Annotated in this window: 47 protein-coding genes and 1 pseudogene (2 of these 48 cut by a window edge); 14 read left to right on the top strand and 34 right to left on the bottom strand. The window is 44.6% G+C overall.

Translation table 11 applies throughout. The features are described from left to right. The 8 genes from PSM36_RS06600 to PSM36_RS06565 all read right to left on the bottom strand — a co-directional run. Window positions 1–396, bottom strand: the start of a protein-coding gene (locus PSM36_RS06600; RefSeq protein ID WP_076930005.1) for a DUF3316 domain-containing protein. Its footprint begins 450 nt before the window's first position; 396 of the gene's 846 nt are visible here — the first part of the coding sequence; it begins with the start codon at window positions 394–396; the stop codon falls past the left edge of the window. Window positions 397–415: 19 nt separating this feature from the next. Then, entirely contained in the window at window positions 416–3,148 is a 2,733-nt protein-coding gene (locus tag PSM36_RS06595) for a DNA gyrase/topoisomerase IV subunit A (protein ID WP_076930003.1), read from the bottom strand. Window positions 3,149–3,279: 131 nt separating this feature from the next. After that, window positions 3,280–4,194, bottom strand: coding sequence for a M48 family metallopeptidase (locus PSM36_RS06590; RefSeq protein WP_076932104.1), 915 nt, complete (start codon window positions 4,192–4,194; stop codon window positions 3,280–3,282). Window positions 4,195–4,594: 400 nt separating this feature from the next. Next, window positions 4,595–5,050, bottom strand: coding sequence for a DUF4293 domain-containing protein (locus PSM36_RS06585; protein WP_076930001.1), 456 nt, complete (start codon window positions 5,048–5,050; stop codon window positions 4,595–4,597). A gap of 1 nt (window position 5,051) precedes the next feature. Beyond that, window positions 5,052–5,387, bottom strand: a complete 336-nt coding sequence (locus PSM36_RS06580; protein ID WP_076929999.1) for a DNA-directed RNA polymerase subunit omega — start codon at window positions 5,385–5,387, stop codon at window positions 5,052–5,054. A 41-nt stretch (window positions 5,388–5,428) separates the two neighbouring features. Then, window positions 5,429–6,244 carry an outer membrane protein assembly factor BamD gene (locus PSM36_RS06575; protein WP_076929997.1) on the bottom strand — a complete coding sequence of 272 codons (816 nt, stop codon included), beginning with the start codon at window positions 6,242–6,244 and terminating at the stop codon, window positions 5,429–5,431. 135 nt (window positions 6,245–6,379) lie between these two features. Next, a complete protein-coding gene (locus tag PSM36_RS06570; protein ID WP_076929995.1) occupies window positions 6,380–7,891 on the bottom strand; it encodes a GH3 auxin-responsive promoter family protein in 1,512 nt (503 codons plus the stop codon). An 83-nt stretch (window positions 7,892–7,974) separates the two neighbouring features. After that, window positions 7,975–8,676, bottom strand: a complete 702-nt coding sequence (locus PSM36_RS06565) for a Crp/Fnr family transcriptional regulator (protein WP_076929993.1) — start codon at window positions 8,674–8,676, stop codon at window positions 7,975–7,977. A 195-nt stretch (window positions 8,677–8,871) separates the two neighbouring features. Here PSM36_RS06565 and PSM36_RS06555 point away from each other — a divergent pair, with 195 nt between their 5' ends. Next, on the top strand, window positions 8,872–11,025 hold the full coding sequence (locus PSM36_RS06555; RefSeq protein ID WP_076929989.1) for a DUF5686 family protein: 2,154 nt from the start codon (window positions 8,872–8,874) through the stop codon (window positions 11,023–11,025). Between the two features lie 413 nt (window positions 11,026–11,438). On the opposite strand, the gene PSM36_RS06545 is transcribed toward PSM36_RS06555, so the two are convergent. The 8 genes from PSM36_RS06545 to PSM36_RS06510 form a co-directional block, all read right to left on the bottom strand. Then, a complete protein-coding gene (locus PSM36_RS06545) occupies window positions 11,439–12,176 on the bottom strand; it encodes a hypothetical protein (protein ID WP_154670975.1) in 738 nt (245 codons plus the stop codon). Window positions 12,177–12,185: 9 nt separating this feature from the next. Next, window positions 12,186–12,980, bottom strand: coding sequence for a hypothetical protein (locus PSM36_RS17540; RefSeq protein ID WP_076929980.1), 795 nt, complete (start codon window positions 12,978–12,980; stop codon window positions 12,186–12,188). A 48-nt stretch (window positions 12,981–13,028) separates the two neighbouring features. Then, complete coding sequence (locus PSM36_RS17535) at window positions 13,029–14,036, bottom strand: RHS repeat-associated core domain-containing protein (protein ID WP_232001533.1); 1,008 nt, start codon at window positions 14,034–14,036, stop codon at window positions 13,029–13,031. A gap of 43 nt (window positions 14,037–14,079) precedes the next feature. After that, window positions 14,080–14,727 carry a hypothetical protein gene (locus PSM36_RS06530; RefSeq protein ID WP_139233490.1) on the bottom strand — a complete coding sequence of 216 codons (648 nt, stop codon included), beginning with the start codon at window positions 14,725–14,727 and terminating at the stop codon, window positions 14,080–14,082. A 37-nt stretch (window positions 14,728–14,764) separates the two neighbouring features. Beyond that, window positions 14,765–21,394, bottom strand: coding sequence for an FG-GAP-like repeat-containing protein (locus PSM36_RS06525; RefSeq protein ID WP_161947552.1), 6,630 nt, complete (start codon window positions 21,392–21,394; stop codon window positions 14,765–14,767). A 55-nt stretch (window positions 21,395–21,449) separates the two neighbouring features. Then, window positions 21,450–21,878, bottom strand: coding sequence for a T9SS type A sorting domain-containing protein (locus tag PSM36_RS06520; RefSeq protein ID WP_076929969.1), 429 nt, complete (start codon window positions 21,876–21,878; stop codon window positions 21,450–21,452). Window positions 21,879–21,955: 77 nt separating this feature from the next. Continuing rightward, window positions 21,956–22,336 (bottom strand): DUF3244 domain-containing protein, encoded by a 381-nt coding sequence (locus tag PSM36_RS06515; protein ID WP_076929967.1) that lies wholly within the window; start codon window positions 22,334–22,336, stop codon window positions 21,956–21,958. Window positions 22,337–22,500: 164 nt separating this feature from the next. Next, entirely contained in the window at window positions 22,501–24,159 is a 1,659-nt protein-coding gene (locus tag PSM36_RS06510) for a tetratricopeptide repeat protein (RefSeq protein ID WP_076929965.1), read from the bottom strand. Window positions 24,160–24,270: 111 nt separating this feature from the next. Between PSM36_RS06510 and ispE the strand changes: the two genes are divergently transcribed. The 8 genes from ispE to PSM36_RS06470 all read left to right on the top strand — a co-directional run bounded on the left by ispE (window position 24,271) and on the right by PSM36_RS06470 (window position 33,628). Continuing rightward, window positions 24,271–25,170 carry a 4-(cytidine 5'-diphospho)-2-C-methyl-D-erythritol kinase gene (gene ispE, locus PSM36_RS06505; protein ID WP_076929963.1) on the top strand — a complete coding sequence of 300 codons (900 nt, stop codon included), beginning with the start codon at window positions 24,271–24,273 and terminating at the stop codon, window positions 25,168–25,170. A 17-nt stretch (window positions 25,171–25,187) separates the two neighbouring features. Further along, window positions 25,188–27,731 (top strand): S9 family peptidase, encoded by a 2,544-nt coding sequence (locus PSM36_RS06500; RefSeq protein ID WP_076929961.1) that lies wholly within the window; start codon window positions 25,188–25,190, stop codon window positions 27,729–27,731. 54 nt (window positions 27,732–27,785) lie between these two features. Beyond that, entirely contained in the window at window positions 27,786–28,571 is a 786-nt protein-coding gene (locus PSM36_RS06495) for an inositol monophosphatase family protein (RefSeq protein ID WP_076929958.1), read from the top strand. Beyond that, the gene (gene zupT / locus PSM36_RS06490) at window positions 28,571–29,365 is read left to right on the top strand and encodes a zinc transporter ZupT (RefSeq protein WP_076929955.1); all 795 of its coding nucleotides are present in this window, start codon (window positions 28,571–28,573) and stop codon (window positions 29,363–29,365) included. The genes PSM36_RS06495 and zupT overlap by 1 nt, the downstream gene beginning before the upstream one ends. Before the next feature lie 63 nt (window positions 29,366–29,428). Continuing rightward, window positions 29,429–29,989 carry a helix-turn-helix domain-containing protein gene (locus PSM36_RS06485; RefSeq protein ID WP_076929953.1) on the top strand — a complete coding sequence of 187 codons (561 nt, stop codon included), beginning with the start codon at window positions 29,429–29,431 and terminating at the stop codon, window positions 29,987–29,989. Window positions 29,990–30,070: 81 nt separating this feature from the next. Next, on the top strand, window positions 30,071–31,735 hold the full coding sequence (locus PSM36_RS06480; RefSeq protein WP_076929950.1) for an AMP-binding protein: 1,665 nt from the start codon (window positions 30,071–30,073) through the stop codon (window positions 31,733–31,735). 148 nt (window positions 31,736–31,883) lie between these two features. Further along, the gene (gene fabD / locus PSM36_RS06475) at window positions 31,884–32,765 is read left to right on the top strand and encodes an ACP S-malonyltransferase (protein WP_076929947.1); all 882 of its coding nucleotides are present in this window, start codon (window positions 31,884–31,886) and stop codon (window positions 32,763–32,765) included. Between the two features lie 161 nt (window positions 32,766–32,926). Then, window positions 32,927–33,628, top strand: a complete 702-nt coding sequence (locus PSM36_RS06470; protein ID WP_076929944.1) for a DUF4919 domain-containing protein — start codon at window positions 32,927–32,929, stop codon at window positions 33,626–33,628. Between the two features lie 8 nt (window positions 33,629–33,636). On the opposite strand, the gene corA is transcribed toward PSM36_RS06470, so the two are convergent. Together corA and PSM36_RS06460 are read right to left on the bottom strand one after the other, a co-directional pair. Beyond that, window positions 33,637–34,689, bottom strand: a complete 1,053-nt coding sequence (gene corA / locus PSM36_RS06465; protein WP_076929942.1) for a magnesium/cobalt transporter CorA — start codon at window positions 34,687–34,689, stop codon at window positions 33,637–33,639. An 89-nt stretch (window positions 34,690–34,778) separates the two neighbouring features. Continuing rightward, entirely contained in the window at window positions 34,779–35,108 is a 330-nt protein-coding gene (locus PSM36_RS06460) for a hypothetical protein (RefSeq protein WP_232001532.1), read from the bottom strand. Window positions 35,109–35,274: 166 nt separating this feature from the next. Between PSM36_RS06460 and PSM36_RS17865 the strand changes: the two are divergent. Both PSM36_RS17865 and PSM36_RS17935 read left to right on the top strand, forming a co-directional pair. Then, window positions 35,275–35,385: pseudogene (locus tag PSM36_RS17865) on the top strand (helix-turn-helix transcriptional regulator); the annotation flags it as partial. A gap of 50 nt (window positions 35,386–35,435) precedes the next feature. Further along, window positions 35,436–35,537, top strand: a complete 102-nt coding sequence (locus tag PSM36_RS17935; protein WP_449421187.1) for a hypothetical protein — start codon at window positions 35,436–35,438, stop codon at window positions 35,535–35,537. Between the two features lie 4 nt (window positions 35,538–35,541). Here PSM36_RS17935 and PSM36_RS06455 read toward each other — a convergent pair whose 3' ends face one another. From PSM36_RS06455 to PSM36_RS06415, 9 genes are all read right to left on the bottom strand, one after another. Further along, the gene (locus tag PSM36_RS06455) at window positions 35,542–36,504 is read right to left on the bottom strand and encodes a hypothetical protein (protein ID WP_076929939.1); all 963 of its coding nucleotides are present in this window, start codon (window positions 36,502–36,504) and stop codon (window positions 35,542–35,544) included. 178 nt (window positions 36,505–36,682) lie between these two features. After that, window positions 36,683–38,995 (bottom strand): TonB-dependent receptor domain-containing protein, encoded by a 2,313-nt coding sequence (locus PSM36_RS06450; RefSeq protein ID WP_076929936.1) that lies wholly within the window; start codon window positions 38,993–38,995, stop codon window positions 36,683–36,685. A 138-nt stretch (window positions 38,996–39,133) separates the two neighbouring features. Beyond that, a complete protein-coding gene (gene scpA / locus PSM36_RS06445) occupies window positions 39,134–41,281 on the bottom strand; it encodes a methylmalonyl-CoA mutase (protein WP_076929933.1) in 2,148 nt (715 codons plus the stop codon). 84 nt (window positions 41,282–41,365) lie between these two features. Next, complete coding sequence (locus PSM36_RS06440; protein WP_076929930.1) at window positions 41,366–42,304, bottom strand: prenyltransferase; 939 nt, start codon at window positions 42,302–42,304, stop codon at window positions 41,366–41,368. Beyond that, window positions 42,285–44,183, bottom strand: a complete 1,899-nt coding sequence (mutA, locus tag PSM36_RS06435; RefSeq protein ID WP_076929928.1) for a methylmalonyl-CoA mutase small subunit — start codon at window positions 44,181–44,183, stop codon at window positions 42,285–42,287. The genes PSM36_RS06440 and mutA overlap by 20 nt, the downstream gene beginning before the upstream one ends. Before the next feature lie 531 nt (window positions 44,184–44,714). Then, window positions 44,715–45,587 (bottom strand): response regulator transcription factor, encoded by an 873-nt coding sequence (locus tag PSM36_RS06430; protein ID WP_154670974.1) that lies wholly within the window; start codon window positions 45,585–45,587, stop codon window positions 44,715–44,717. Next, a complete protein-coding gene (locus tag PSM36_RS06425) occupies window positions 45,587–45,928 on the bottom strand; it encodes a nitrous oxide-stimulated promoter family protein (RefSeq protein WP_076929922.1) in 342 nt (113 codons plus the stop codon). The genes PSM36_RS06430 and PSM36_RS06425 overlap by 1 nt, the downstream gene beginning before the upstream one ends. Before the next feature lie 65 nt (window positions 45,929–45,993). Then, entirely contained in the window at window positions 45,994–47,331 is a 1,338-nt protein-coding gene (locus tag PSM36_RS06420) for a hypothetical protein (RefSeq protein WP_076929918.1), read from the bottom strand. 53 nt (window positions 47,332–47,384) lie between these two features. Then, a complete protein-coding gene (locus PSM36_RS06415; RefSeq protein ID WP_076929915.1) occupies window positions 47,385–48,161 on the bottom strand; it encodes an SDR family NAD(P)-dependent oxidoreductase in 777 nt (258 codons plus the stop codon). Window positions 48,162–48,175: 14 nt separating this feature from the next. Here PSM36_RS06415 and PSM36_RS17305 point away from each other — a divergent pair, with 14 nt between their 5' ends. Next, window positions 48,176–48,352, top strand: a complete 177-nt coding sequence (locus PSM36_RS17305) for a hypothetical protein (protein ID WP_154670973.1) — start codon at window positions 48,176–48,178, stop codon at window positions 48,350–48,352. A gap of 67 nt (window positions 48,353–48,419) precedes the next feature. Here the strand turns inward: PSM36_RS17305 and rodA are convergent, their stop codons facing one another. The 6 genes from rodA to purH all read right to left on the bottom strand — a co-directional run bounded on the left by rodA (window position 48,420) and on the right by purH (window position 55,804). Continuing rightward, a complete protein-coding gene (rodA, locus tag PSM36_RS06410; RefSeq protein ID WP_076929913.1) occupies window positions 48,420–49,880 on the bottom strand; it encodes a rod shape-determining protein RodA in 1,461 nt (486 codons plus the stop codon). Window positions 49,881–49,898: 18 nt separating this feature from the next. Beyond that, window positions 49,899–51,788, bottom strand: a complete 1,890-nt coding sequence (mrdA, locus tag PSM36_RS06405; protein WP_076929911.1) for a penicillin-binding protein 2 — start codon at window positions 51,786–51,788, stop codon at window positions 49,899–49,901. Continuing rightward, window positions 51,778–52,293, bottom strand: coding sequence for a rod shape-determining protein MreD (gene mreD, locus PSM36_RS06400; protein WP_076929909.1), 516 nt, complete (start codon window positions 52,291–52,293; stop codon window positions 51,778–51,780). Before mreD ends, mrdA begins: the two co-directional genes overlap by 11 nt. Continuing rightward, entirely contained in the window at window positions 52,290–53,141 is an 852-nt protein-coding gene (gene mreC / locus PSM36_RS06395) for a rod shape-determining protein MreC (RefSeq protein ID WP_076929905.1), read from the bottom strand. The genes mreD and mreC overlap by 4 nt, the downstream gene beginning before the upstream one ends. Window positions 53,142–53,212: 71 nt before the next feature. Further along, the gene (locus PSM36_RS06390; RefSeq protein ID WP_019539746.1) at window positions 53,213–54,238 is read right to left on the bottom strand and encodes a rod shape-determining protein; all 1,026 of its coding nucleotides are present in this window, start codon (window positions 54,236–54,238) and stop codon (window positions 53,213–53,215) included. Window positions 54,239–54,280: 42 nt separating this feature from the next. Continuing rightward, window positions 54,281–55,804 (bottom strand): bifunctional phosphoribosylaminoimidazolecarboxamide formyltransferase/IMP cyclohydrolase, encoded by a 1,524-nt coding sequence (gene purH / locus PSM36_RS06385; RefSeq protein ID WP_076929903.1) that lies wholly within the window; start codon window positions 55,802–55,804, stop codon window positions 54,281–54,283. Window positions 55,805–56,442: 638 nt separating this feature from the next. On the opposite strand from purH, the gene PSM36_RS06380 reads away from it, so the two are divergent. Then, window positions 56,443–56,850 carry a hypothetical protein gene (locus PSM36_RS06380; protein WP_076929901.1) on the top strand — a complete coding sequence of 136 codons (408 nt, stop codon included), beginning with the start codon at window positions 56,443–56,445 and terminating at the stop codon, window positions 56,848–56,850. After that, complete coding sequence (locus PSM36_RS06375) at window positions 56,840–57,247, top strand: PIN domain-containing protein (protein WP_076929899.1); 408 nt, start codon at window positions 56,840–56,842, stop codon at window positions 57,245–57,247. Before PSM36_RS06380 ends, PSM36_RS06375 begins: the two co-directional genes overlap by 11 nt. 211 nt (window positions 57,248–57,458) lie before the next feature. Here PSM36_RS06375 and PSM36_RS06370 read toward each other — a convergent pair whose 3' ends face one another. After that, window positions 57,459–57,671 carry the 3' portion of an ROK family protein gene (locus PSM36_RS06370; RefSeq protein WP_076929897.1) on the bottom strand. 753 nt of this gene lie beyond the right edge of the window, so 213 of the gene's 966 nt are visible here — the last part of the coding sequence; the start codon falls outside the window, past its right edge; its stop codon occupies window positions 57,459–57,461.

Here is a 57,671-nt window from a genome sequence, read left to right as displayed (position 1 = left end):
TGAGGCTTCCCACCCTCCGCCACCATAGAGCCTTAGATTGGAGCCGGCAAACAGTGGATAAAACCCGGTAAGCCGGTAATCGAGGTCACCGTAATACTCCGAAGCCGAGGCTGTAGGGTTTTTGGTGATCGCTGTCTGTATAAGGAACTGCTGTTGCAAGAGCAGGCAACCATTAAAGTGAGGGGTTCCCTTTATACGGTCATGCATAAGGGATATGCTGATACCACTATACCTAAGAGGCGAAAGATAGGTGTCGTTGAGAAATGCCTTCCCGATACCCAGGAGAGCAGCTTGGTTGACAGGATCTACCGGAAGTATGAGGGAGCGGTTCTCCTGTGAAACCGTCACGCAAAGAATACCGATCCATATACTAAACAGTAGTGCCGTTTTCTTCATTTTGTTTTTATCTGCAGAGTTAAAACAACTTCATCTGGCCGGTGATCTCATCACGTAAATCGGCATCAGAGATATCCTCGTCAACGTTTTCCCCATTTTCACCATTTTCACCGTTATCTCCATTCTCTTCAGTGATCTCCACTTTCATTGTCTGCTGTGGCTCCTCTTCCGGTTCGGGGAAACGAAGCGGTTCCAATTCTTCCACCTCTGTCACCTCGTAGTTGGAGATACGCTTGCCTTTTGCCTTATAGCTTTTCACACCAATAAATTCTTCCACGTCAATCTCCAGTGGTTCCCGGAAATCGTCATGTCCTCCAAAGACAGCTTTTACCCTGGGATAAACCGCATCGGTCAGCAAGAACAAGCGGGAGTCGGTGTTATCACCCACAAATCGAAGCGGTTTCTCCGATGGCTCAAAGGTAAACCGTTTCAGGTAAGCATATCCCTGATCAGCATCAAAGAGGGCGGCTGTCCATACTTTATGCTCATCATATTTCCCGATATGGAGTATATTATGTGGAAAATGGTTGGTTAGATCGAAATTACAGATATAATACTCCCCGTCGGTAGTCACTACAAGGATCATATCATCCCCCTGGAATTCACCAAGGAATTTGCCGCTACCTTCGTAGTTGAGGCGGAAGACGTCGGGGTCGAACCACACCTTGCGACCGCCAAGTGTTGACACCCCTTTTTGTTTAAGTTGAATACGATGTACTTCGGCTTTGGTAAGAATATTCCCCATAGCCTGTCTCCCTTTGATCTCGATCTCGCTGAAATCTTTTTCGAACTGGAGAATACGCATACGTGGTTTGGGCTTCAGGATCACTCTGATGGTTTCAGCCTCACCATTGGGATTGACACTGAAGTATGCAATGCGCGAACCCGCTTTTCCCCGGGTAAGGTCATATTCCTTATCACGAGTGATACCGGTAACAGCGAATCGTTTAATGTAATGCGGCGCTTTCTTACCATCACGGTATACCACATTATAGATAGTACGTTTGTCGTTTCTTTTGAAGACACCGGCATAAAGGATGCCTTTACCGACGAACATCTTGTCACTGACTTTTACTACCTTATATTTTCCATCCTTGAAAAAGACAATGATATCATCGATATCGGAGCAGTTGCAGACAAACTCGTCCTTTTTCATGCCGGTACCGATAAATCCCTCTTCACGGTTTATATAGAGTTTCTCATTGGCTTCGACCACTTTGGTAGCCTCGATGTTTTCAAAACTACGGATGATGGTACGGCGCGGGAAGTTCTTACCATACTTCTCCTTGAGCATCAGGAACCAGGCGATAGTATAATCGACGAGGTGGTTGAGGTTATGGTCGATTTCGCCGATCTCTTCTTTCAGTTTGGCAATTAATTCATCCGACTTGTCGGAATTGAATTTGAGGATGCGTCCCATCCTGATCTCCATCAGCCTGAGAATATCATCCCGGGTGATCTCACGCAAAAAAGAAGGCTTATAGGGTTCGAGACGTTGATCGATATGCATTACGGCAATATCCATATTTTTAGCATTCTCGAACTCTTTATCTTTATAGATACGCTCTTCTATAAATATCTTTTCCAGTGATGCAAACAGGAGCGCTTCCTGTTTTTCGCTTTTTTCAATCTCCAGCTCACGACGCAACAGTTCACGGGTAGTATCGACGGACGAGCGTAACACATCGCTTACGGTAAGGAAGTGGGGCCTGTTATCATCAATGACGCAACAGTTGGGAGAAATGCTTATCTCACAATCGGTAAAGGCATAGAGGGCATCTATGGTTTTATCGGAAGAGACGCCGGGTGCCAGTTGCACATGGATCTCCACGTTTTGCGCCGTGATATCGTCCACCTTTTTGATCTTGATCTTTCCCTTTTCGTTGGCCTTGAGGATGGAGTCTACCAGTCCGGCAGTAGTTTTCCCGTAAGGTATATCTTTTATGACTAATGTCTTGTTATCTATCTTGGAGATGGTAGTGCGGATCTTCACTGAACCGCCTCTTTCACCATCGTTATATTTTTCCACATCGATATATCCCCCGGTCTGGAAATCAGGATAGAGCGTGAATTCCTCCTCCTGTAGATAACTCACGGCTGCGTCGCACACTTCATTAAAGTTGTGGGGCAATATTTTGGAAGAGAGTCCTACAGCAATTCCTTCGGCACCTTGCACCAGAAGAAGTGGAAATTTTGCAGGCAATGTAACCGGCTCTTTATTACGACCGTCATATGATGCTTTCCACTCGGTGGTCTTCGGATCGAAGAGTACTTCAAGGGCAAACTTATTGAGTCGTGCTTCGATATAACGAGGTGCGGCAGCACCGTCACCAGTAAGGATATTCCCCCAGTTACCCTGACAATCTATCAGTAGGTCTTTTTGTCCCAGTTGTACCAGTGCATCCCCGATAGAGGCATCTCCGTGGGGGTGGTACTGCATGGTCGTCCCGATAATATTAGCCACTTTATTATAGCGACCATCGTCCATCCGTTTCATGGCGTGCAGGATACGGCGCTGTACCGGCTTAAGGCCGTCGGAGATGTGCGGCACAGCACGTTCGAGGATCACATAGGAAGCGTAATCGAGGAACCAGTTCTGATACATCTTGGAGAGGTTGAGCGAACTGTCGTCGCCCAGCCTTACCGGCACTTTGGAACCGGAAAAAGACTCGGAAGAGAGAAGAGCTTCATCCTCTTCCATATTTTCCTCTCTCTCTGTAATATCGTCGTCGTTAGGTAATTTGGGAGACATATATTTTGTTTAGAATCAAAAACCACGCATTCCGGAACGTTTTCACCGTTCAAAAAATGCGTTGAAACTTTGGCACATTAGTCACATTGAATTATCGTTCAAAGATAACAATTTTAAGGATAATTGCCAAATCAGAAAGTCCACTCTTCGGAAGTCTTTGCTTTGCCTGTTTCCGCAGGTACCGTTACGTTGGTTTTAATAGGTTCCTTTGTATTGTTCTGGACACCTGAACCTTTATAATATTGTAACACATTGGGCATAATGGACTCAATACGTGTGATGCGGTTATTGTCGTTAGGGTGTGTACTCAAGGCTTCAGGAACCTGGGATCCGCCTGATTGTTGTGCCATCCTTGTCCAGAAAGGAACTGCAACCCGGGGATCATAACCGGCTATAGCCATGAGTATCAATCCGATCTCATCGGCTTCATACTCATGTTTCCGTGCATAGGGCATCATCACTCCATATTGTGCTCCCAGACCAAAGACGGTACTTCCAAGTTGTTGCATAACCTGCGAATTACCCAAAAGTCCCCCTGCAATGGCACCTCCATATTGCAAAGCCACTTGTTGACTCAATCTCTCATTGGAGTGGCGGGCGAGCACATGGGCTATTTCATGTCCCATAACCACCGCTAATGCTTCTTCGGTTTGGGTGACTGAAAGCAGGCCGGTGTAAACGACCACCTTACCGCCCGGCATAGCAAAGGCATTCACACTATTCTCTTTCACCAAATTAAATTCCCATGCATAATTATCGAGTTCCGACGCATAACCGTTGTTGGTATAAAAAGTTTTTACCGCATTAGCGATCCGGGTGCCGACACGGCTTACCATCTGTGCATTGGGCGTACCCCTTTCAACGGGAGCTGTACGCATAAACTCCTGATATTGTTGCAGGCTCAATGCCATCACCTCTTCATTGGATACTAACTGGAGCTGCCTTCTTCCGGTAAACGGCACGCTCCCGCATGACTCCAAGAACAACGCCGCCATAAATATCACGAGCGTGAATTTTATTGTTCTTTGTAATTTCTTTTGTTCCATATTATTCATTTTTTTGAATTCAAAGATTCAAGATTCAAAGATTCAAAATCATTAAATCATTAAATCATTAAATCATTAAATCATTAAATCATTAAATCATTAAATCATTAAATCATTAAATCATTAAATCATTAAATCATTAAATCATTAAATCATTAAATCATTAAATCATTAAATCATTAAATCATTAAATCATTAAATCATTAAATCATTAAATCATTAAATCATTAAATCATTAAATCATTAAATCATTAAATCATTAAATCATTAAATCAATTTTGGCAAAAGTATAAAAAAATCCAATTTAAAATGGTGTGAATCCCCATAAAAAAGGGTAACCTGCCGGTAAATAGTCGACAAGCTACCCTTATAATTATGATCTTGTATGTGATTTCCGCTTTTACTTCCTAAGCCTGTTGAGCGACCGCACCAGCGCTTCGTCGGCACCTATTCTTCGAATGGCAAGGATGGTGAGGATAATAGCAATCACAGGCATGATAATTCCTATACCCACTTTTTGAAAGTGGAGACTCTCTACTGATGCGAGTTGATATACAATAAATCCGAAATAGAGATAAAACCCTATCATGAGGATAATATTGAAGATGGAGAAGCGTATCTGCAACATCCTTTTTTTGTAGAGAAAGACCGTAAAAAGTGCCAGTACAGAACTGGCAGCACCTATGGCAAACAGTCCCCACGTAGAGTCGTTGAGTTGGCCGTTCAGGTAGACACCCATTGCCTCAAACACTGCCTGGTCGGCATTATAGAGGAACAGCGCCAAAGGCGTTACGGAGGCAATCAGCATGGCTGCTGCTGCCAAAAGGAGAAAAACCGTTTGGACACGTTGCAACATATTATCCGAACATTTCTTTTTCCTTGGACGGATTGCGATAATAAATCTCTCCTTCTTTCCACTCTTCTATAGCCAACAGAGAGGGTTTAGGTAATTTTTCGTAGAAACGGGATATCTCTATCTGTTCATGATTTTCGAACACCTCTTCCAGATTATCGCTGTAAGAAGCGAATTCCTGTAGTTTGGCATCGAGATCCTGTTTCATTTCAACGGCCAACTGGTTTGCCCTCTTACTGATAACCATCACCATTTCATATACGTTACCCACCGGATCCGACATTTTCATTACATCGCGTGTCTCGGTGTTGGTGCTTGCAGCAATTTTCTTGTAATCCATTTTTTATTATATGTCTTGTTTTTTCTATTTTACATAATTGATCAGGAAGTCGGAAGCACATCTATTTTCTGTTGTGCTTCACGGTAATACCTGTCGGCTTCAGCCATATATTTACCTTCGGGGAATGAATTTTTATAGTTGAAATATTCATCGACCACCGAACGGTAACGCTCGGGTTGTGCCCGTAACGTACTATTCTGTGCATATTCAAAGCGGGCGCGCAGGATAGTCATCTGGTACTCCTCCTGATATTTGGAGAAAGGATAGCTCTTCATCGCCTCACGGGCAGTGATAACCGCAGACTCGTAATTATTCCCCATATAATTTCCAAGGTTCAGATAGAGCTGGGCAGCCAGCAACTCTTTATATGCCAATTTCTCCTGCAATTCAAACAGGTAGTTTTTCGCTTGTTCTGCCCTTTCTGTCTGAGGATACCGTTCAATATATTTCTGAAATTCAGCAATCGCCGTATAAGTTTTAGTCTGATCCAAACGCGCTTCGGGCGAGTCGAGATACATGCCGTAAGCCGAATAGAAAAGAGCCGGTTCGGCATACTCACCACTGGGATAAGTGTTGTAATAAGAGGTGAACCACTGCGTTGCCGAATAATAGTCTTTTGAGTTATAATGGCTCTGGGCCAGGAGATAAAGCGATTCTTCGGCCTGCGCCGTTCCTTTCATAAAGGTAACCAACTCTTCCAGCAATGTGATGGAACGGTTGTATTTCCCCTCCTCAAAATACTTTTTGGCATAGCTGTATTTCAAGTCCCTATCGGTACTTTTCAGAATTTTGTTGTACTCGTTACAGGAACTCAATGCCAAAGCGAGTAGTAAAAAGTAGCACAATTTTATTCTCATTACGTCACATGTGGGTTTTAGGGTGCAAATTTACGGAATCTTTCTCATTAATGGATAACAGATCGGGAGTTTTTATTCAATTTTAGGATTTGGATACAATTAGAAAATTACCAATTACCAATTACCAATTACCAATTATTGGGTGTTGTTTCCTATAAAATAGAGAATACTGTCCACATACTTCCGGTCGTTGGAAAGCTTGGGTACTTTGTTCTGTCCTCCGGTTTTCTCCCTCTGTTTCATCCAGTTGTAGAAAGTATCTTTTTCCATAATCTTTACCACCGGCATGCCAAGTGAAAGGTTATAGGAGCGTTTTGCCTCATAGTCGGAATTGAGTCGTTTCAGGCTTTCGTCGAGAATATGCGTGAATTCCACAAGATTAGCAGGTGGAGTCTCGAATTCGATAAGCCACTCGTGGGCTCCATTACTCTGCTCTCCGAAGTAGACGGGCGCTGCGGTATATTCGGTCACTTTTGATCCGGTAAGGCGGCATGCTTCATTGATAGCCTTATCGGCATTTTCAACAATCAACTCTTCACCGAAAGCATTGATAAATTGTTTAGTACGCCCTGTAATCTTGAAGAGGTAAGGGTGTGTTGAGGTGAATTGAATGGTATCCCCTATCCTGTAACGCCAAAGTCCTCCACTGGTGGAAATCACCACAGCATATTGCCTGCCGGTCTCCACTCCGCTCAGGGGCACGGCAACCGGATTATTCTTGTCCCACTCCCCGGAAGGAATAAATTCATAATATACTTCGTTATCGAGCAACAATAACATATCTTTGGAAGCAGGTGAGAACTGCACACCGAAGAATCCCTCCGAAGCATTATAAGTTTCCCAATACCGCATCTTTGCCGAAGGGATCAATTTCTCATACTGCTCTTGAAAAGGAAGAAAACTGACTCCCCCATGGAAGAATACTTCAAGGTGAGGCCATATCTCAGGGATGGTACGGCCGGTATCTTCCACGATCTTTTTCAGCAGTACCAACATCCATGAGGGCACTCCAACCATAGCACGGATATCAGCTTTCACCGCATAGTCTGCTAACTTTTGCAGTTTTTCTTCCCAGTCGGGCAATAAGGCAATCCCCTCAGGAGTCCTTCTTCTCTTTGCCACAGCCGGGAGGTTCCTCATCAGAATAGCTGATATATCACCCGTATAGATATCGCCACCAATACGGTTGATTTGCTGGCTCCCTCCCAATACCAATGTTTTACCCAATATAAATGCGGTATCGGGGTGATGCCGGGCGTAAACTCCTAACATATGGTAACCGGCACGATAGTTGCCGTTGTATAACGACTCTTTAGTAACAGGAATATATTTACTCTTGTCCTCGGTAGTACCTGACGACATGGCGAACCACTTCACAGGGGTATCCCAAAGTACCTCCTGCTGCTTATGGAGGATTATCCTGTCGAGCCAGGGGCGCAACTCTTCATACGAGATAACGGGTATCCTGGCAAAATCGCTGCTGTTTCGAATGGAATGGAAGTTATTTTCTTTTCCGTAGAGTGTATTCCGCCCATGCTTGAGCAAATAGTCCAAGGTTCGTTGTTGTATTCCCAGCGGGTCTTCTACAAATTTTTTCACCGGCCTGTAATAGCCGGTGAGTATTGAGCGGGTTATCTTCTGAATCATTCTTTATAATGAATTGAAACGCAAAGGTAGGCACGGGATTCGAAAATCCGAAAAACAAAGTCACAATTTAATTAAAAAAAGAATTATCCCATGCGGCTTATTTTGTGAAGTCGTTCTTCATCGATAATCTTTATTTTTCTTCCATCGATAGCGATGATGCGTTCATTCACAAAATTGGAAAGGGTTCGAATAGCATTGGAAGTAGTCATATTGGAGAGGCTGGCCAAGTCTTCCCGTGCCAGATAAATATTTATGGTAGCACCATCTTCTTCCAGCCCATAGCTTTCCTTCAGGGCTAATAGCGATTCTGCCAGTCTGCCACGCACATGCTTCTGGGTAAGATTGACAACCCGTTGGTCAGCAATACCAAGGTCAACTGATAACATCTGGATAAAGAAGAAAGCCAAATTACCATTCCCTCTCAGGAATTTTTCTATCAACTCCATAGGGATCATGCAGACGGTACATGACTCGAACGCCATGGCGGCCGTCACATAATTTTCCCGCGCAAAGTAAGCCCTGTAACCAAAGTATTGTATAGGACGTATGATCCTTATAATTTGGCTACGCCCACCGACTCCACTCTTGAAGATCTTCACCTTTCCGGAGAAAAGGCACATCAACTCTTTCGGTGTATCCTCTTCAAGATAAATCAGTTCATTCTTCTTAAAATGCACTATGCGGGCACTACCGCGCAAAATTTCACGCTCAGCGTCCGTCAACATCCTCCAGATGTCGGGTAGCGAGGAGGATAAATCAATTTCATCTCTTTTCTTTGCGGCCATGAATGTTATAGAACTATGTTCTAAAACACAAATATACCGTTTTTTTTATAAACAATCGTCAAAAAGCATCTTTTTTGCTTTCCGGAGTCTGCAGAAATATTTTTTTCGATAATAAAAACCATTTTTTTAATATGATCCTTTTTATAAAAATTTTCGACGGTAAAAAAAAAAATGTAAGTTTGTAGCTTATAATAAATGAAAGGGAAAGTCACTGTATATATCCTGTTTCTGATAATTGCTTCCTTCAAAAGTTTCGCATTACAGACGGAACTACCTGTGGATACCATCATGAAGAGGGCAATGAATGCTGCCGAAAAATATAACAATCTGGTAGAAAGTTTTTCAGCGGAAGTATATACACGTACCTATGTAGAGACTCTGAAAAAGAATCTCCTTTATAAATATACTCACCTAATCCCCGATTTTGTCCTGCACGACCCCCATAATGAAACGGCATTAATCGAGACCATCAGCGATCTGCGATTCGACTATCCCAACAGTTATGTACAGGATGTACGTCACGTGACCGGGACACTTACCGGCAAGAAAGATATCGACATGATACCTTTCGAACTGTTGAATATCAATATTTACGGGGAAACGACCAATGAGGAAAGTTTTTTCATGCCTATCAGGTTAAAAACATCGAAATATTATCGTTACAGCCTGGCACGCACCTTTACAGAAAACGAAAAGGTTTATTACAGCATTGACTACAGCCCTATTTACGAAAACAGCAAACTCCTGAAAGGTACATTTATCATTGAAAAAGGAACCTGGCGGGTGATTTTCTTCAGGGGTGAGGGAATTGATATATTCTCCAATTTTATGTTCGAGATAACTATGGGGGACGAGTGGGTCACCCACTATTTGCCGGTACAGTTTATCATTTATGAAACATCTTCATATCTGGGAAATGTACTGGCAAGCAGGCATCTGGCAACAATCGACTATCGGGAGATACAGTTGAGGCGGACTACGGAACCGGTACGGTCTCTCAATATCAGTGACTTTTACAAAATAAGGCTGGACTCTGTACCATTACAGAGCGACTCTGCCTTTTGGAATAAACGCCGTCCCATACCTTTGCAGGCTATAGAAAAGGATGTAATAACACAATATCTGCAACGACAGGCAGAGGAGGCAGCCCGTAAAGCCAATGGGGATTCTATCCGCCCCCCTAATATCGCACAACAGGTAGCCCAACGTATGGTGATGAACTCGAACTACAAATACCGTTCAACGGCAATAGGTTATTCGGGATTACTCAATCCCCTGATGGTGGGATATACTTCACGTGATGGCGTTACCTATCGCCAGAAATTATCATTTAATTTCGATTTGACACATAACCGTACAGTAAATATGAAAGCCTTTGCAGGCTATATGTTCCGTCGTAAAGAGTTCTTCACAGATCTGACCACTACGTGGAATTATGATCCTTACCGGCTGGGAAGCGCCACCATTTCCATCGGGAACGGTAATCCGATTTACAGTTCGCTCTTCGTCGACCAGATACAGGACAGCCTCAATAACCGGGGGATCAACTTCGAGGATATCTCTGTGAATTATTACAGGGATTATTATCTGAAACTCTTTAACACCTACGAAGTGACCAACGGATTACTTTTACACACCGGCATCGATTACCATATCAGAAAAAGTAAGGACAACATGAGCAAACTACGCTCTGCCACCCCCGACAGTGAACCGATAGAAGACATGTTCGGCACCAAGAAGTCATTTGCCCCGTTTATCCGTATCAGTTGGACTCCGAGACAATATTACCGGTATGACGGACGACAGAAAATCTATGAACGGTCACCCTTTCCAACCTTCAAACTGGAGTTATCCCGAAGTTTCCAGCATATTCTTGGAAGTACATCGGAGTATAACCGCATAGAATTGGATATCAGCCAGAACATATCTTTCGGATTGAGACATTCTCTTCAGTACCATGTGGGAGCCGGTAAATTTATCAACCAAAAAACCGAGTACTTTGCCGATTTTGTCTATTTCTCCAAAAGCAATTTCCCTGAAAACTGGAATGACGGCCTGGGAGGTATTTTTAATCTACTGAGTCGCGACCTGTATAACGCTTCCGACTCATATATCCAGGCACATACCATGTTTGAAGCTCCTTTCCTGATACTGAAAAATATTCCGTTTGTATCTGATTTTGCAGAGAATGAACGAATTTACCTGAGTCAGTTATATACTCCACAAATCGTCTCCTATACCGAACTCGGATATGGTATCGGCAACCGTTTTTTCAATGCCGGCTTCTTCACCTCCTTCCACAAAACCGGATTCAGGCAGGTAGGAGTGCGGGCGGCGTTTGAGTTCTGAGTATAAGTAGAAAAGTGGTTAGGTGCCTAGGTCTCTGTTAAGACCTTTTTCAACCAAACAGAATCTTATACATGGATGTAATCTTTAGTGTACAAATATCCTATTGTATCATTACACTTAAAATAGCAATCAGGTCTTTTAAACATTATTCCAAAAATATACCTCGTAGAGCATAGATACAGTTCATTGAAATCATTTCCCTCTACTATCTCTATAAAAATGAATTTCTCATTTTTTCCTCCAGCTCCTGTCTGCATAAAATCTTCAAAAGCGATTTCTATATCAGACACCAGCTCTTTGCTCAACCTCTTGTCCCCCACACAGTGTATTTTATCATATAACAGAGACTTTACATTTTGAAATAAAAATAGAATAATAACATATTATAAATACTATAAAAGATAGGAATATTATCAATTTGAGCTTCTAGTATAAACAAAGTCTCTTTTTTTAAATTCAAATGGTAAATACATACTGGTAAGTATTCCTTTTTTTCTTATTAATGCAGTAAAATATTTTTCGAGAGACGTGTCATTTAATAACAAGACATTTCTGTGTCTTTCCCATTTTCCTACTGATAAAGGATATCCATATAAATTGATACTATATGAATTATCTGAATTTAAAATAATAGTATAGTTTATATTACGTGATTCATATGTACCGATAGAAAGTTCAAATTCTTTTTCAGAAATAGACTGATGTTTTTCTATTTCATATTGTACATCCCGTTTTGTAGTTTGCACCTCATCAAACAGATAACGATTATTACCGGCTTTCTGATCCCTAAGTACGAAAAAGTTGTTTTTCATCCATCCAAAACCTTGGAGAGTTTTCAAGACCGTCTCATTTTCACCTCGTATTGACACATTCACGACTTTCAGGCTTAATTCATATTGATTTACTTCATCAACTAATGTATAAGTATCATCCACTAGGTTGTAATTGTCATAAGATAACGGATGTAAACTGTGAATACTGGTACGATAAAAATGGTGGCTCGTAGCAAGAAAATACTTCCCCTCACCGAAAAAATCAAGAGAGAAGAATAATGACTCATATGGCCTTATATTCAAACTCATTGTATAGTTTTGAGATTGAAGTTTAAAAGCAAAACAGATTAGGAACAAAAATAGAATATTTCTTTTCATAAGATTTATCTAAAAAGGTATAGAAACATGATAAGATTTTGGAGCCCACCCCCAAAAGCCTAATTGAAACATATTTTTTAATTGAAGGTTTGCTAAATCTGTATAGCCATAGCTAAGATATACATTATAAGTATATTTATGCGCTATTGTTTCTGAGTATAAAGGATTAAATGCCCCTACAAAATTATAATTATGGTAAGCATGGACGAGTTCATGTCCTGCCACTGCTCTAAACGCGACAAGATCTCCGTTAACATAACGAGGAGCAACATGTAATAAACTACGTCCATCGTCAAGTCTCACATTTAGTCCTCCCGCCACCTGATTAGATTTTGAATCTAAGTAGTAACCATTTATTGTAACCTTATAACTGCCAGTTCCATCAGCACTAATTCTTTTTAGCATTGGTCCTTCTGACACACCATATTCTTCAAGCATTCTTTGTTTCAATAATTCTGTATCATTTTTAGCATTATAGCTGGGGTCAATATCTCCGGCAAAGTCAGTATTTAAATTAAATGTATCTATATTTTTACCGTTCCAAAAATCATATCCACCTTTTTTTGCAGCTATTCCTCTTGAGAATCCTCCAAATATGGCTCCGCTTGCCAATCCAATGCCACCACCGATTAGCCCGGAGGTGAATCCCTGTTCAAAATTAGCTCCTTGAATCCACCATGCATTTGCCGCTCCTCCCGCAAAACCGGCAGCTCCGCCACCTGCACCGCCGGAGACGGCTCCTCCAAGGAATCCTCCAAAATTCAACGATCCGGAGACCGCGCCACCAACCCCCGCTCCTATCAATGCTGTAGCTGCTCCTATGACAGCGCCTTTAAATACATTTCCACCCGCTCAGAAACTCTTATTTTGAGATAGAGAATAAAAGCCACCGGATAATCCTCCCGCAATTGCGCCAACAATAGCTGCAAGCAGTAAAAACGACTCCCCATCCTGGTCAATATACACTAACGGGTTATTCAAACAATAACTGTACCGGTTGAAGTTCTGCGTGAAATCCGGCATCTGCACATACGGGTCGGGAGACAGGAAGCGTCCCAACGCCGCATCATACAACCGGGCGTTCATGTTTATCAACCCGAACCAAGGCAGATGCTCATGTCCGGTATAACCCCTACCAAGGAATAAGGCAGGCTCGCTTCCGGGGGTATAGGCTACCTGCGTAGCGGGATTTCTTAACCTCCCCCAGGCATCATAACTTAATTCCTGTTTCAAAGAACCATCGGCATTCGCCACGTGGGTAATACTACCCAAATAATCTCGACAAATATAATATATTTTCCAATTCCCCGCCTCTTTTACATATACGGCAGGGGCGGAATAGGCATCACCGCCTAAATACAGCCGTTCAATATTGGACTGGGTGTCTATCTCATACTGCCCACCGATATAGGACCGGGTCAATACGGCCGTGGAACCCTGGGTAAGGTGCATCTTTACCCGCTCGCCAGCGGCATTGTAGGTGAACGTGGTATTATAACCGTTCTCCGCAAGAGTGGCCGGGCGCTGGAAAGAGGTATAGGTTACGGTTTGTTCCCTTGCCGGAACTGCATCGCCCGTGGGTGTGACCATCGAAACCTGGTACGGTTTACCGCTGTGAGTGTATTCCATTGTCCCCACGCCGGCAATGGAAGTAATATTCCCGTTGGCAGAGTAGGCAACGGTCTTCCCCGCCGCGTTGGTCAGCCGGTTCAGGTGGTCGTAACTGAATATTTCGGTGATGTTCCGGTTGTCCAGATTACCCATTGCCACACCGAACTTATAAGTACAGCTTTGAAAAATGTCTACTTGTAATTTGTATACCTTACTGTCTTCGTGGATGTCATATACAATGAAAACCATACGTTCGCTCCAACGAGAGTTGCCCATCGGGAAGCAGGGAATATTATGATCCCCGATAATATGCCCCTCTGCCTATCGGCCAATATGGCCATGACCTCATTATTGGAATCCCTTTAGGCTTACGATCATCCGGATAATATAACTTATCGGCCACTTCTTTTGAACAGATATTCCCATTCTTAACGATATATTTAAATGGGACAGGGTCATACATAAATCTTGGACTGATATTATTAACATCACCAGTCCCCCATATTGGGCCAATTACACTATCATTCGACCAGACTACATTAAGATCAGGTGCTCCCAATACAGCACTAGTCTCTGTCAATATATTCTTCAACCAAACAGAATCATCCACATGAATATGATCCTTGGTGTATAGATATGCTATTGTATCATTACGCTTGAAATAGCAATCGGGCCTTTTGAACATTATTTCAAAAGCATATCTTGTAGAGAATAGATACAGTTCGTTAAAATCATCTCCCTCTACGATCTCTATAAAAATGAATTTTTCATTTTTTCCTCCTGCTCCAGTTTGCATAAAATCTTCAAAAGCGATTTCTATATCACATACTAATCCTGGACTCAATCCTTTTTCTCCGACACAATGTATATTGTCAGATAACTGAGATTTTACACTCTGAAATAAAAATAGAATAATAGCACTAAATATAACTTTTTTCATATTCAACGTATTTTCAGATTGGATTATAAAAGAGCCATCATTTAAAAGAGCCATCATAACTCCACCTTACCCCTTTTCGCCAACCCAGTATATATCCCTTTAACCCATAAACTCGTGAGAACATCATATCGGCAGGTGATTCTATTGAATTATTAGGATGAACATGAGTTGTAGCGTAAACTCTGGCTCTTTGAGACATACTCCCTATATAGAAATGATTACCTTCTTTTTGGAAATAGGTGTATCTATGACTGGTACTTATATCATTTCTCTGATATCCAATACTCACATTATAATCATACGCTTCGCGGTTCATATAGTAATCCCAAGAATCATTGTTAGGACCCCAATTCCAAAGGTAGGCTTCTCCCGCCACCCTTTCAAAATAAAAACCTCTACTGGTGTCATAGTATGACGTTTCAATACCTAATTTTTTACTTAATGCTAAAATCATTTCATCCGCCTCCTCCGAAGTGCCGGTGTAATAATCACCCTCCCATTTTGGTTTCTTGGGTTGTTTATACCTTATCTGCTCTCCTCTACCTTTATATGTTTCTGACTCTCCCGCCAGTCGTCCCAATGCTCCACCTAATGTTGATCCGATAACTGCACCTCTTTTACCCATTTGATGAGCATAATATGAATCCCCTTTACTATGTATCATACCTCCGGCATATCCGGAACCATAACCAATCGCTCCTCCAACAATCCCTCCTGTTAGTGTGTACGCAGCTATTGTTCCGTTTCCAAAATAAGCAAAAAAAGCTGTGTTTGCCAGGGCGGGGGCACCAACAGCAAAACCATATCCTCCCACTGCACCAATCACGGCACCTACTCCAAGACCAAGCCAGGTGTTACCGCTCCAACCCCAATTAAAGGGGTTCAATTCACCTCCTTCTGCCGATGAAGCTCCTATATACCCTCCGATTATCGCTCCAATGATAACAGGTATAAACCAGGCTAGCTCCCCATCCTGATCAATATAGACCAATGGATTATTCATCGCATAGGTATACCGGTTATAATGCTGTGTCATTAACGGGTTTTGCACATACGGATCGGGAGATAGGAAACGTCCCAACGCCGGGTCGTACAGCCGGGCATTCATATTGATCAACCCGAACCAGGGCAGGTGTTCATGGCCGGTGTAACCGCGCGCTAAAAACAAGGCCGGTTCACTGCCCGGTACGTATGCCACCTGCGTAGCGGGATTTCGCAACCGTCCCCAGGCATCGTAACTATATTCAGCTTTCAAAGAACCATCAGCATTCGCAATATGCGTAATACTGCCTAAGTAATCACGACAAATATAATAAATTTTCCAACTACCCGCTTCTTTTACATACACTGCAGGAGCGGAATAAGTATCACCGCCCAGATACAACCGTTCGACACCGCTCTCTTTATCTATTTCATACTGCCCGCCGATATAGTGTCGTGTCAACACATCCGTCGAGCCTTGTTTAAGGTGCATCTTTACCCGGTCTCCGACACTATTGTAGGTAAATGTGGCATTATAGCCGTTCTCCGAAAGGGTGGACGGGCGCTGGAAAGAGGTGTAGGTTACCGTTTGTTCCCGTGCAGGCACAGAACCGCCCGTAGGTGTGATCAATGAAACCTGATATGGCTTGCCGCTATGGGTATATTCCATTGTCCCCACACCGGCGATGGAGGTAATATTCCCGTTGGCCGAGTAGGCTATGGCCTTACCCGCCGCATTGGTCAGCCGATTCATATTATCGTAACCAAACGTTTCGGTAATATTCCGCTTGTTGTCCTTACGGCTCTTCAGGTTGCCTCTCTGTATCTCAAAGTCGTAGATAAAACTTTGGATGCTCCCAGCCGTCCTTCCCGTGGGCATACCGTAAGCCGTATAGCTGTAGGTACGATTCATACTGCCCGTGGTTGCCTTGGTAGGTTGTCCTAAAGTATTCTCTTCCGTCAGTTTCCAGATGGAGGTTGTACCAAGTTTAATCTCAGTGTTATGGCCGTAGTTGTAAGTAAAATGTTCCGTGCCTATTTCCCCGTTTTGTGAAGCGTAGAGGATATTTTGAATATTCCCTCCATTGTAATTATAAGTTTTCTTCAACCATTTTCCGTCGGGTACGGTTTCTTCCACGATCTTTATCCTATCGTAAGTATCATATTCTTTATAATCTGTTCTTGTTCCATTGGTAGATACTTCATAGTCCAACAAAACGATATTATCCGCCTTATATTCGTATGTTGTATTAAATTCAGGGCGGGTAACAGATTTTATCCGTCCGTCGGGATGATAAACCGTTTTAACGGTTTTATTATTGGCATCCTTTACAGTACGTGTCAATTCCCCGTTAGAGGCATATACATCGCTGAAGGTCTGCGTGCCCGCGCTGGGGTCGGCGATGGATGTCTGCCGGCCATAAACATCATAACCGAACGAAGTGACCACATTGCCGGGCGCGGTGATGGAAGAAGGTTGCCCGTCCGGACGCAAGGAATAGGTGATGGTCCCGCCCGGGTCGGAGACACTCACCAATGCGCCCGAGGCATCCACCGTTTTGGTAGTGGCAATGCCGTTCTTCGTTTCGGTAGTACTTAGTCCGTTATAACTCCATGTTGTGTTTTTACCGGAGGCTTCTTCCAGTTTAGTGGGACGGTTATAATTATCATGACTATAGGTATTCCATGCCGAAGGCGACGAGCCTTTGAACGGCAGGGATACTTTCTCAAGCCGCCCTTTGCTGTCATATGCTTTATCGACATACTGCCATTGCCCGTCGAACCGCTGGTGGCCAGCGCGCACTTCACGGTCCAAGGCGTCATAATGGATAACGCCGGCAGGGCTGCCGGTAGCGGTATGAGTGATGGTGTACAGCCCTGCACCACCCCAATCGATTTCGGTGGTTTCAGAAGTCCCGTCGGGATATGCCACGGAGGTTAACTGCCCCCATTCATTGTAAACGCGGGTAGTGATCCGGCTCTTATGATCCTCAATGGTTTTTGGATTACCGTATTTATCGTAATTGGAATAATCCGTTTTTTGCAGCAATGCGTTGGTGACGGAAGCGATATATCTGCCCGAAGGATCGTAGGTGTAGGTGTTCCCGAGGAACTCTGTTACATTGTATGGCGCTGATTTTTCAGAGGTTACGTTACCGTTGGTATCGTATGTCCACCGGGTCTCGCCCGTTTTATTGGTACCGCTTGTACCCGTGTAGGTTATCCGCGTTGCGGGCAGGCGAGCGCTATTGTAGGTAATCGCTTCTTTATGGATCCACGAAGCACCGCCCCGGGTGTTGGTCACGGTCGTGGTCAACGGCTGGCCGATAAGGTACCGGGCAGAGGTGACAATATTGTCATATGTTTGGTCGGTTATCCGGGTGATCCCCGACCCCGAGCCGATGTTCAGGGTGATCTTCGTGGGGTTGTTATACGTGTCGTATTGGTAACTGGCGTATGTATATACGCCAGTCAACTTGTCGGTCTCGTTGGAAGAGGTCATCCGGGGATTGCATTTTCTGTTGCTTCCTTCGTTACGGGTATAGTAGTAATTGGCCGTACCGAAAGGTGAATCGACTTTGGTCGTTACGCCGAACAATAAGGGATCACGTTCTTCCTCAACCGTGATATTTTGTACGTATTCAATAGTCTTCACCTTCTCAAACCCCGAGAATCCAAGCCCGGTTTTATGTGCTACAGCACCATACCAGGTGTAGTAATATTGTTTGACGGGACGATAATTATCCATATAAATATTAGACGTACGCAAAAGATTCAAGGGAGCGATCAAAGAGAAAAAAGGATAGGATCTGCTGATTGATGACGTGATATAGTTATCGTTCTCCACCATATTGCTGTAGTCATTCATATATTGCATCCCGTAACTGTCGGTAAGACCGGTCAGGAGCTTATCTTTGCCTTCATCTTTGGTAAACCGGTAACACTTCACATAAGCATCCTCAATAGTGATAAAATGGCTGGAATTGCGGAATTCCACCACATTGGCCGGTAATATCTTCGAATTCGCGGTAACCGTGACTTCATTTCCGGTAGCCGTGTTTTGTATTATACCATGTTTATTAAGGAATGCTCTTACCCGGTTATTTTTCAATCGCAACAGGTCGCTTTTCCCGTCACCGTTGACATCCATCAGAAAATAGGTCTCCCCCGATTCCGCATTTGTTACGGATTGAGTGCTCTTCACATGCCCCTTGCCGGTGGACAAATACACAGTCCATGTGTTCCCGTTATCAACATAACCAAGGTCAACCTCTTTGTAAACACTCCTCCCGTGTGTCGGACAGCAGGCATCATCCACATTATAGGGTGTACCGTATCCTTGACATGACTGCAAACTCGAATTGCACTCGTTGCAATATAAATTATAGATAGACACGAAATTAGTAACATCGTAGTTGCATTTCCTGCAATTATGCGAATATTCATTGATAATAGGATGAGGTGTACCACAATTATAACACATACTGGGTGCCCAGACAGGTATGGGAGCGTACGTCCTGTCCTGGTAAGAGTTGACAGGGGGGATCAGGATATCGGCCATTCCATCGCCATTAAGGTCGCCAATCAGTTCGTTCCTGTAGAATTCCGTCCTTGTCAGGGATGAGGAAAATGGAAGGGCTGTAAAAGAAGTGCCGCTCAGCGTATAGACTTTCCATCCCGATGAAGATGCATAGCAGAGTTCGGTTTTTCCATCACCATTGACATCTATAGTGTGTGTATATTGTCCATCGTAGAGACCGAACGAAAAAAGGCTGCCTTCATAAATTCTGGAACCTGTATTCAAATCGATTAATGAGAAAATTGAAGTGCGGTCGGTATTTTTCGGACCTTTATTATGCGAAATTGTCAGCAACTGCATCTTTCCGTCCCCTTTGAAGTCCCCGAAAAAGTACTCTCTCGACATGGGGCTATAGGTTTCCCTCCCGTCGTTGTAATATCCTCCTACATTCACTGTGTACCAACGGGAAGAGATAGTGCCCGACGGCGTCGAATAGATTGTTATCTTTAGCACAGTCGCATTGGCGGAGACATTTACGCTGTGGAAATTCACTTTCACGATCTCATCTACTCCGTCGCCGTTCACATCGACGGCAGAAATTGTCTGAAATCCGTCTTCGGCTTTGATTGTATGCATCTGGCTGATAAAGGAAAGCCCCGGTGCAATCAGGATATCCTGATTCGGACTACAATTGCTTCCATACAATTCATGCGTGTACTTGAAAGGCCATTTTGTGATGACCCTTTTACCGATCTCTGTATAGGGGCTGTAATTTCCGGGAAAGGTGACCAACCCGTCATTGAAACGGTTCCTGATAAATTTACCGCGCACGTATACCGGCCTGGCTGTTGATCCGCTCGCGAAATAAGAAGACAAGAACTGTTCTGTTTCCTTTATCAGGCTGCCTTGCGAACCGGGGTAATAGTATTCGTATGTAAACTGCAAAGGATTCAAAGACTTGGGACCGGTCTTGCAATCGATCCGTGTAAGCTGCCATACATTATTGAGGACATGTGCCAGGGAATAAGTCCGCAACTCATTGGTCTCGTTAACGGAATTATAGGAAACAATGCTTTTCAGGAGTAGTTTTGCCGAGATGGCAGTTCCGTCCACATATACAGGGGTATAATCGGTGCGCGTTTCATAGTTGAAACGTATTTCCGCTAAATGCGCAGCCTTGGTTTTGCCGCCGTACCTGATATGGGAAACGTAGTAATTGTTCCCTGATTCAGTAAAATTTTTATATTCATAGTTAATCAGGTATCCTTTCAGGTCTTTTATTTCGGTTAACGGGTATATGTGCCTCATTGACATGTTGTCGGTAAACCCAAACGTAGCGGTACGCCCGTCAGGGTACGCTACGGAAAAATAGGCTATGTTGGATTCGTACATGTGTTTTTTCACCAATACAAATCCCTGGGCCGTTTCATAGTGGTAGTCGGTTAAACTTCCGGTGTTAGGGATCAGTCGTGTTCCATCCAGGTAAAACGTGCATTCTTCCGGTTTGGAAAGATCCAAGGGGGTAGTCACATTATCGTAATAGACAGATTTTCCTGATGCCGTTATGGCAGATAAACCCGAAATATTCCATCCGTAACCTGCAACTCCATTGCCGGCCTGACTGTTATAAGTCAATGCTATCTGAGGTGCAGATGACGCAACAGGTGCCGTCGGAACAGGTATGGAATAGAATTTCCCTCCCGAAGGGGTAACTCCTTCAGTAAAATCGATTTTCCCCTCAGACTTACTTTGGTCGACGGACATTACCTGCGCAGATAACTCAACCACAGCACCGTTTTCCTGCATATACTTATTTTTCAACACTTTGTCTGCATTGGAGATCAAGGCAGGAACACCTGACTTAATATCGTCCAGCACAAACCCTTTAAACCTATAATGGTAAAGAGTATCACCTTCGCCTAAAACTTCCGGTTCAATGGTATATCCGGTTTGTTTATCATATAAGTTATTGGAAACAAAGAATCCCGAATCATTATAATGTACATGGTCGCACGATTCATCCGTACAGACATGTATATGCCCCGTTTTTGGTATCGTATCATTGCCTGTATGGCAAAACGCTTTCGTTCCCGGCAAAACCCACAGGTTGATGCCGAGCAATAAACAGAGCGGAAGATTTCTATTCAAAGTGTAAAATGTTTTCATACGCATGTGTTTTTTAAGTAATGGGTTATCATTATTGAACCGGCAAATCAACAAATCATTTCTTGATCACCCTCCAGGCAGTGGGTTGACCATTCAGAATAATATGCAGGATGTATATCCCTTTGGGGTACCTGCCCATATCGACAAGGGTCGTCTCGCCCGTGATGCGCCGTTTTGCCACGATGATCCCGGTTATATTGTAAAGAGAATATTCACCCTGCATGGAGGGGGCGTAACCGGAAACCCGGATGGTCATCTGTGTTTCAACGGGATTGGGATAGATCCTGACCTGTGTATCATCGAGAGTCTCCTCGAAGAAGACCGTGTCGGCCGGGTTCTCCGAATCGGAAGCACTCCGGGGTTCAAGCACTATGGTACGCCCCACCCGGTTACCGGCGGCGTCGTACGCGTAAGTCAACTTCTGCTGCGCTTTGACAGCCATCGCCAGCAGCAGGGTCAATGAAAGTAAAATAGCTCGTTTCATGTTCGGTATTATTTTTATGATGTTAAAATTCCCGTAACAACCCGATTACGGGTCGGATCCGCCAATAGGTTATTCCATCACAGTTTCCTGTACTCGAAATATCCTTCATAGTTTACACTCTCCAGGATAACCTGTATATAATACAATCCTTCCCCGAAAGTGGAAATATCCACGACACACTCTCCGGTATTGGTTATGTTAAACGATTGTTGCCGCATACCACCTGATCCTGTGATAAGAATGGAAACACCACCGGCATAATTACCTACGGTAACCATTACGGCTTCATTGTATAAAAATGCGGCAACTGTGGCAATAGTGACACTTCGTGTACTCTTCTCCTGTTCTTTCAGGGTAATAACTTTCGGATCGGCAGACTCTCCGCGATTGACGGATGTGGAAAAAAGAGAAGATCCGCACAGACAGAGAAAAACAAACAGTGTAATTTTTTTATTCATGAATATATTCTTTTGTAGTGTTAATTACTCATTACAAAGAGAATATAAAATATGTAATACTTCGAGTTTTTAATAAAATATTTTTTAAATTTTACGCCTATGGATAAGCTATAAGGCTCACTATCAAAATTATATTGAGGTTACCACTTTACGCTCCCGCAGTGTTATGAAGAAGGTGTTTTTACCCGTTCAAAGAAAGAAGTATTGATTCCCGACTCCTTCAGCTTATTTTTTAGCTGGTTCTTTCTGCTACGTATGCTGGCAACACTGGTTCTGAGTATAATGGCCATATCGCTGTTGGTCACACCGCAGCAAATCAAAAAAAACATCAATAACTCAGATTTGTTGATATCATCTGGAAGGGAGATGCCGGTCAGCTCTTCGAATTTCTTTCCGGAAATATCACGGGCAAAACCGTCTATTAAGTTTTTTGACATTGATTTCAGCAACTGTTCGATAAAGTCGGCAAAATCGGGTTTTAACCTTCGCTCTTTGTTGGCCAAGGCGCCTAGTTCTTTTTCTATTAAAAAGAATTGGGTTAACATCCGATTATAGATACTCATGGTGAACTGCTGCTGTTTGTTTTTCCTCATTTCCTTTTCCATCTCCATTTTTTCGAATTTTACCCTGTTGTTTTTTTTCTGGATATAGATGGCTGAAAGGATTAGAAGAATGATCAGGCAAAGAATCACAATTATGGCTATCCTTGCATGTGCCTCAGCCCGCAATGCTTTGTTTTCCGCCTCACTGTGATTATATTGTTTTTCCAGTTGCAATATATGGATATCTTTCTGTTTTGCAATTGTCTTATCATGAACAAGGGCCGCTTCCCTTCGATAGTTGTTTGCTGTTTTGTAGTCGCCCTGCTCTTCTGCTATATCTGCCACATTTTCATACAGCAGGTAGTTTAGCTCATAATTAGAGTCGGGAATATGTTCAATAGATTTCAAGGCATAGAGCATGGCGCTGTCTAATCGGCCGAGATAGCGATATTGTTCGGCAATGGAATAATACATCCGGAAAATATCTGGTTTTTCTTTCATTAACGGCACTAATCCAAGCAGCTCCTTTTCCTTTTCCAATGCTTTATCATATAGTTTCTGAGTAGCATAATAAACAGATTGGGCATTCAGCAGAAAATAATCTTCATCCACACTTTTCGGGGAAATAGCGTCCAGTGTGTCGAGGTATGCTTTTCCCCGGTCAAGATTTTCCAACTTCAAACTATTCCAGAAGAGTGCGAGATAGCTGTCGAAAATGTGTGCCGGATTTTTTTCAACTTTGGCACATTGCAGGGCTTTTTGCCGATACTCGGCGGCAATGGTGAAATTGCTGTTCTTTTCATGTATGCTTCCGAGAAAAAAGTTCAACAGGTAAGCAATGGAAGGGTCTCCCTTCTGTTGGAGGGAGAACATTTTTTCTGCCTTTTTGAGCGGGAGCAGCACAGTGCTGTCGGTAATATTCATCCGGTATCTGACAACACTCTGATAAATAAGCGAACGGATATGGCCATCCGTTCCCGGCCGGTGTTTGGTATAATATCGTACCACCCCGCTGATCAATGAATCGGAAGTGAATTCGGTATATGTTTTATCATCAACAATGGTTTTTAAAAGTCCGTGGTATGCACGGTTGGCAGGGGAAAGCCGTCGGGGATCGAGCTTACGCAGGCTGTCGGCAATGGTCTCAGGATATTTTCCCAACTGATTGTCCCATTGCTGCAAACGGATATATGTTTGCCGTTCTCCTTCATTATCACACGACAAGGGTATCCATAGCAATAAAAATAGCATTAAAATAACTTTCAGGTTATCCCTCCCCATAGCATTCGATTTTTCACAAATTTAGATAAATTTCTAAAATTGTGCAATGGAAAATTGACAGTTGACAATAAAAAAAAGAAATACTATATTTGCAGGCTAAAGCATAGGCGAATGATCTGTTTTCCCAACGCAAAAATTAATTTAGGGCTCCACGTTGTTTCGCGCCGAAAAGACGGCTATCACAACCTGGAGACTATTTTTTATCCTATCGGGTTAAAAGATGCCCTGGAGATCGTCCCGGTAGTGGAGACCGGGGCGAAAAAGCCTGCCGGGGTTCCGGAATTTACCGCAAGCACAGGTTCGACGGCCGACAATAAACCTTCTCCCGGTAAGTACCGTTTTTTCCAGACTGGCATTCCGATCGAGGGAGCACCGGAAAATAACCTGGTGATCAAATCGCTGCACCTGATAGCCACTGAGAAAAAGCTGCCGGAAATAGATATTCACCTGCTCAAAAAGATTCCGTCCGGTGCTGGATTAGGCGGCGGTTCTTCGGACGCGGCATTTATGCTCAGGCTGCTCAACGAGACTTTCGACTTAGGGTATTCAAAAGAAGAACTGATGCTTCGTGCCGCCCGTTTGGGTGCTGATTGCCCCTTCTTCATCCTGAACAGGCCCGCTTTTGCTACAGGCACCGGCGACGAACTGGAACCCATAGAGTTAGACCTAAGCAACTATATGCTTTTACTTGTGAAGCCAGATATCATGGTCTCCACCAAAGAGGCTTACGCGATGATCACCCCGCGGAAACCGGATCTACCGCTGAGAGAGATTATCCGGAAACCGCCTGAAACATGGAGAGAGCTACTGAAAAATGATTTTGAACCTCCTGTTTTCAAAAAATTTCCCGAAATTTGCAGGATCAGGCAAAAACTTTATGAAATGGGGGCGGTATATGCTTCCATGAGCGGGTCGGGGTCGTCTGTCTTCGGCCTCTTTGAAGAGGAACCTGATTGGAGGGGAGCATTCGCCGGCCATTTCGTTTGGAACAGTGATAAGGTGGGAAGGTGATTTTTAGTTTACAAAATATGAAACGATATTCTTTTTTTTACATCATTGGCGGGTTACTGCTGGTAATAAGCGCAAAGGCGCAGCAGCCGCTGATGCCGGACAAGATCTATTCTTTCGATCCGATTCCGGTACAGAGGCCGGTAATGCTGGATAGTACAAACCTCGACAAATCCACCTTTTCGGATGAAAAGCTACTCGCCTATCCGGTCTCCTTTCCGGCACAGGAACGGTTTACCACAGAGCTGACTCCGGATACGGCCGGATTTTTCAACCTGACAAAACCACAACAGGGAGAAGCATTGCAACTATTCTCTTTCTTTGTCACCGGTGACCGCTATGGTAAAGGGAAACTCACCATAACATCGCCCAACCCGCTGGAATTGTGGATCGATAATGTGAAACGGGCAACCAAAACACAGGTAAACGATAGCCTGCACCAGTCGGGATCAGTAGATACGAACCTGAACGGGCCGGCGAACAATGTGCGTATTGTCATTAAGATGCTCACCTCGGCAGAATATAAGGCAGATCCCGCTGTGAAGATCGAACTGAAACCTGACGAGAAAGATTCCCTGCTCGTCTATACATTTAATAACATAGACAACCGAAGGATCAATATCAAAGATATCCTTGAAGGAAAAAGGGTGAATAGCTCTTCAGTTTCACCCAGTGGACGATTCGTGCTGCTAAGCCTGCGGGAGACGTTGTCCGGCGGGAATAGCCGGAGTTATACAGAGATATATGATGCCAAGCAGAAACGGATGATCCTTTCGGAACCGGGCGGCAGAGCACAACTGAATTGGATGCCAAAATCAGATATGCTCTATTATGTGGCCGATGACAACAGCGGACGGACACTCTACACACTGGATCCGCTCACAGCAGAAACTAAAATTATTGCCGAAGGATTACCGAAAGAGAATTTCCATATGGCGCCCGATGAACAATCGGTTTTCTTCTCCACAAAGGAAAGCATTACCATCAGTAATCCCGGGGGGTTGAAACGGCTGCTCGGGATCGACGACAGGCTGCCGGGTTACCGTGACCGCTATTTTTTATACCGGCATTTCTTCAATACGGGTCTCACCCAACAACTCACCTTCGGACGCCAAACCGCTTCACTCAATGATGTGACTGGCGATGTAAAGAGACTGCTCTTTTCCACTTCTGAAGAATATCTTCTGGAACGCCCTTTCCGCAGAAGTTCGCTCTATATGCTGGATTTGGAGACCATGGAGGTGGATACGATCTGGAAAAATGAAACGTACGCCTACTCCGCCCAGTTTTCACCCGACGGAAAACAACTGTTGATCCACGGTGCTCCCGAAGCATTCGGAGGTATCGGGCTTAATATCAAAGAGGGGCAGGTTGCCAACAGCTACGATACACAATCGTTTATCATGAATCTGGCTACCCGGCAGGTGGAACCGGTCACCAAAAACTTCGATCCTACCATTAGCGCACAGGAATGGAATGCGCAGGACGGATATATCTATTACCGCGTAGAAGAGGGTGACCGTGCAAATATGTACCGCTATGATCCGAGACGGAAAAAGTTCGACAAACTACCGCTCAAAGAGGATGTGATCCGCTCATTCAATATTGCCGAAAATGCCGCATGGGCGACTTATACAGGGGTAAGCACATCGAATTCGAACCGGAGTTACCTGCTGAACCTGAAGACGATGGAATCGACCCTGATATCCGATCCCTATGCGGAGCGGCTGAACAAGCTGGAATTAGGAGAAGTGAAAGACTGGCAATTCACCAGTTCTTTCGGCGATGTGATCGAAGGACGTTACTATCTGCCTCCTAATTTCGATCCGAAGAAAAAATATCCGCTGATCGTTTATTACTATGGCGGAACCAGCCCTACGTCACGAACATTTGAGAGCACTTATCCGTTACATGTCTACGCCGCGCAGGATTATGTGGTCTATACGCTGCAACCGAGCGGCACTACCGGCTACGGGCAGGAGTTCTCTGCCCGCCATGTGAATGCCTGGGGCGACCAGACTGCCGAGGAGATCATAGAAGGAACCAAAGCGTTCGTAGCCTCCCACCCTTTTGTGGACGGAACAAAGATCGGTAATATAGGTGCATCGTACGGCGGATTTATGACGCAGTACCTCATCACCAGGACCGACCTGTTTTCTGCTTCGGTATCGCATGCCGGGATCAGCAATATTACCAGTTACTGGGGTGAAGGATATTGGGGTTACTCTTACAGTGCAGGAGCAAGTGCAGGAAGTTATCCATGGAACAATCCCGACCTCTATGTAAAACAAAGCCCGCTCTTTTCTGCCGACAAGGTCAATACGCCGTTGCTGCTACTGCATGGAACAGCCGACACCAACGTGCCTATCGGTGAGAGCATCCAGATGTACAACGCCTTGAAACTGCTCGGCAAGGAGGCAGAATTTATCCAGGTGGAAGGTGAAAACCATGCTATCTATGATTATGACAAGCGGATTGCCTGGAATAACGCTATCTATGCCTGGTTCGCCAAATGGCTGAAAGAGGACTCCCGCTGGTGGGATTCGATGTTTCCTGACAATTGAAAATTGAAAATGAAGAATTGGTAATTGGTAATTAGTAATTAGTAATTCTAAAATATGAATCTGGAAAAACTTTGTAATGAGGTAAAAGAACTTGCACGCTCTACGGGGGAATATCTGAAAACAGAACAAACTGTCCTGCGTAAGAGGGATATTGAGTTAAAAAGTACCCGCAACTATGTGACATATATCGATAAAGAAGCAGAGAGGCGGTTAGTAGAGGGATTAAGCCGGTTACTTCCCGAAGCGGGATTCCTCACAGAAGAGGAAACAGTGGGGTTTGAACAGAAAGAGTACACATGGATCATCGATCCGCTGGACGGCACTACCAATTACGTGCACGGCGATTCTCCTTTCTCGGTGAGTATCGCCTTGATGAAAGAAAATGAAATTATCCTGGGTGTGGTATATGACCCGCTGGCTGCACAGATGTATTCTGCCACCGGAGCAGGAAGGGTTTTCCTGAACAATAATCCGGTAAGAGTGAGCAGCCACTCCACCCTGACAAACGGCTATATCGGCTTCGGCATTCCGTACAGCCTAGATGAGAGGGGTGAACAGATCCTCAGAAATGCCATGAAGCAGTTTCGCAAATGCAGTTTCCGCATCAAAGGATCAGCAGCACTGGAAATCTGTTACATAGCGGCAGGCGTATGTGACGCTTACTTTCATAGCGGCCTCTCACCATGGGATGTAGCTGCCGGAGCATTTATCCTGCAATGTGCCGGTGGAAAATGCAGCGATTTTTCCGGAGGTGACAATTACATTTTCAATAAAGAACTGGTCGCTTCAAACGGTATTATTCATCAGGAAATTATGGAAACCATCATACAGGGAAACTAATGGAAAACCAGACTGTTCTAATAGCATTCCTGCTAACCCTCTTTGCCGGCTTATCAACCGGTATTGGCAGTTTGATCGCGTTTTTGGCTAAACGCACCAACACTAATTTTCTTAGCCTCTCACTGGGACTTTCCGCAGGTGTGATGATCTATGTTTCTTTCATGGAATTGATGCCTAATTCGTTGGAGTCGCTCACCGGCATATTTGGCCAGAAAACAGGTATGTTCTATATGATCCTTGGTTTTTTCGGAGGTATCGCACTGATCGCACTGATTGACTTCCTGGTTCCCAAATCCCAAAACCCACACGAAATACACGGTGTGGAAGAGATGAAGACAAACTACAGATTGAAACAGACCGGTATCATCACTGCCGTTACCATCGCCATCCACAACTTCCCGGAGGGGATCGCCACTTTCATGTCGGCTATGAACTCCTTCGAGGTAGCCATCCCCATTACAGCGGCTATCGCCATCCACAATATTCCCGAAGGGATTGCGGTATCGGTTCCTATTTATCACGCTACCGGCAGCAAAAAGAAAGCATTTTGGCTTTCATTCGCCTCAGGGTTGGCTGAGCCGCTGGGTGCACTCATCGCTTTCCTGTTTCTGCTTCCTTTCTGGAATCCGGTACTGGATGCACTCATTCTCTCAGCCATTGCCGGGGTAATGGTCTTTATCTCTCTGGATGAGTTATTACCCACCGCAGAAAAATACGGTAAACACCATCTCTCCATTATAGGACTGATGATTGGCATGGCGATTATGGCACTGAGCCTCTATTTGTTCATCTAAACAAAAAAGATTATTTTTGTTTCACGTTTTTACAGATCTATCAACACTCATACACAAACAGCGATGACAACAGATATTAGACAAATAGGCGAACGGATTAAAGGGTTGCGCGATGCGATCAACCTGTCCCCCGGTGAGATGGCCCATAGACTGGAAGTAGATACGGACGATTACCTGCAATTCGAAGCAGGAGAGAAAGATATCTCCGTCTCATTTTTACAACGCATCGAGCGGGAGTTCAATGTGGATCTGGGAACCCTGATGTTCGGCACGGAACCGCGTATGAATGCCTACTTTATCACCCGGAAAGACAAAGGTGTAAGTGTGGAAAGGGTTTCTGCCTATAAATATCAGTCGCTCACCTCCGGCTTCACCAATAATGTGGCAGAAATTTTTGTCGTCACGGTAGAGCCCAAGCCATTGGATATCGATTTTTACCAGAATATCCATGCAGGACAGGAATTCAACATGGTGTTGGAAGGAAGTATGATGCTGCATATCAACGGCAAGAACCTGGTACTTGAAGAAGGCGACAGCATTTATTTCGATTCGTCGCTACCACACGGTATGAAGGCGCTTAACGACAAACCGGTGAAATTTCTTGCCGTCATCCTATACCCATAATCAATCGAGAAACAAAATATTTTCCTTCAACCGTCGAAATCTTTCCACAATCAAAGATCGTGACGTCATAATACGGTTATCATGCTAGAAAAATTTGTAAAGAAAACCTCATTCAGTTCGCATCAGGATTTTATCGACCATTACGATATCTCGGTTCCCGAAAACTTCAATTTTGCTTATGATGTGACGGATGAATGGGCGCGAACAAACCCCGGAAAACGGGCGCTCTGCTGGACTAACGACAAAGGGGCACACAGGGATCTGACGTTTGGCGAACTGAAAACGCTGTCAGACAAGACAGCCTCATTCTTCCAATCGCTCGGCATCGGAAAAGGAGATATGGTAATGCTTATCCTGAAAAGAAGCATCGAGTTTTGGCCGACCATCCTGGCGCTACACAAGATCGGAGCCATAGCGATCCCGGCAACCCATCTGCTGACCGATAAAGATATCGTTTATCGTAACAATGCGGCAGATATAAAGGCGATTGTAGCCGTACAGGATGAAAACCTGATTGAGCATGTGAATCTGGCAATGGCTAAATCGCCTACGGTACAACACCGTATTATGGTGGGTGATCCCATTCCCGAAGGGTGGATCGACTTTCACCGGGGAGTGGAAGAAGCGGTTCCGTTCGTCAGACCGGAAAAGGTGAACGATAACGACGATATCATGCTCCTTTATTTTACTTCCGGTACTACGGGGCAACCTAAGATGGTGATACACGATTTCACCTATCCCCTAGGACATATCACTACCGCCAAATACTGGCATAACCTGCATGAGGATAGCGTACATCTGACTGTGGCAGATACCGGATGGGCCAAAGCGGTATGGGGAAAACTATATGGACAATGGATCGTGGGCGCCTGCATATTTGTCTACGACTTCGACGGCCGTTTTATTCCACACGATATGCTCCGGATGATATCGGAATACAAAGTCACTTCGTTCTGCGCTCCTCCTACCATCTTCCGGTTCCTGATCCGTGAAGACCTGGCCAAATATGATCTTTCGGCTCTGGAATACTGCACTACTGCAGGAGAGGCGCTCAACCCGTCAGTATTCGAGACTTTTTATAAACTGACCGGTATCAAGATGATGGAGGCATTCGGGCAGACTGAGACAGCCCCTACTATAATCACTTTCCCCTGGATGGAACCCAAACCGGGTGCAATGGGTGTCCCCAACCCTCTTTACAAGATGGATCTTCTGACCCACGATGGACGTGCGGCCGAAGATGGGGAACAGGGAGAGATCGTCTTCTATACCGACGGAAAGCGTCCTCTTTCCCTGTTCAAAGGCTATTATCGTGATGAAACGCTTACCCAGGAAGTATACGCGGATCATATTTATCATACGGGCGATATGGCCTGGCGTGATGAGGACGGCTACTACTGGTTTGTAGGGCGTACCGACGACGTGATCAAGAGTTCCGGTTACCGCATCGGCCCGTTTGAAGTGGAAAGCGCTGTAATGACCCACCCTGCCGTGGTGGAATGCGCCATCACCGGCGTACCCGATGAGATCAGGGGGCAGGTAATCAAGGCAACCATCGTGCTGGCAGAAGAATATAAAGCGCAAGCGGGCGATGAACTGGCTAAAGAGATTCAGGAGCATGTAAAAAATGTAACGGCTCCCTACAAATACCCGCGGTTGATTGAATTCGTAAATGAATTACCCAAAACGATCAGCGGAAAGATCCGACGGGTGGAGATACGCGAAAGAACGGGAAAACAGGACTGATCTCACATAAAACATGTATTTTTGCAACTGCTAAACAAAAGAGAGGTGATGATTTGTTGATTCAATCTCATTCAATCTCATTCAATCTAAATCAATCTAAATCAATCTAAATCAATCTTGGTTGATGGTTCTAAAATAAATTAATTATATGAAGAAAGCATACGTATTTCCCGGTCAGGGAGCCCAGTTTGTGGGCATGGGTAAAGAGTTGTACGAAACATCACCCTTAGCAAATGAATTATTTGAAAAAGCAAACGAAATACTGGGATTCCGGATCACCGACCTGATGTTTGCCGGAACGGATGAAGACCTGAAACAGACAAAGGTTACCCAACCTGCCATCTTCCTCCATTCAGTGATCCTGGCAAAAACACTGGGAGAAGAGTTCCAGCCCGATATGACTGCCGGCCATTCGCTCGGAGAGTTTTCAGCATTGGTAGCTGCAGGAGCCTTATCATTTGAGGATGGACTTAAACTGGTATATGCCCGTGCGCTGGCCATGCAAAAGGCGTGTGAAGCCAATCCCTCCACCATGGCAGCCATTCTTGCGCTTCCCGACGAAAAGGTGGAAGAGATCTGCGCATCGATTGATGATGTGGTTGTGCCCGCCAATTACAACTGTCCGGGACAGATCGTGATCTCCGGTTCCAACAGTGGAATAGAAAAAGCCTGCGAACTGATGAAAGAGGCAGGCGCCAAACGCGCATTACCCCTGAAGGTAGGCGGCGCTTTCCACTCACCGCTAATGGAACCTGCCCGTGTAGAATTGTCGGATGCCATTGAATCGACCCGTTTCTCGGCTCCCGTCTGCCCTGTGTACCAGAATGTATCCACCACAGGCGAAACAGATCCCGACACAATCAAGCAGAATCTGATTGCACAGCTTACCTCACCGGTAAAATGGACACAATCGGTACAACAGATGATTGCCGACGGCGCCACGGAGTTTGTAGAACTTGGTCCCGGCAGCGTGTTACAAGGACTTATCTCCAAGATCGACAGAAACGTTACCGTCTCAGGAAAACAATAAATTTCAGGTATTTAAATGAGTTTGAACCGGAGTAGGATATAGTACTTACTCCGGTTTTTCAATGTCCATTAAGGTTTCTTATCTAATTTTTTTTGTTAAAATCGAATTTAGAAAATACATTTGCATTGTAACGCGATTACTAACACAGAAAACAGAAAGCTATGCAAAAATTATTGTCCATATTTACACTCATTGCGTCTGTGACATTTTCGGCACACGCACAGGAAGAGTTTTTCAGCGCCCCCAATTATGTCCAGATCGAAAGAAACATAAAAGAACCGACTTCTACCTACTATTATCCCAAATTGATGGAGAAATATATGGCCGGAGACGAGAAAATGACCCTTGAGGAAGGACGACATCTCTATTTCGGTTTTATCTATCAGCCGCAATATATGCCGGTTGACACCTCCTCATATAACAATAAACTGGCAGAAGTATTATCCAAAAAGTCATTCACTCCGAATGATTATACCAATATCCTGGAATATTCAAATGCACTGTTGCTCGAAGATCCGTTTAACCTGCGCGCGTTGAATGCGAAATTGCTGGTGTATGCACAACAGAACAATACCGAAGAATATAAAAGAGTGGCACAACAACGGCGAGTAGTGCAAAATGCTATTGCGGGCACCGGTGACGGGATGTCGGATAAAACTCCGTTTTACGTGATCAAGGTGGCTCATGAATATGATATCCTTCCTTTTCTGGGTTACAATTTTGGTGGTAATGATAAAATTCTCTCAAGCAAAAAGATAAATTATCTAACCCTCGGAGATAACCGATTCGGCGTAGAGAGAGTATATTTCAATATTGCTCCCGTTATTGATCATGTGAGTTCACGCGGTGGAGGAAAAATGTAAAGTGGTTGTCAAAACCACTTTCTTTTTTTAAAATACCAAAGCATCCCGATGGCGATCAACAACATTACTCCCCAGACTATGAAATAACCATACCGCCAATGTAGTTCCGGTATATTGTCGAAATTCATTCCATAGACACCCACAATAAATGTGAGCGGGATAAATATTACCGAGAAGATGGTAAGCAGCGCCATTATATCACTCAGCCTGGTACTCATGGAAGAATGATAAATATTTAACTCATCGTACAATAGTTCACGATAATAATCCAGTAGTTCTACAGCCTGATTTATATTATCCTGAAGTTCTTTATAGTGTTTCTCGTTTACCGGGGCAATAAAATCGCTTTCCGATTTCACAAGCCCTATGATCATCTCCCTTGCAGGTCTTATATAACGCCCTAAATTACTCAGTTCACGCTTGAGAAGATTAATTATTTTGAGTGTTTCCCTACCGGGATCCATAATCATCTCGTTTTCCAGGTTTTCAATCTTTTCGCCAAGTCCTCCCAAAATAAAGATATAATTGTCAATTACTACATCCAGCAGGGCAAAGGCCAGATAATCGGCGCCCAATGTCCTGAATCTCTTGGAATGCTTCCTGATCCGCTCCCTGACCGGATTAAACAAATCGCTCTTCTCTTCCTGAAAAGTGACAAGCAGGTTATCCATTACCACAAGACTCAGGTTGTCGACAGATACCCGGTTTTTCCCTTCGTTGAGTTCCATCATCTTTATGGAAACAAAAAGCCCGTTATCGAATTCTTCCATCTGAGGACGTGTACCCGGCTCCATCACATCTGATAAAATATCGGCCGGGATTTGCAGGGTACCTACCAACTCTCCCATCAATTTCTCATCATGCAATCCGTCGATATTCAACCAAATGAGTGTTTCACTGTTTTTATAAGGCAGGAGTTCTTCTACCGACCGGATTGTCGACTCGTTCACTTTCTCAAAATCGATCTCAAAAAGTGTCATCCGGATATCTCCGGAACGATGTAGGCCACGAAACTTCAGTTCGTACGGCGAGAGTCCTATATCTTCTTTGCGTTTAAGCATAACGGAATTTCTCCAAATGAACAGGATGGAGAAGCAAATTCCGACGCTCTTCCTCCAAATCATAAGTCCTTTGCAAACGTAACCAGAAGTCAGCTTTTCCTCCGAAAACAGCTTCTATCCTCAATGCTATTCCAGAAAGCATAACGTCCGGTTATGTAAACCTCTTTCAGGATCGAATTTTCATACACCAGCAATAATTGGTTTTCCTTTACGGTGATCACCTCCAGCCGGGAAATCACATCCTCATTTTTCAATACAATATCCAAATCCAATTCACTCCTGAATGGAACCATTGTGTCGAATATCTTCACTTCTCCACCCCACAACCAATGCGCACCTTCATCCAGTACTCTTTTAACTGATCCGTTTTTCACGACCAAACCTACTTTGTAGGCTTCAATTTTTACTCTCTTCATCATAATATCTTGTTTTAACGATTTTCATCTTAAATGAAAATAATGGTTTTTCGCCATCCGGTATTCGCGGGAAAAGAATGAGCCATACTGTCTACAGGATAGAAAATCTTTTTTCCTGATTCATCTCATCATGAAACACTTCACAAGGATTGAACCAGAGAAAGCCAAAGCGCTTTACGAGTATGAAGGCCGAAAGGTCAATGTAAGCAAACGTACCGTCCAACTCGATATCCAGACCATGCGTAGCGAAAAACTGGGATACAATGCTCCCATAACGGTACGATTTTTCAAATTAAAGTAAAACTCAACTTAGAACTTGAACGCCTGTTTTTGGGCTTCGGCGACTGCATTGAAGTAATTTCTCCTTCACGGTTAAGACACAGAATTTCAGATACCCTGCGTGCCGCATACAGCCTATATGAAGAAAAATAAAACACTACCGTTTTCTGTCCAGATGGATGCAGGTTTCAAAGAATTTAATAATATCATTCTTAATCAGTTCCGGATGTTCATGTCCGATATTATCATAGGTGTTAAAAACAGCATTTACATTATTGGCTGAATATATACTCCTGCATCTGTCCCATCGATCCGGTAGCATTTGTTCTCCTAAAAGATTAAAGATCTGATCCCTTTCATACGGATCGAATGCGTCTTCATAAGGAACTGCGTCGTTATCATCAAATCTTCCCATAAAATAGAACTGAGGTGTTTTTAAAAATGATGTTCTCTGAAATTCTTTACCTGTTATTTCATCAAAATCACCCGTACCTACCGGATATTTCACTATTTCATTATTAATACTATCCATAGGAAGCATTAATAAGCCATTTAATCCTCCTGCTGCTACAGCCAGTATTTTTTCCGGATGCATGATGGTAAATCTGTTCGCGAAAGTTCCCGATGCAGAAAATCCGGTCAGAAGATACCGATTCCCAATCCGGATATTTTTACCTTCCAACCTCTTTTGAGCATCCACGCACATTTCAAGAAACTGAATATCGAGTCTTTCCAAAGAGTTACCTTTCTGAAACATCACATCCCTATCTAAAGCATGAGTATATATTTTCCATTCTGATTTCGGACGAGGGAATACAGGGACAATCAACGGATATTTTAATTTTTGTGCGACCCAGTTTCCCAAATAAAAATCGACAGTCACGATCCTTTTTGCTTTTTCAATATGTTTTTGTAAGTCGTCATCGACAAAACCTGAATTATTCGGTTCAATAATCAGATAATTCTCTTCGTATTCAGAAATGCCATTCGGAATAAATAAAAAATAGGGGTATTCGAATTGATTATTTACACCGGGTTCGACAAATATCAGTTCACCGTTATATGAATCAACACATCCGTTAATCAGAATCAGAAAGGATAAACAAAGAAAATATTTCATAGGATTATCTTACAGTCATTATTTTTCATAATGCGAGGTTACTGAAATAATTGCGTACAACTCTTGGCACAAATATAATGGTTATTACCGGAATGTACAAATATCAACATTCCGGTAAACTCCTCATTACTAACCATTATCCACTTTCCTCTTTCAATTATCAATTGTCAATTATCAATTACCTCAACCTGTTGATCTCGTTCTCACCGGCACCCGTACCTTTATACCTGTTCTGGCCCGTATTGAATTTATAGCGGAGAGTGAGTTCCAGCTCCCTTGTATCCCAACGATTGAACTGGTATATCTCCATTTTTTCGTTATAGAAAGTAACTCCGGTTATCTGCCTGTTAAGCAGATCATGTCCTTTCAGTACGACGGATAACTGATCATTCATGAACGATTTGGTTATTCCGGCATTCACTATAAACTGATTTTCAGAAAGATAAAGATTTTGATTATGTCCTTTACCCTGAAAGCGTGTATCTAATGTCAGTATAAATCCCTTCGGTAACGTGAAAGAGTTATTTAGCGAAGCTACCGGCATGGGGCTGCTCATATTTACGGGTTTGCTATTACTGTTGATAGTAAGCCATTGTTTGATAAATCCGGCACTGGCTTGCGGACTCCATATCCCAAATTTGGGAGAGACCGTAAGGAAAGCGGTAAGCGAAGGCAATTTCTCCAGGTTACGAAGGGTTACAAGGCTTACGGCTGGATTCTCTTCCATTTGCTCAGTCCAGACAATAATAGCATCTTTTTCATTCTTGTAGCTCATCATTAATTGGATAAACTTCCATGATCCCGTCAATGTGGCATCGTGAATGATCTCGTGCCTGAGAAAAGGATTTCCCGATTCCAGGGTAAAACGGTTCACATAAAGCACATTACTTCGAAGCTGGTGATAGTAGGGACGTGCGGTTTTCGCTGTATAACTCAGTTGTAGCTGTGCATCTTTGATGCTTGTGGCAAAGGAAAAGTTGGGGAACCATTGCGAATAGTTCCTGCTCTGTTCATCGATCTTCACGTCGTTATTGAAATAGTCGGAACGCACATTCTCGTAACGCAGTCCGGCGGTAAACCGTCCGACAGACACCGGTCGGGAGTATTCTGCAAAAAAGCTTCCGTTCTGCTCCCGGATAGTGGTGTAGGATGAGGGTATCATGCTGATATCGGTCATATATTCGTCATCCCTCCGTGTGTTGGTATATTCATTGCCGAAAGAGACCTTTCCGCCTAAGACAGGATAGGATAATACCAGCCTGGAAGCAAACAGGCGGTTATCCAGGTTGTTTTCCGAAGTGATCGTCCTATTGTCGAATTCCTCACTGGTTTCCGTAATGACCGACTCCGAAGATTGTTTTCTCCTGAAATAATCGGTATTGAGGTCGACCGTCAATTTTCCCACCGAACCGTTGTAATATAGATTCATTCTATGCGCAGGCATATTCGCCGAACGGTTATCATCAATACTCAGCCATCTATCATAAAAGGCCCCGTCGGCATACACGTCGCTGTGAGTAGTTGATTTCATTCCGTTTTTACCGGGGAAAGATGCATGAGTATATTTCATTCCCACATAGTGTGCCGGCGAGATTTCGTAATTCAGCCCCACGATCCCTGTCAGGATATTTCCTATTCCGTCGATATCCAATTTATTATTTTGTGTCCAGAGCGTATCGGCGAATGTTTTTTGCTCTATCCTGCTATCTTGTATATAGGCATATCTCTCATATTTGAGCGTGCCGAAAATATCCCAGCCTTTGTGGCGGTAATTCAGGTTCAGTTGCTCCCTGAGATCGGTATTTTCCGTCTGAAGGTAGGTGGAACGCAGGTCGAAGCCGAATCCGTCACCCGTTTTACGTACGGTATATATCCGTATGACAGCCTTTACCGAAGCGTCGTAGCGTGCACCGGGATTGTGTACGATTTCCACCTCTTTGATATCGGCCGAACTAAGGTTATCGAGTTCCGACTCATCGCGTAGTTCCCGGTTATTGATATAAATTTTGGCTTTTCCTTTTCCCAAAACGGTGAAATCGCCTTTATCACCGGTCACGGCCGGAAGTCGCTTGAGCACATCGTTGGCGGTACCGGCTTTACTTAACACGCTATTCTGTACCGATGTGACCAGGGCGTCGTCCCGCAACCTGACCTGTGGAAGCGTTCCTTTCACCACCACCTCGTCGAGCAGGGTTGTGTCGGGTTGCAGGAGTACCTGCTGTTCCGGCCGGGCAGGCAGGATTTGGGGTTGGTAACCGATAAAAGATATCTTTACGATAGCGTCCGAATTTATCTCGTTGGTAAGTGAGAATTGTCCTGTTTCATTGGTGATTGTCCCGGCTATCAATACCGAATCGGGCAGAGAATAGAGAGCCACATTGGCATACCCTATCGGATTGTTGTCGGTGTCTGTAACGGTTCCTTTTATTTGCGCACTGAGCGGTAGCACGAAGCTACAAAGTAATAACGAAAAAAATAATTTCCAACTCATAATCGTTTTTTGGAAATATGACATCTCATGGGTTCATTTGGTTACAAATTAGTTATAAAAAGATAATCCGCCCCTCCACCCTATCTGATAAGACAGGATCGAAGAGCGGATCTGCAATATTAATAAGTCACGGGTTACTTACTCGTCCATCAGCACATGCATGATATCGCATGCCGATTGGGTGACGGAGCTTCCCGGCCCGAAGATAGCAGCCACACCTGCCTTGTAGAGAAAATCGTAGTCCTGCGCAGGGATCACACCGCCTGCAATCACCACGATATCGGGACGGCCCAGCCGTTTCAGTTCTTCGATCACCTGCGGCACAAGTGTTTTATGGCCGGCAGCCAGGGAAGACACCCCTAACACATGCACATCATTTTCCACGGCCTGACGGGCTGCCTCGGCCGGCGTCTGGAACAGGGGTCCCATATCCACGTCGAAGCCGCAGTCGGCATAACCGGTAGCGACCACCTTGGCACCACGGTCGTGGCCGTCCTGCCCCATCTTGGCCACCATGATCCTGGGTCTGCGCCCTTCTTTCCGGGCAAACTGGTCTGTGAGGGCACGTGCTTTCTCGAGCGTCGGCGCCTCTTTCGATTCTGCTGAATACACACCTGAAATTGTTCTGATTACTGCATTATAACGTCCAACTATTTTTTCACATGCGTCGGAGATCTCTCCCAGCGTGGCACGCACCCGCGCAGCCTCCACCGAGAGTTCGAGGAGGTTGCCCTGTTTGGTCTCCACACAACGGGTGATGGCGTCGAGCGCTTTTTGGACTGCTTCATTATCACGATTAGCCTTCAACTGGTTAAGGCGTTCTACCTGCTGTTTACGCACTTCAGTATTATCAATATCAAGAATATCGATAGGATCTTCCTGATCGAGCCTGTAGCGGTTCACACCGATGATAGCCTGCACACCCGAGTCGATGCGCGCCTGTGTACGGGCGGCCGCCTCTTCGATACGCATCTTGGGGATACCGGTCTCGATGGCTTTAGCCATCCCCCCCAATTCTTCAACCTCCTTAATAAGTGTCCATGCCTTATCTACCAGTTCCTGTGTGAGTGATTCCACATAGTAGGAGCCTGCCCACGGGTCGACCTGGCGGGTGATTTGCGTCTCTTCCTGTATATAGATCTGTGTATTACGGGCAATACGTGCCGAGAAATCGGTCGGCAACGCAATGGCCTCGTCGAGCGCGTTGGTATGGAGCGACTGGGTATGTCCCAGCGCGGCAGCCATCGCCTCGATACAGGTACGTCCCACGTTGTTGAACGGATCCTGTTCGGTGAGCGACCAGCCCGATGTCTGTGAGTGAGTACGTAATGCCATCGATTTGGGATTTTTGGCGCCGAAACTCTTTACGATCTTTGCCCACAACAGGCGTGCAGCCCGCATCTTGGCTATTTCCATAAAATGGTTCATGCCGATAGCCCAGAAGAACGACAAACGGGGTGCAAAGGCATCCACATCGATACCGGCATTAATACCGGCTCGCAGATACTCGATACCGTCAGCCAGAGTGTAGGCCAACTCGATATCGGCGGTGGCACCCGCCTCCTGCATGTGATATCCGGAGATGGAGATGGAATTGAATTTGGGCATCTTTTGCGAGGTAAACTCAAAGATATCCGCAATGATCTTCATCGAGAATTCCGGCGGATAGATATAGGTATTACGCACCATAAACTCTTTCAGGATATCGTTCTGGATGGTACCGGCCATCTCCTCCAGTTGTGCTCCCTGCTCCTGTGCCGCTACGATATAGAATGCAAGGACAGGCAGCACGGCGCCATTCATGGTCATGGATACCGACATCTTGTTGAGCGGGATACCATCGAACAATATTTTCATATCTTCCACCGAGCAGATGGAGACACCGGCTTTTCCCACGTCGCCCACAACCCTCTCGTTATCGGCATCGTAACCGCGGTGCGTAGGCAAGTCGAACGCCACGGAAAGCCCTTTCTGTCCCGATGCGAGGTTGCGGCGGTAGAAAGCATTGGACTCTTCAGCCGTGGAGAACCCGGCATACTGGCGGATGGTCCACGGGCGCATTACATACATCGTGGAATAGGGCCCGCGCAGATAAGGCGGCAAGCCGGCGGCATAGTTCAGATGCTCCATGCCCTGAAGGTCTTCCTTCGTATAGACCGGCTTCACCGGAATTTGTTCCGGCGTAAGCCAATCGGCTTTGATCTCGTTTTTTTCAGCCCATCCGGCCACATCGGTCGATGTAAAACCGGTTGAGTGAATATCAATATCTTTAAAATTTGGTTTCATTTTTTTAGACTTTTAGAATCAAGAACCAAGAATCAGGACTTTTGGACTTGGTTCGATCATTTTTATTTTAAATCACCTTTGTTTTTATATAAAAGAAGCTATTACATTGCCGGCCACCATGAGCAGACTGAATAACAGCACCAATTGGGCTGTGTGGGTATCCAGAAAGCGGATAATCCCCAGATCGTCCATTGTCGCTTTTCTCATCAGTTTGATATTCTTAATGGCAAGCGGAAAACTAAGAAGTACCAGGAACACCCAGGTATCCAGCATCTCTATCATCACCATGATCGCAACCAGCAGGTAAGCGGCCAAAAGCAATGTCTGATAGGTAATCTGAGACCCTTCCAGTCCCATATTCATTGCCTGAGTACGTATACCGGCTTCTTTATCCTGTAACATATCGCGCGTATTATTGGCATGCAATATGGCTACGATGAGTAACCCCACAGGCGTTATTACGAGCAGTATAGGCCACAACAATTGCCCGGTCATGACATAAGCCATTCCCAATGCAATCGACAAGCCATAACAGATAAAGATAAGCAGGTCTCCTAACGCTATATACTTGAATTTGTAGTAAAGCGTAGAGCTGATGATCCCGATAATCCCTATAAACAGCAGTGGAAGACCGGTATTTAACAGGAGATAAATTCCTAATAAAATACCGACAAAGAGCACCGTATAGCCATAATAGAGTATCGTTTCCGGTTTGAAAATCCCCATCACGATCAGGCGTGGCGGTCCGGTCTTTTCTTTGCGGTCTACTCCACTCACATAATCATGGTACTCACCTATCAGGTTTCCCGCCATATGGAAAATGACCGCGCCGAAAAAAGCCAAAATACCATATGTCCAGTTCAATTCAACGATCTCCCCTCTTTTATAGAGGTAAAAGACATAGGATATGGCAATCAGCGCCGGCGATGCCGATGCAGGGAACGCCCACGGATGCGCTACGATGATCCAGTTTTTTAGTTTTCCCAACTCTTTATTCTTTGTTCTATAGCAAAATTTTCTCATTGAACGCTTTCAGCGTCTCCAGTACATTGCTACGCACATTGATGAAATGCTCGATACCGATTGCTTTCAGATCGTCCGCACAGGCGGGAGCACCGGCCACCACGAAAATCTCTTTTCCTCCTTTGAGAAGGTTATAAGCTTCAGGGGCCAAAGCAGCATATTCATCATCGCTAGAGCAGAGCACCACTATGTCGGCACCTTTGGCACGGGCTGCATTGACACCCTCTTCTACCGTTTTGAATCCGAGGTTGTCGATGATCTCGTAACCGGCACAAGCAAAGAAATTACTTGAGAACTGTGAGCGTGCCAAACGCATGGCCAGATTACCTATGGTAAGCATAAATACTTTGGGGCGTTTACCACTCCGTTCGGTAGCCAGACGCAATTCGTCGAAAGCGTTGGAAAGACGACGTGTATTGAGCCGCTTGAGCGGGCTGTTTTGTCCCTCATCACTTCCGCAACCGCAGTGAGCTGCGGTATCTTTTATCTTTTGGCCCATGGCCTCCCCGAAGTTAGGATACTGATTGGTACCCAGCAGGATTTCCCGCCGGTTGGCTACCGCATTGAAGCGGGCATTGGCAGAAGCATTGATGGCATCCTGGACAGTGCCTGCCTTAAGCGCTTCGTAGAAACCGGTCTCTTCGGTTTCGAGGAACAACTTCCAGGCTTGTTCGGCCAGTGCGGATGTGAGTGTTTCAATATAGTATGATCCTGATGAAGGATCGGTGATCTTATCGAAATGAGACTCTTCTTTCAGCAGTAGTTGCTGGTTTACGGCAATCCGTTCCGCAAAAGCAGTAGGTGTCTCGAATGCCTCGTCGAAAGGACGCACGGTAAGTGAATCGACTGCGCCGATGGTAGCAGACATCGCCTCTGTTTGGGTGCGCAGCATATTCACATAGGGGTCATACAACGACTGGTTGAATCGTGAAGTGGAGGCATGGATATTCATTTTCGCAGCACAGCGGCAGGTACCGTCGGGCGCTTTGTTATCGCAGTCATGTGCACAGGGCGGTTTGTAGGCATCCACGATCTCAGCCCACAGCCAACGTGCCGCACGGAATTTCGCGATCTCCATGAAGTAGTTGGCTCCTACCCCCATTTCGAACTTTATCTTTTTTGCAGCCATAGAAGGATCGATACCATTCCCGATCAAGGCCGATAATACCTGGTTTCCGTAGGATAGGCTGTATCCAAGCTCCTGATAGCTGTAAGCCCCGGCATCGTTCATCCTGTCACCTGACACGGTAATAGCACGATAGCGGGGAAGCGGTGCCGTAATTTTCACCATCTCCACTGCCTTTTCCACCCAATTGGGTTCGTCAATCCCTTTTTTCAGTATTTTCCGGAAAGGGTCGAATTCAATAGATCCGAAGCATTCCATCACATTGAGATTCTGTGAACGGACATACTCTGTGACCAGGCGAGCCAGATCGATGGTGCGTGAGATACAGGTGCTGAAATTCAACTCTACCTTGTCAGGGGCGATCCCCTGAAGGAGTATCCCTAAGTTTTCAGCCGAAAGTGCATTCTTCGGCAGACGAAAACCAAAAGAGGTAACGCCTTTTTCCAGCAGGGTAAGCGCTTTCCTGTTAGCCTCCGCAAAGTCTTTCACATTGATATCCTGACGCACATACCACTTATTATCCTTTCTGGTACTGCGCACATAAGGAAACTGCCCCGGCAGATTTTCGGCTGCAAGGGATCCTTCTATATCTTCCACACGATAAAAAGGATTCACATTAAACCCTTCGTTGGTTCTCCATACCAGTTTTTTCTGGAAGTCGGCCCCTTTCAGGTCTTTTGTGATGACTTCCATCCACTCTTCAGTGGAAACGGGAGGAAAACCTGTGAAAAGTTTCTCTCTCTGATTACTCATAATTCACTATTTTATTTATTATTTTGAGGTTCATTCATCTCGTATTGCTTAACGAAAACTTCTTTCCCTATTTAGAAACTGTTTTGAATTTTACGAGTAATTACTTCTTTTTTCACTCTTTCATCTTGTTTTTTGCCCTTTTTTGCGCCTTCGAATTTTCATTTCTTTCAAGTAGCCCGCTACATTTCAATAAATGAAAATCCAAATCCATCAAAAAATTACTAAAAAACAATTGATGAAAAAATTCAAAACAGTTTCTTATTTCTGACAGGTTGTAATTAACCGTATCCTCCGGCTCTAAAAGAGAACAAAAATAATTCTTTTTATTCTCTTTTAAAAGTATTTACCGGCTTAATTGCATCTTTCCGGTGATTCCCTATTTCCTCATCAGATCCGATGGAACGAACAGAGGAAATCGAGGATCAGGAATATGATTCCAATACCTTGTACTATTGATATGACAATGCGCTTCAGCGATAAAAGGTAATTTTTTAATTTTTCACTTTTCACTTAGAATCCCAGGATCCTTTATCACATGGATATCAACCCTTTACGGATAGCATAAAAAGTAAGTCCCGACACGGTTTTAATTCCTGTTTTTGAAATGATATTCTTTCGGTGTGTGAGGACTGTATTATGGCTGATGTGCAGTTTTTCCGCTATCTCTTTATTAAGATATCCTTTCACAATAAGCCGCAGGATCTCCTCTTCCCGGTTGGTAAGCTGGTGAACATGCCGGTCGGGTTGCTGCTGCGCATGATCACCGGAAATGGCATGATGCAGGTGTCGGATACCGGTTGAGTCCAATTCGTTAAGTTTGGGTCGAAGTACTTTCTCACGTAACCTATTGTGGATGGCAAGATCTTTTTCAAAAGAATGGACGGAAAAGATGATTGCATAAATAAGATTCTGATTGAACTCTTTGGAGAGATGCCTGATTAAAATATTCTTCAGGTCGTGTAGCAATTCATAGGGGAAATCATCGTCGAATAGGGTTTGATTCTGTAGGTGTTCCGTCATCTTCTCCTTGAATTTCTGAAAGATATCATTGAGTATTCGCAGCTCTTCATTTTCAGAACCACTGATGACAATAAAAGCATTCAGGTGTTTTCCGATGTTAGGTATCAATTCGTGAATATAACTTTCCACCGTACACTGGAAATAATCGGCAATCGATTGGGCGTCAAACAGGGCAAGTGAGGCCTTAGGGAGGTAGTTTTCATTGAGATAGACATTCAGGATGGTAAGGATGAAGTCGGGGTTGAGTGTATATTCATCGCACAGTTCCACAATAGTCTTGTCTCCCACGCCAAGCCGTATCCCGAAACGGTTCAGTACAGGAATAAGCTCATTGTGCTCCATCAGCACATCGGCCATAACACTATATTGATTCAATAAAGCCACTATCTGTTCCGATTTGCTTTGACTTTTGCAGTAAAATCGCGATCATGCCTGCGTTCACGATAAAGATGACGAATAGCTGCCACAGGATGCACAAGTAACATCCGCGGCCCTGCGAAACGCATCACTTCCTTGATTTTCTCCCGCATGCTGTTCTTATAGCAGTGGACAGGACATTTGGCGCAGGTGGGTTTCTCTTCACCAAAACGGCAAGTCTCCAGTCGCTGCAGGGCATACTCTTGCAACGACCTGCATTCTGTACATAACTCCTTACCTGAACTGTGTTTAGAACGGCAGTAAAGCGCGATCATCCTGCTGACGACTTTTTTCTCTCCTTCGTTCATCTATACTCCCTTTCAAAACGAGGCGTAAAATTAACCATATTATTTTTCGCAGCCAAATCGATGGTCTAATAAAAAGAGTCCTCTTTATCCGGTGGTGGTTTCACTGTTGTCTTTTTTAAAATTTGATAATCACCCTGCGAATTTCTACTTACCTCATATCCTTCATTGAGTTCAATCACCCACCCCTCTCCGACAATTCTCGTAGCGGTTATCTCCAACGGTTCCGAAACGATTACCCATCGCCAATCATTCCTGAGCAATGCCCCTCCTTCCTCTACGGTAAGGATACCCCAGTTATCGCTGAGCGTGATGGTAGGATAAACTGTTCCTTCATCCTCATCAAGAGGAATGAGGTTTTGCGGGTTGAAAGCCATATTCATCTCTTCCAATCGTATTTCGAGACGCGGCTCCTCGAAAAATTTCTCCCGATACATATCAAGTACCAAATTATTGGATACTTCCCGTTTGCTCTCTTCATCGGCAATTGTGCGGCCCCGGTAATCTTCGGCAACCTGTTTTACATACGATTGCAACAGGATACGCCTGTCTACCCCGAATGCTTCTGAGAAGAATTCAGTGAGTTGTGTTTCTCCATCCACCTTTTTATTCCAATGGTTATCCTTCTGATAGAGGAAAAATCCGTACACCGGTACTGTTTCATAGGCAAATGAACGTACAAATGAGGGTACTTTTTCAAACTGTTCGATCCGCCGGATAAGATATTCCCTCCACTGCCATTTATTACGTCCACTCATTATCTGTCCCGTGTATGTAGCCAGTCCTTCCAGTAATTCGAGACTGTTTTCTGTTGTTTCGGATCCCCGGTATAGCATTTGACGATACTTCCTGAAAATTAATGCATTTCTCAGATGATCCTCTGCCCGGTTAAATCTTCGGGCTTTTAATGCCGCTTCCAGTGCTGCCATTTCAAGACGCAAGTATATCCTCCCTTCCCTGATATCCAAATGGTTATTCTCTTCCCTCCTGTTCCGGAAACCAAGTGAAGGTTGGGCTACGTGAAACAACTCATGGGTCATAAGATCGACACGATCATGTTCGTTGGTGGATAATGGTAATGTTACCATCGCCCAATGAGTACCGCTCCATTGGATATCGGTATTGGAAAAGGTTACTTCTTTGGGTAATATGCCCTTATAAACACCTTTATCGAATTTCAGGGCACCCTCCGCATCGGGCAAGTTGGCATAAACCTCTCTTGTCGCGGTATCTACAAGGAGGATAGGACCGTAAATATCTTTATCCCACAACCCCTGATGCAGAAAGGTCGCCTCCTCCACCTGCTTGAAGTAGAGTAAAAGTGAGTCTGCAGAGTAGTGTGATGCCTGCACAGTTGCAGCAATAAAGAGCAGCCCCGTAAACAATATGCCTGTAAGCAATCCCATTGCTTCACGATTTAGGTAACGGCCTATTTATTCCCCGGATAACCGGGATTTGTTTATTTCCGCATTATCTTTGCTGAAAGGAGTGTAACCCATTCTCTAGGCAGGAAGCGTATTCCAAAAGGAGCCAATTTGTTCATAGCGCCATGGATGACCATGGGTTTACCTTTCATCATAGCCTTGAATCCAAGTTCTGCCACCCCCCTCGCATCAGCAATCTTCACATTCTTCACCAATTGGGATGCATTCATCTTCGAGACTTCTCCAAAATGGGTACTGGTAGGTCCGGGACAAAGTACGGTTACTGTAATTTGGTCCTTTTTCAATTCATTTTCCAGCGCCTCCGACAGGTGAAGGACATACGCTTTAGTGGCAAAGTATACCGCCATCATGGGTCCGGGTTGAAAAGCTGCTGTAGAAGAAAGATTTAAAATTCTCCCTTTTTTTCTTCCTTTCCATTCCTGCACAAACAGATGGGTCAGGTGTGTAAGTGAGGTTATATTCAGGGTTATCATCTCGTCGTAACACTCCCATTGGGTATCTGAAAATGCTCCATAATCACCAAAACCGGCATTGTTGACCAGATAATCCACGTCCAAGCCTTTTTCCTTCACTTCCTGAAAAAGTTCTCCGGCGGCACCGGAACGGGAGAGGTCTTTTACCAACGGATATACGGAAATATCATACCGGCTCTCCAGTTGTTCTTTCAACAACTGCAACCTGTCACCACTACGGGCGGTCAAGATCAGATCGCACCGGTTTTCTGCAAAAAGGAAAGCCAATTCCTTCCCTATCCCTTTGGATGCTCCCGTGATCAATGCCGTTTTATTCATACATCACCCATTTTATGGCAAAATTAAACTATTTTTTTGCTTACCTGTCAAATATGGAGAATATATTTAAGGTGGAAAGGTGGAAAAGTTTGTTGATGAAGGTGTGGAAAGTCAGGAAAAATAAATGGCAAGGCATTGCAGGGAGGAGGGCCACAATCCAGCTCTCCGTTGCAAACGCTCTGCAATATTAATTAAATTGGGTTCTAATTGATGGAGCGTATTCCGGTTGTGATAACCGGGATACGTTCACTTTTCATATCAACTCCGTTTTCTTGATTTATCGATCCGAAGAAAAATAAAGAGTAAAATAGTAAATCCCCACAGGGAAGATCCTCCGTAACTGAAAAAAGGCAACGGAATTCCAATGACGGGCATAATACCAATTACCATACCGATATTGACGATCATATGAAACAGGAAGACACCTGCCACACCATAACCATAAGTACGCCCAAAAACCGTTGTCTGACGTTCAGCCAACCGGAGCAACCGGAGCACAAAGAACATCATCAGCAACAGTACAACGGTGGAGCCGATAAATCCGTGCTCCTCCCCTATTGTACAGAAAATAAAATCGGTATCCTGTTCGGGGACATATTTGAGTTTCGTCTGTGTACCATTGAGGAATCCTTTTCCTGTCAACCCTCCCGAGCCAATAGCAATCTTGGATTGCCCCACATGGTATCCAGCCCCTCTCAAATCCTGCTCCATTCCCAAGGTCACCTTGATACGCATCTGCTGGTGTGGTTGAAGCACATCGTAAAATACATACTCCACCGATTCAAGAAAGGCAAAAGAACCAATCAGAAAGAGAAAAATATAGAGATAGGCCTTTTGCCCATACCTGAAAAAGTGGTAGAGCAGATATAGGGCCGTATAAGATAATGCCGTGATAGCGACAATACCCCAGTCTATATTGAAGGAAAAGAAGGAAGCGACATAGGCTAGCAAAAAAATAGCGGCCGCCGACAATAGAAGGGTAATGAAGGTATTGAGCCGTTTGATATAATTCCATATCATGGCTGCCGAAAAGATAATAATCAGGATAACCGTGGCGAATTCTCCTTCGGAAAGGGCGCCCATCTGATTATCAGAAAACCGGATACCCAAAATAAAATAGAGAATGGCCGCGATACCCATAAAAAGGAATCCTCCCGGTAATCCTTCCCTGTACAACACCAGGATAAAACTCAAATAGACAAGTGCCGTACCCGTTTCGCTCTGTGCAATTACCAGTATCACCGGCAACAGGATGATAGCACTGACCAACCAGAGGTTCTTCCGTTCCATCAGGTGAAAGCTATACGAATTGAATACCCTGGCCAATGTAAGGGCAATAATGAATTTCATAAACTCTGCGGGTTGCAACCGCACCGGCCCGATAATCAGCCATGAACGGGATCCATTGATTTCCTGCGCCACCAGGAGTGTAACGACCAACAACAGGATGCCTGCCAGATAAAACAGGAATGCATAGGTTTCATAGAAAGCCGTGTCGATCTTCAACAGGGCAAAGGCCAACAGGAACGAAGTACCCATCCAGATCAATTGCATCCCTGCCCTGGAAGAGAGATCAAACAGTCCGGTCGCATTTTCCAGATCGAAACTGGCCGCATAGATATTGAGCCATCCGAGAAAGACAAAAAGGAGGTAGAAAATGACGGTCACCTTGTCCACTTTCCCCTTTTCCGGTATCTCACTATTTGCCTGATAGATCATTGTATCTCTCTTTTTTTATTAATTCTTCGGCGGAAGAGGTGGAAGATTCCTTATGTAGACATAAGGTAATATCTCACGATTCATGATGGTAGTTTCCAACCATTGGTCACTCTCCGGAATTTCGCCCCTGAAGAACTTCTGCATCATCAGCCTTGCGATGGGCACTGCATTTGTTGCTCCAAACCGGCCATTTTCGACCACTACGGCGATAGCCACCTGCGGATCATCTTTCGGCGCAAATCCCATAAAGAGCGAGTGGTCATCACCATGCGGGTTTTCTGCCGTACCGGTCTTGCCGCATACCTCTAAAAAGGGGGCAAGGTTAATTCCACGACAGGTACCGTGGGTCACCGCATCGGCCATCCCCGCGACGGTTATATCGAAATACTCCCTGTTAATACCTGATTCATGCCTTGTAGTATAGGTTGTTTCCAGCGCAGCCCCCTTCCGCTCTTTTACTACGTGCGGTGTGTAATAGTAGCCTCTGTTAGCGATCATGGCACTCAGGTTGGCTATCTGCAACGGTGTAGCGAGGATCTCGCCCTGTCCTATGGCGATGGATATGATCCTGTGCGCGTTCCACCGGTCTGTCTTGAAAAAATTCGTATAGAATTTGCTGGTGGGGATGGCTCCCCTTTTCTCGGAGGGGAGGTCTACCCCTAACGGATAGCCAAATCCCAAATCCACCATATGGTTGCGCCATACGTCAAAAGCAGCACTCACACTCGGATATTTACTCCTGTTGCTCAACATGGCATTCAACCCATAGCAAAAGAATGAGTTGCAGGAAGTCGCCAACGCTGGTTGAATAGCCAGCGGAGAGCCATGAGGGTGGCAGCCGGGGCGTCCGCCCAACGGAGGGTATCCGCCGTAACATGCATAATATGTCTCCGGGGTGATGATGCCTTCCTGCAGGAAGATGAGTCCCTGCGTGGGTTTGAAAGTCGATCCCGGCGGATATGTACCGGCAATGGACCTGTTGAAAAGCGGTTTAAAAGGGTTGTTCTCAAGCTGCCGGTAGTTGGCGCTGAAACTTTTTCCGGTAAGAAGTGCGGGGTCATAGGTAGGTGTCGAAACCATGCAGAGTATCTCGCCCGTTTTGGGATCGATCATCACAATACTTCCCACTTTGTTGTGCATCAGTTTCTCACCGTATGCCTGCAAATCGATATCGATACCCAGGGTAAGGTCTTTCCCCGATACCGGCGCTTTATCATGCGCTCCATCTTCATACTTTCCCTGCACCCTTCCATGCGCATCCCGGAGCAGAACCTCCACTCCCTTCTCGCCACGAAGATCGATCTCATGCGACAATTCAATGCCCGATTTCCCCACATAGTCCTTCCTCACATAATAGGGATCGGCAGCAATCTTGTTCTGATCCACTTCTGCCACATATCCGAGGATAAGTCCCATGTTGGGGTAATTATATTGCCGTTCCGTACGGCTCTGGATATAAATCCCCGGAAATTTATATAGTTTCTCCTGCAATAGTCCGTACTCTTCCACATTGAGCTGCGTCATGAACAGTTGCGGGGTATAGGATGAATAACCGGGGTTCTTTCGGCGATCCCTCATATCGGCATCCAGGGTATAAAACCGTTCCATATCGATATTAAGTGTACGGCAGAAATCGAGCGTATCGAACTGTTTCATCTCCCGGACCACCATCATCACATCATAGGTAGGCCTGTTATATACAAGTAGTTTACCATTCCTGTCATATATGGCGCCTCTTGCCGGATAGAGAGTCCTGCGCAGGAAGGCATTACTGTCGGCATAATCGCGGTACTGCGGGCTCATCAACTGCAACTTGAAGAGTTGGACCACATACACCAATACGATTATTACCACTACCGCAGCAACCACATATCGTCTTTTGGCAAGGGAATTAGCATTATTGTTCACCGGGTTTTCTCCTACACATTAAACTATCCAACGCAATAATCAACGGGATTGTCACGACTGAACTCGTGCCAATCCGCAGCAGAGTATTCTTCAGATTAAAGAGAGTAAACGATTCAATAAAGAACAACAACGTGAGATGCAAGAGTACCATGAAAATGGTGAATCGCACGAAAGGACCGGCAGCAGTATTGATACCGGGTACGAAATCGTCATACCCTTCCCTCTCAAAAAAAAGGCCCAGGATATTTTTCCTGAAAGCCCCGACAATAGTGATTGCCGCAGCATTCATCCCGGGCGTATTCAAAAAGATATCGATGATCAACCCCATCACAAAAGAGGAGACGATCACAGAATAGAGGTTTCTCCCTACCGGCAGTTTCAGCAGGAAATAGCTATACAGAACCGGAGTGGCAATACCAAAAAGGTTAATCCGGTTCAGCAACAGCGTCTGAAGCAATATCAGTAACACAAAAAGCAATATCTCGTATATATAATTCAGTTTCATTGCTGTAATGTCTCTTCGAGCTGTTTCTGTTCCTCGTAATAGGTGTCGTCAATCACCAGCACTTCCTGCAACGTATAGAAATTGGTGGCCAATTGGATATTGAATGTATTGAAATTATCATCCTTCGACCGGCCCTCACTATTTACAAAGCCTATGATAAGGTTTCTGGGAAAAATACGTGAAAAACTGGTCAGCACAGTATCCCCCTCACGGAAACTCTCATGTTTAGGCAATTCCTGCAGCTGTGCCTCCCTTATATTTGTCCCGTCCCAGGATATGGAGCCGTAGTTCTCGGAATTTTTCAATCTGGCACTTAACCGGAACTTGGGGTTAATGACAGGTATTACCACCGCCCTATTTCGGGACACAACAGATACTACCCCCACTATACCGCCACCTGCCGAAATCACCCCCATATCGGGTCTGATTCCATGCTGCGATCCTTTATTGATCGTAATGAAGTTGTTTACTCCTGAAAAACTCAGGTTGACCACTTCGGCGGAGATAAAATCGAATTGCGGCAATGGCAGGGAGTCACTCACAAAAGCACTTACCTGCGTGGAATCGGCAGCAGTAAGAACTTCCATCTGTTCCTTGAGCGACAATATTTCCCTCTCCAGTTCAGCACTTCGTTCTAATAACAACTGATTATTTTTCTTCAGATGGAAGAACGAAGTAACATCATTGGAGAGTGAATAAAACCATCCCGTAACCTGATTGGCTGAAGTAAGATAGACACTGCGCTGATAAGAGTTCTGCGTAAAAACGAGATAGAAACTGAATGCTACCAACAGCGCAGCAAGCAGCCAGTGACTATTCCGAATGATAAAGTTAAATAGATTGCGCATATAAACCTATGCCTTCTTATATCTTATCCCTGATCATCGCCTTAGCTTTTGAACTAAGAGTCCGCAGAAAATTACCGCATTAAAAAGGTAAATTTATCAATATTCCTCAGCGCGATACTGGTTCCCTTGGCTACCATGTGCAGCGGATCATCCACTACCCTGAAAGGAATACCAATTTTCTCGGTCAGCCTTTTGTCGAGGCCTCTCAATAAAGCACCGCCACCCGTCAGATAGATACCATTACGTACGATGTCGGCATACAATTCGGGAGGAGTCTGTTCCAATGCGCTTAACACAGCCGAATCGACCTTGGATACCGATTTTTCTATACAGTGTGCGATCTCCTGGTAGGATACGGGCACATCCATAGGCAATGAAGTCATCCTGTTTGGCCCGTGGACGATGAAATCTTCAGGTGGATTGTCGAGTTCGGTAAGCACTGAGCCTACATTGATCTTGATCTGTTCGGCCGTACGGTCGCCCACCTTGATATTGTGCTGCCGTCCCATATAATCCTGGATATCTTCAGTGAAATCATCACCCGCAATCTTGATCGATTTGTTGGAGACGATACCTCCGAGTGAAATCACGGCAATTTCAGTGGTACCCCCACCTATATCCACGATCATATTGCCTTCGGGAGCCTCCACGTCAAGACCTATACCGAGGGCTGCCGCCATCGGTTCAAAGATCATATAGACATCGCGGCCTCCGGCATGTTCTGCTGAGTCGCGCACGGCACGGATCTCCACTTCGGTGCTTCCCGAGGGGATGCAGACGACTACACGCAGCGAAGGAGAGAACAGCCCTCCTCTATTTTTGTTCGCCATTTTGATCATACCCCGGATCATCTGCTCCGCAGCGTTGAAATCGGCGATCACACCGTCCCTCAACGGTCTCACCGTACGAATATTCTCATGTGTCTTACCGTGCATCTGTCTCGCCTTTTCTCCCAAAGCGATCATCTTGTCGGTCTTGCGATCCAGTGCCACGATAGAGGGTTCGTCCAGGAGTATCTTTCCCGCGTTGTTCACAATGACGGAATTGGCGGTACCAAGGTCCATTGCCAGCTCCTGTGTAAATGAAAATAAGCCCATAATGTATAATATTAAGCTATTCGATAGTTGCTATTTCTGTGTTTAATGTTTGAAGTGCCTTATACCGGTTTTCACCATTGAGAGGCCGTTTTGGTTGCAGTAATCCACCGACTCCCCGTCCCGGACGGAACCACCGGGTTGAATAACGGCTGTGATACCTGCTTTGGCTGCTATCTCCACACAATCGGGAAAAGGGAAGAAAGCGTCGCTGGCCATCACTGCCCCCTGCAGGTCGAAATGGAATGTACCTGCTTTCTCTATGGCCTGATTCAGGGCGTCTACTCTCGAAGTCTGCCCCGTACCACTGGCTATAAGTTGCTTATCTTTTGCTAACACAATGGCGTTCGACTTGGTATGCTTCACCAGGATATTGGCAAACAGCAGGTCTTCTATTTCTTTTGTCGTTGGGATCTTGGTTGTCATCACCTGCAAACCGGCTGCAGTTTCAACACTCACATCCTTGTCCTGCACCAAAGTTCCATTCAACACCGAACGGTATTGCAAACGTTGTGTAGCTTTCTCACTCGATTTCAGTACCAAAATTATACGATTTTTCTTTTGGAACAAAATATCCAGCGCCTCTTTATCGTATTCCGGTGCAATGATCACCTCGAAGAAGATCTCGTTAATGGCTGCGGCTGCTTCTTTGTCCACCCGTCTGTTGGTCACCACTATACCCCCAAAAGCCGATACCGGATCAGCAGCCAATGCGGCATCCCATGCCTCTTTCACTGTCGGACGACAAGCCATGCCACAGGCATTATTATGTTTGAGAATGGCCAGAGCCGTTTCGTTGAAATCTGAGATCAGTGAAACAGCCGCATCAATATCAAGGAGGTTGTTATAGGAAATTTCCTTACCATGAAGCTGCTCAAACACTTCGTCGAAATTGCCATAAAATAATCCCTGTTGATGAGGGTTTTCACCGTAACGGAGTTGTTTCCCGCCGTCCTGGGCTATACGCAGCGACGACTTATCATCACCATCAAAATAACTAAAGATCGCTGAATCATATCCTGAAGAGACCATAAAAGCCTCTTTGGCAAACCGGCGACGATCATCTATGTCTGAAAGTCCCTTTTTCTCTTTCAGCAAATCGAGTAATGGCGCATACTGCTCTTTCGACGCCACTATAATTACATCCTTATAGTTCTTTGCAGCAGCACGTATAAGCGAGATACCCCCTATATCAATCTTCTCGATGATTTCCTCCTCCGTCCCACCGGAAGCAACCGTTTCCCTGAAAGGATACAGGTCAACAATGACCAGGTCGATGGAAGGTATATCGTAAGATTTCACCTGTTTCTTGTCACTCTCATTGTCGCGCCGATAGAGTATGCCTCCGAAGATTTTCGGATGGAGTGTTTTTACCCTGCCTCCCAAAATGGAAGGATAGCCGCTGACATCTTCCACCGCCTCGCACTCATAACCTAAAGACTGGATGAATTCCTGCGTGCCACCGGTAGAAATAAATTTGACCCGTAAATTATGTAATTCCCGGAGTATTTCTTCCAACCCATCCTTATGATAAACCGAAATGAGGGCTGTTTGAATTTTTTTTGACATTCTGCGTCCGTTTAAGTCGTTATTTTTAAAATGAGTACAAAGGTATAAAATCTATCGCTCTTTTTTGTCAATCGGGTTGTTAGTTTTGCATAAATTTGAAAAAACAGCCCCGAAACAATTCGGAGCTGAACCATATACGGACAAAATGGAATATTTTACCCGCCAAATAGAGAGAATGAAAAATGTGTGTATTCAATAATCTGAGTTTTTTGAGCGAATGTCGTATATTTCGTCATGCTGTGATGTTGTCTATCTTTTTTCACGCAGCGAAAATACGCCTAAAACCGGACATAAAAGTGTTTTTCCGGTTAAGTTAAAATGAAGTTTTTACTACAGAAATATTACAATTCATACTGCTGATCCTGACTCCGCAATGTTAGGTGAACAAAAATCAATAGTCAGGAAAGATAAAACTGACCATACATCCGCAGGGTTTCGCCTTCATCGCAGACAGTTACCAGAACCAAGAGGCAATACACAAGAATCAAGACAGGCAGCCACTATAATCCTTTGGGGAATATGTAGCACCTATGTCCGATTGATTTTTTTGCATTCATATATTTTATCATTTGAGGACCATCTAATTCAATCATTTTTAGTACCTTTGAACTGTTAGTCATTATAAATTGTTAATTATTATGGCGTGTGAACAGATCATATTGGAAGTGGACGAGGCTATAGCCCGTAAGTGGAATGACTTGTCCGGCGAACGGAAAGCAGAACTTATCCGGTACATGGAAGAACTGGTCTTGCAATTGCTTTCGGATAATGATGACTTCGTGAGGAAAACAGTAAGCGAGCCTTCGCCCACCTATCGATCTACGGCGAAGAAAACGGAGGAAGAACAGGATGAACGTCAAATCCGTTTGCAGAAAGTCAGGGATGCTTTCTGTCGTTTTGACACGGATTTGTCGGATTTTACCTTTAACCGTGAAGAAGCCAATGAACGAAAGCCCAATGCCGAAGATATCAAATCGTTTTACGCTGCTTTTCGGGTAGACATGGACGGCTATACATTTAACCGTGAAGAAGCCAATGAACGATAAGCCTGTATTCCTCGATAGCAATATATGCCTGTATCTGTTAAGCAAGGATTCTACCCGCAAACATACAGCCGAGACATTACTGGCTTTGCCTGTTACTATTATTAGTTCGCAGGTTATCAATGAAACTATTAATATCTGCATTAAAAAATTCTGTCTTCCACAGCAGAGAATAACCGATCACATCCTCTTTTTAATGTCGTGTTGTAGGGTTGTTACTATTTCTGAGGTATTGCAAATAAAAGCCATCGCCTTACATTTTCGTTATCAGTTTTCTTTTTATGATTCCTTAATCGTAGCTGCTGCATTGGAAGCAGGGTGCCAGATCCTGTATTCCGAAGATATGCAGCATGAGCTGTTAGTCAATAATTCGTTGCGTATCATTAATCCGTTTGTTTAATCCTTTACTTCTGATTTTCTTTTTTCCGTATTGTATAAGTTTATAGTTGTTTTACAAGATTGTATATAAAGATTGTGAAGTGAAGATATATTTCAGGAAGTGTTGTTTAAAATGGCGATTTTGTTTTGTCCGAAACAAAAAAGCAAAAACAGAAAAAGGGGTGCCGCTCATTTGCAGCTCCCCTTGTATATTCAGCAATAAATGATCAAAATCAGTTTCTCACTTCCCAACCCAGCGCACTGGCGCCCAATACGGCGGCATCGCTCTCTTTCAGGTCGGAGAACATCAGTTTCACTTTATTCCGGAAGATAGGTAACATGTTTCTCTCCATACTTTCACGAATAGGATCCATGATGAGATTACCAGCCTTGGAAAGGCCTCCAAAAAGGATAATCGCTTCAGGGCTGGAAAAAGCCACGAAGTC

The organism is Proteiniphilum saccharofermentans, from assembly GCF_900095135.1.
GTDB lineage: Bacteria > Bacteroidota > Bacteroidia > Bacteroidales > Dysgonomonadaceae > Proteiniphilum > Proteiniphilum saccharofermentans.
Note: the sequence above shows the minus strand (reverse complement) of the source record. Positions and strands in the feature narration are given on the sequence as shown.

Coding starts and splice junctions, on each gene's coding strand:
- PSM36_RS06515 (WP_076929967.1), bottom strand. CDS start 22,336: ATGAATAAAAAAATTACACTGTTTGTTTTTCTCTGTCTGTGCGGATCT.
- PSM36_RS06500 (WP_076929961.1), top strand. CDS start 25,188: ATGAAACGATATTCTTTTTTTTACATCATTGGCGGGTTACTGCTGGTA.
- PSM36_RS06390 (WP_019539746.1), bottom strand. CDS start 54,238: ATGGGCTTATTTTCATTTACACAGGAGCTGGCAATGGACCTTGGTACC.
- PSM36_RS06565 (WP_076929993.1), bottom strand. CDS start 8,676: ATGGCCGCAAAGAAAAGAGATGAAATTGATTTATCCTCCTCGCTACCC.
- PSM36_RS06455 (WP_076929939.1), bottom strand. CDS start 36,504: ATGAAATATTTTCTTTGTTTATCCTTTCTGATTCTGATTAACGGATGT.
- PSM36_RS06575 (WP_076929997.1), bottom strand. CDS start 6,244: ATGAGAATAAAATTGTGCTACTTTTTACTACTCGCTTTGGCATTGAGT.
- PSM36_RS06480 (WP_076929950.1), top strand. CDS start 30,071: ATGCTAGAAAAATTTGTAAAGAAAACCTCATTCAGTTCGCATCAGGAT.
- fabD (WP_076929947.1), top strand. CDS start 31,884: ATGAAGAAAGCATACGTATTTCCCGGTCAGGGAGCCCAGTTTGTGGGC.
- purH (WP_076929903.1), bottom strand. CDS start 55,804: ATGTCAAAAAAAATTCAAACAGCCCTCATTTCGGTTTATCATAAGGAT.
- zupT (WP_076929955.1), top strand. CDS start 28,571: ATGGAAAACCAGACTGTTCTAATAGCATTCCTGCTAACCCTCTTTGCC.
- PSM36_RS06450 (WP_076929936.1), bottom strand. CDS start 38,995: ATGAGTTGGAAATTATTTTTTTCGTTATTACTTTGTAGCTTCGTGCTA.
- PSM36_RS06495 (WP_076929958.1), top strand. CDS start 27,786: ATGAATCTGGAAAAACTTTGTAATGAGGTAAAAGAACTTGCACGCTCT.
- PSM36_RS06510 (WP_076929965.1), bottom strand. CDS start 24,159: ATGGGGAGGGATAACCTGAAAGTTATTTTAATGCTATTTTTATTGCTA.
- PSM36_RS06460 (WP_232001532.1), bottom strand. CDS start 35,108: ATGATGAAGAGAGTAAAAATTGAAGCCTACAAAGTAGGTTTGGTCGTG.
- PSM36_RS06530 (WP_139233490.1), bottom strand. CDS start 14,727: ATGAAAAAAGTTATATTTAGTGCTATTATTCTATTTTTATTTCAGAGT.
- PSM36_RS06420 (WP_076929918.1), bottom strand. CDS start 47,331: ATGGGATTGCTTACAGGCATATTGTTTACGGGGCTGCTCTTTATTGCT.
- PSM36_RS06470 (WP_076929944.1), top strand. CDS start 32,927: ATGCAAAAATTATTGTCCATATTTACACTCATTGCGTCTGTGACATTT.
- PSM36_RS06555 (WP_076929989.1), top strand. CDS start 8,872: ATGAAAGGGAAAGTCACTGTATATATCCTGTTTCTGATAATTGCTTCC.
- PSM36_RS06425 (WP_076929922.1), bottom strand. CDS start 45,928: ATGAACGAAGGAGAGAAAAAAGTCGTCAGCAGGATGATCGCGCTTTAC.
- PSM36_RS06380 (WP_076929901.1), top strand. CDS start 56,443: ATGGCGTGTGAACAGATCATATTGGAAGTGGACGAGGCTATAGCCCGT.
- rodA (WP_076929913.1), bottom strand. CDS start 49,880: ATGATCTATCAGGCAAATAGTGAGATACCGGAAAAGGGGAAAGTGGAC.
- scpA (WP_076929933.1), bottom strand. CDS start 41,281: ATGAAACCAAATTTTAAAGATATTGATATTCACTCAACCGGTTTTACA.
- PSM36_RS06570 (WP_076929995.1), bottom strand. CDS start 7,891: ATGATTCAGAAGATAACCCGCTCAATACTCACCGGCTATTACAGGCCG.
- PSM36_RS17305 (WP_154670973.1), top strand. CDS start 48,176: ATGGCAAAATTAAACTATTTTTTTGCTTACCTGTCAAATATGGAGAAT.
- PSM36_RS06485 (WP_076929953.1), top strand. CDS start 29,429: ATGACAACAGATATTAGACAAATAGGCGAACGGATTAAAGGGTTGCGC.
- PSM36_RS06375 (WP_076929899.1), top strand. CDS start 56,840: ATGAACGATAAGCCTGTATTCCTCGATAGCAATATATGCCTGTATCTG.
- mreD (WP_076929909.1), bottom strand. CDS start 52,293: ATGAAACTGAATTATATATACGAGATATTGCTTTTTGTGTTACTGATA.
- PSM36_RS06590 (WP_076932104.1), bottom strand. CDS start 4,194: ATGGAACAAAAGAAATTACAAAGAACAATAAAATTCACGCTCGTGATA.
- mreC (WP_076929905.1), bottom strand. CDS start 53,141: ATGCGCAATCTATTTAACTTTATCATTCGGAATAGTCACTGGCTGCTT.
- PSM36_RS06585 (WP_076930001.1), bottom strand. CDS start 5,050: ATGTTGCAACGTGTCCAAACGGTTTTTCTCCTTTTGGCAGCAGCAGCC.
- PSM36_RS06595 (WP_076930003.1), bottom strand. CDS start 3,148: ATGTCTCCCAAATTACCTAACGACGACGATATTACAGAGAGAGAGGAA.
- PSM36_RS06415 (WP_076929915.1), bottom strand. CDS start 48,161: ATGAATAAAACGGCATTGATCACGGGAGCATCCAAAGGGATAGGGAAG.
- corA (WP_076929942.1), bottom strand. CDS start 34,689: ATGCTTAAACGCAAAGAAGATATAGGACTCTCGCCGTACGAACTGAAG.
- mutA (WP_076929928.1), bottom strand. CDS start 44,183: ATGAGTAATCAGAGAGAGAAACTTTTCACAGGTTTTCCTCCCGTTTCC.
- PSM36_RS06440 (WP_076929930.1), bottom strand. CDS start 42,304: ATGAGAAAATTTTGCTATAGAACAAAGAATAAAGAGTTGGGAAAACTA.
- PSM36_RS06520 (WP_076929969.1), bottom strand. CDS start 21,878: ATGAAACGAGCTATTTTACTTTCATTGACCCTGCTGCTGGCGATGGCT.
- PSM36_RS06525 (WP_161947552.1), bottom strand. CDS start 21,394: ATGAAAACATTTTACACTTTGAATAGAAATCTTCCGCTCTGTTTATTG.
- PSM36_RS06580 (WP_076929999.1), bottom strand. CDS start 5,387: ATGGATTACAAGAAAATTGCTGCAAGCACCAACACCGAGACACGCGAT.
- ispE (WP_076929963.1), top strand. CDS start 24,271: ATGATCTGTTTTCCCAACGCAAAAATTAATTTAGGGCTCCACGTTGTT.
- PSM36_RS06545 (WP_154670975.1), bottom strand. CDS start 12,176: ATGAAAAGAAATATTCTATTTTTGTTCCTAATCTGTTTTGCTTTTAAA.
- PSM36_RS17535 (WP_232001533.1), bottom strand. CDS start 14,036: ATGGTTTTCATTGTATATGACATCCACGAAGACAGTAAGGTATACAAA.